The sequence below is a fragment of the Streptomyces roseicoloratus genome, assembly GCF_004117935.1.
Taxonomy (GTDB): Bacteria; Actinomycetota; Actinomycetes; order Streptomycetales; family Streptomycetaceae; genus Streptomyces; species Streptomyces roseicoloratus.
Genome location: NZ_SDOY01000123.1, coordinates 1 through 57,671 on the forward strand (window position 1 = coordinate 1; position 57,671 = coordinate 57,671).

Consider the following 57,671-nt stretch of genomic DNA (forward strand, 5'->3'; position numbering starts at 1 on the left):
TGTACGTGTTCATCGACGACCATGTGGCGCCTTGTCGCCGGATCGGGCGACCCCCGAAACTCACGGACGCCGAACTGCTGTGCCTGGCCGTCGCCCAGGTCCTGCTCGGCTTCCCCTCGGCCCGGCACTGGATCCGCTTCGCGCATGCCCGGCTGGGACACCTGTTCCGCTACCTGCCCCAGCAGTCCGCCTACAACAAGCGCCTCAACGCCGCAGGTCCGCTGATCAGCCAGGTGATCGAGGCACTGGCCCGGCAGGTGCCGACCTGGAACGACGACCTGCGGCTGATCGACTCCACCCCGCTGCCCTGCGCGGCCTCCCGCGAGACCGTCAAACGCTCCGAACTGGCCGGGCACTGCGGATACGGCTACTGCCGCAGCCACTCCCGCTTCTTCTGGGGCTTCCGGCTCTACCTGGTCACCACCGCCGAGGGCATGCCCGTCACCTGGTGTCTGGCCAACCCGAAGATCGGCGAGCGGGAGGTGATGGCCGCCCTGCTCGAACACGACCACCACCTCGTCCGCCAAGGGCAGGTGATCCTCGCCGACAAGGGCTTTGCCGGGAAGGAGTTCGAGACCTTCGTCAGCGAGCGCCTCGGCGCCCACCTCGTGCGGCCGGACCGCAAGGACGAACCGGTCCGGCACGGGAAGATCGCCCGGGTCCGACAGTGGATCGAGGCCGTCATCGACACCCTCAAAGGCCAGCTCAGCCTCGAACACCACGGCGGCAGAACCCCGGCCGGTGTCTTCGCCCGCACCGGACAACGACTCCTCGCCCTGGCCGCCGGCATCTGGCACAACTGGACCACCGGCGCCGCAGTCAAACGCTCACTGATCGCCTACGACCACTGAAAACATCGGACTCATTCATCTAGGGTGGCGGCCATGGCGACCCAGACGACTGGCCCGACGGCGGACTCGCACGCGGACATCGGCGTGATCGGCGGCTCCGGGTTGTACTCCTTCCTGGACGATGTGACCGAGGTGTCGGTCGACACCCCGTACGGCAGCCCCAGCGACTCCCTCTTCCTCGGCGAGATCGCCGGCCGGCGGGTGGCTTTCCTTCCGCGGCACGGCCGCGGCCACCACGTGCCGCCGCACCGGATCAACTACCGCGCCAACCTCTGGGCCCTGCGCTCCCTGGGCGTGCGCCAGGTCCTCGGGCCGTGCGCGGTAGGCGGACTGCGCGAGGAGTACGGCCCCGGCACTCTCGTCGTGCCCGACCAGCTGGTCGACCGGACGAAGGCCCGCGCGCAGACCTTCTTCGATGGGGAACCACTGCCCTCGGCCTGGGGCGGCGCCGTACCGCACGTGGTCCATGTGACTTTCGCCGACCCCTACTGTCCTGACGGACGCCGGGTGGCCCTGAAGGCCGCCCGCGGGCGCGGTTGGCAACCCGTCGACGGCGGCACGATGGTCGTCGTCGAGGGCCCTCGCTTCTCCACGCGCGCCGAGTCGCGCTGGCACGCGGCCGCGGGCTGGTCGGTGGTCGGCATGACCGGCCACCCCGAGGCCGTACTCGCCCGGGAACTGGGACTCTGCTACACCTCCCTCGCACTGGTGACGGATCTGGACGCGGGCGCGGAGACCGGGGACGGTGTCTCGCACGCCGAGGTTCTGCGTGTGTTCGGCGAGAACGTCGGCCGGCTGCGCGACGTGCTCTTCGACGCGGTCGGTGCGCTTCCCGCGACGATCGACCGGGACTGCCTGTGCACGCGAGCCCACGATGAGTGGGACTTGGGGATCGAACTGCCCTGAGCCTCGTGGCCGGGGTCGGGGCCGGGTGAGGATCGGCCGCCCGCGAGACCGAACTGACTCAAGCGTCCCCGATCCGGCCCGACCGCGGCAATCGCTCGCGGGGGTGAGGAAGTTGTCCACAATCGCCTGGTTGTCCACAGGCCCGAGCGGGATCGCGGCGGGTGCGGGACGGTGGTCGCGGTTCGCCGGACGGTCCGGTGAACGACCACGTCACGACAGGCGGTTTGCGCGATGACCACGGACTCGAGCCTCACGGGCTCCTGCCTCCCTCACACTCCCACCTCGGTGCCGGCGCCCTGCGGCGTCCCTCTCTTCGAACCTCTGCGTGTACGCGGTGCGAGGCTGCGGCTGCGTCGGGCCCTGCGCCGCAGGCGGCGGGCGCCTGCCGCAGTCCTCGCGATGACGGCCGCCGCGCTCGCGGCGGCCGGCGCGGCCGGCGCCAGCGACCCGGCGGCGCAGCCGCCTCCGCCGCCGGTCCGCAAGGCCCATCGGCCGGCCCCGGTTCCGCTGGTTTCGGCCCCGGTCCGGATCGCCGACGCGGCAACCGTGCGCCTGCTCAGGCCCGGCGACCGCGTGGACGTGATCGCCGCGGCCGGTTCACCGACGGGTGACAGCGGAGAGGCCCGCGTGGTGGCCTCGGGCGTCCGAGTGGCTGAAGTGCCGCAGCTGAGCGAGACTCGTTCGGGCGGCGGGGCGTTGGTCGTTCTCTCCGTTCCACGGTCGACGGCGGCGGCGCTCGCCGGGGCGGGCATGACGTCCCAACTGGCGGTGACGCTATGTTGATTCGCACTGACGACCTGTCAAGTAACCGTCCCGTGTGTACGGATTGGACGCCTTCGCTCCGGTCACGGCGTAATGGCTCCGCACAGTGCAGCACACGCGACGAAAGGCACCTCGGTGGCCGAGAAGAAGGAAACCTTGCTGGGAGGCTTCAAGGCCTTCCTGATGCGCGGGAACGTGATCGACCTGGCGGTGGCCGTCGTCATCGGTGCCGCGTTCACCAACATCGTGAATTCGGTGGTCAAGGGCATCATCAACCCGGTCGTCGGTGCCTTCGGCACGAAGGACCTCGAGGGGTACGCGTCCTGCCTCAAGGCGCCCTGCCAGGTCGTGAACGGCGAGATGCAGGGCATCCAGATCCAGTGGGGTCTCGTCCTCAGCGCCGTCCTCAGCTTCGTGATCACGGCGGCCGTCGTCTACTTCCTGATGGTCCTGCCGATGGCCAAGATCCTCGCGAAGCGCGTGGCGCACGAGAAGGCGAAGGAGGGCGTCCAGGAGACCCTGGAGGTCAGCGAGCTCGAGGTGCTCAAGGAGATCCGCGACCACCTGGTCGCTCAGCGCAGCCCGGTGAGCAACACGGGCAAGGCGTCCGGCGCCGTCAACGGCGTCGGGACGCACTCCACCTCCTGACCGACGACTCGCGTCGGCGTCAGAGGTGGTGCGGCGGCTTCTCGTCGAGGAAGCGCGCGAGGTCGGCGGCGCTGCCGCCGGCCGGAGGCCGCTCGCCCCACCCGCGGTCCGTATCGTCCGCGGATTGCTGGTCCAGTGGATCGTCGAAGATCAGTGCCGGCCTGGATTCGGATTCGGGAACGGTGTCGGACTGCTTCGGCATTCGCGGTCCGTGGGCGGGGGCGGTGCTCATGTTTTCAGGGTACGCCGGTGTCACCGTCGGGTACGCCTTCGATCCGCGGGCTGATCAGCAGGGTTCCGCTCAGCGGTCCTTCGGGTCGAGCAGCCAGAGGCCGAGGACGACCAGGAACGACAGGACGAGGAATCCCGCACCCCACCAGGCTGTCCCGGTGTCGCCGGACATCCACTCGTCGACCACGATGGTCAGCCCCCACAGCTGGCCGATGACCACGGTGAGGGCCAGGGCGAGACGGGCCGAGAGCTTGGAGGAGCGCTCGGGTTCCTGCTCGGTGCCGGCACCCGGACCGGGGCCGGTGTGGCGGATACGGGGGTCGCCATAGCCGCTGGTGGGCCGGATCTGGGGGTAGCGCTCGTGGACCGGACGGTTGAGGCGTGGCTGGGCGCTGCCGGGGGTGTACGCGGGCCGCTGCGGGCCCTCCGACGCCTCGGCCGGACCTGCCGGGCCACGGGAGGCGCCCGGGCCACCGGAGGCACTGGTGCCGGGGGCACCCGAGCCACCGGGAGTGCCGGCAGCGCCCGGGTCCTTGGGGAACGGGGGCTCGGTCATGGCGTTCCGCTCCTCTCCGCGACGCTGCCCCCGGCGCCGGGGCAGCCGAGGCGTTCGGCGAGGCCGGGCCGTTCCTCGCCGAGCTGACGGCACAGTCCTTCCTGGACGCTCTCGCCGGAGCGGGTGGTGCCCACAGCCCAGACGCTGCCGTCGGCCTCCTCGACGAGCAGCACCTTGGGCAGGGCGCGGGGCGGCGGGCCTGCGGTGACCTCGCCGGTGCGGACGTCGAAGACACCCTCGTGGCACGGGCAGTACAGCTCTCCCTCGCTCCCCCGGTCACTGCGCCACAGGACGGCGCACGCCAGGTGGGTGCAGACGGCGGAGTAGCCGGCGAGTGTGCCGTCCTGCAGACGGATGGCGACGGCGCGGTCCTCCTCGTCGGGATAGCGGAAGGCGATCGAGGCGCCGGGGAGGAGCTGGTCGGCGATCTTCCGGGGCTCGGGCGCTCCGTCGTCACTGTCGCCGTGCCGGTGCAGGATGCCGGAGGCGACACCGATGCCACCGACGGCCAGGCCGCCGGAGACGGTGGCGACGATCCGCAGGTAGTCGCGGCGGGTGGTGAGCGAATCGGCGGCGATGCGGTCGCGGAGGGCCGCCTGGGCGGCGTCGGCCGGCCGGTCCTCGCCTGCGGGGTCGGCCGGGCCGGTGGCCGTGCCGGAACCGTCCGGCGGCTGTGCGGTGACGCTCATCGGACATCCACTCCGTTGACTTCGACGACGGGCAGACCGCCGGGGACCAGCCACTGGACTTTGTCCGCGGGAACGACCATCGCCACCCCGGTGGAGACGGTGGTGGCCCCGAAGGTGAAGGAGTCGGCGACCTGGACGCCGGGGCGTTCGGCGCGGAGTTCGTCGAGAGTGCCGTAGAAGAGGGCGCCGGTGGGGCAGACGGTGGCGCACATGGGGGCGAGGCCGTAGGCGGTGCGGTCGTAGCAGAGGTTGCACTTCATCTGCAGCTTTGCCTGGAGGTCGATCTTCGGGACACCGAAGGGGCAGGCGTTGACGCAGTTTGCGCAGCCGATGCAGCGGGTGGTGTCGGCTTGCTGCACCACGCCGTCGGCGGTCACCAGGATCGCGTCGGCGGGGCAGACCTCGGCGCAGGGCGCGACGGGGTCCTCACAGTGCATGCACACAGTGGGAAGGGAGGCGACGGAGTGCCCCTCGTCGGGGTAGTCGAGGTGGATCATCGACTTGCCGCGGTGCGAGTCGCACTCGCGGCAGGCGGAGACGCAGGCCTGGCAGCCGATGCAGCGGCCGGGGTCGATGAAGATCGTGCGGCCCATCATGTGCGGCGTCAGCTCCTCTCCGAGGTGCCCCGACCCTGCGGGGACGTGGGCGGCAGGGGGTCGCCGCGGGAGACCTGGGTTTCCGGGTAGGCGACCTGGCCGGGCCCGGTGGGTGGCGCGGGGACCTCGTCGATGCGTTCGGCGGCCTCGATGCGGGCGGCGCAGACCTTGTACTCGGGGATCTTGGAGCGCGGGTCGAGGGCGTCGATGGTCAGGGCGTTGGCGGCAGTGGGCACGGGCCAGTGGTAGGGGACGAAGACGGTGTCGGGGCGGATGGCCTCAGTGACCAGAGCGGGGAAGACCTCGCTGCCGCGGCGGGTGACGACGCGGACCGGGTCGCCGTTGCGGAAGCCGTGGGAGGGGTGGACCTCGACCCAGGGCCGGGGCGTCTGCTCGACGAGGGCGCCCAGGCGGCGGGTCTGGTTGCCGGAGAGGAAATGGGCGACGGTGCGGCCGGTGGTGAGGGAGAGCGGGTATTCCTCGCTGTACGGGTCCATGGGCGGGTGCCATTCGACGACCTGCATATGGATCTTGCCGTCGGCGTGATAGGTCCTGCCGTCCTCGAAGAGGCGTGGCGTGCCGGGGTGGTCGGTGGAGGGGCAGGGCCAGACGATGCCGCCGGTCTCCTCAAGCCGCTCGTAGGTGATGCCGTAGTAGTCGTTGACCGTTCCGGCCGACGCGATGCGCAGCTCCTCGAAGACGGCGCGGGAGTCGGGGAAGGCGAACTTGTCGCCGGCCCCGAGGCGTCTGGCGAGCTCGCAGATGACCCAGGTGTCGGTGCGGACGCCGGCCGGGGGCTCCTGGGCCTTGTTGTGTTTGACGACGCGGGCCTCGGCGTTGGCCATGACGCCCTCGTCCTCGGCCCACACGGTGACGGGGAAGACGACGTGCGCGTTGGCGGCGGTCTCGGAAAGGAAGAAGTCGAATTGGGCGTGGAACTCGGTGGTGTCGTAGCCCTCCTTCACCGTGGCGTAGTGAGGGAGCGAGACGAAGGGGTTGTTGCAGACGCCGATGAGGCCGCGGATCTCGCGGCGCTGCATCTGCCAGACCATCTCCATCATGGAGGTGCCGGCAGGTGGCAGCTCGGACTCGTCGATGCCCCAGATCGCGCAGATCTGGCGGCGGTGTTCGGGGTCGGAGATGGAGCGTCCGCCGGGCAGGAGGTCGGACTTCTGGCCGTGCTCGCGGCCGCCCTGACCGTTGCCCTGGCCGGTGATGGTGCCGTAGCCGGCGCCCGGGCGGCCGATGTTTCCGGTGGCGACGCACAGGTTGATGATCGTCAGGCAGTTCTCGACGCCCTGCGAGTGGTGTTCGACGCCGCGAGCGTGCCAGGCCATGGCCTTGCCGGCACCGGCGAACACCCGGGCGACCTGGACGATCTGCTCTTCGGGGACGCCGCAGATCCGGGCGGCGCGGGAGGGCGGATAGTCGGCGACGGTCTTCTTCACCTCCTCCCAGCCGGTGGTGTGGGCGGCGAGGTAGGCCTCGTCGGTGAGGTCCTCGGCGACGACGACGTGGAGGACGGCGTTGAAGAAGGCGGAGTCGGTGCCCGGCTTGAGCGCCACGTGGATGTCGGCGGTGCGGGCGATGGCAGTCTCGCGCGGGTCGACGACGATCAGGGTGGCGCCGCGGTCCCGGGCTCCCCAGAGGTACTGGGTCATCACGGGGAAGCATTCGCCGACGTTGGACCCGGCGATGAGGAGGCAGTCGGTGAGGAGGATGTCGGAGAACGGGTTGCCGGCCCGGTCGATGCCGAAGGCCAGCTTGTTGGCTCCCGCGGCGGAGACCATGCACAGCCGGCCGTTGTAGTCGACGTGCCGGGTCTTCAGGGCGACGCGGGCGAACTTGCCGACCAGATAGGTCTTCTCCGAGAACAGGCTCGCGCCGCCGAGCAGGCCGAAGGCGTCGTTGCCGTACTCGCTCTGGATGCGGCGGATCTCGGAGGCGGTGAAGTCGAGCGCCTCTTCCCAGCCGACCTCCCGGAAGGGCTCGTCGCGGCTGCGGCGCATCAGCGGGGAGGTGAGCCGGTCGGGGTGGTTGACCTGCTGATAGGCGTTGATGCCCTTGGGGCAGAGCCGCATCCGGTTGATGTCGTGGTTGCGGGGTTCCACGCCGAAGACCTTGCCGGCGTGGTCGACGCGCAGGTACATGCCGCACTGCACGCCGCAGAAGCAGCAGTGAGTGGGGACCAGGGTCTCGCCGTTCTGGTCGGCGTGCCAGCGGTCGGCGGGGATGCCTCCGGCGTCGCGGAAGTTCCGGGTGCCGGGCGGGGCGACGGACGGATCCAGAGGCAGCTGCTGCCCGGCGTGCGCGTGCGTCACTTGAAGCCTTTCTTGACGTGGCTGAGGTAGGCGTTGCCCCGGAGGACCCGCTTGCAGCGGGGGCAGTACTCGGTCCACTCGTCGAAGCCGAGGCCCAGGTCGCGCATGGTGCCCTGGAGGTTGTCGACATAGGGGGCGGTGTCGATGGGCCTGCCGCAGCGTCGGCAGGTGAGGAGGCCGGCGTCGGGGCCGTCGGCACCGACCACGCCGGCCGCGGCGCTCATCGTGGCGGTGCTCGATGTCGCGGTGCCGGCGGATGCCGGGCCGGTGGCTTCGGCCTTGCGGCGCGCGGTGTACTTGAACAGCTGCATGCCGACGGCGGCGGGGCGCTGGACGATGTGGAAGAACTTCCCGAACGGGATGTAGATGAGGGTGAAGACCACCGACACCATGTGAAGGATCGCCAGGAACTCGTAGCCGCCACCGTGCAGGAAGATCGAGGAGAAGGTCAGCAGCAGGCCGGTGACCGAGATGACGATGAGGGCGATCAACGGGACCAGGTCGTAGGCGAAGCGCTGGCCGGTGATGGCGCCGCGGTCCTTCATCCGTCGCCACAGGAAGTAGCAGGCGCCGGGGATGACGAGGACGGCGGCGATGTCCAGGCCGTGGAACATCAGCCAGCCGACGATGTTCAGCGAGTCGAAGCCCAGGACCTTGAAGCCCCAGATCCGCATCTCGTAGCCGGGGCCCGAGCCGGTGGAGGAGGTGAAGGTGAACCAGCCCCAGGTGAGCGGGAAGGTGATGAGGGCGGCGAGGATGCAGCCCCAGAAGATCAGTTGGTGGGCAGCCCACCGGGCGTGCGAGCGGGCGCCGAGGAACTTCTGGAAGCCGAGGTAGGTGGCGATCATCCGGGGCAGCGCGGTGGGAGCGCTGCGGAAGTTCTCGACCGAGAAGAAGGCGCGCCAGCCCTGCCGGAACAAGCGGCGGGCGCCCGGCGCGGACACCCACACGGTGTAGCGGTAGGCGACGCCGAAGGCGAGGAAGACGGTCGCCACCGCGTACGGAAGGAGGGCCGAGTCGAAATCGCGCAGCAGTCGGCTGCCGAAGACGATAGCGAGGATCAGCAACACGGAGACGGCGACCCCGGCGAGGGTGGCACGGCGGCGCACTTGGGCGGGGGTCTGCGGCGTCCGGTCCGCCGGGGCGGGCGGCGGGCCGGCGGGGGCCGGCGGGGGCTCGGCAGGGGCCTGCGGTGGCTCGATCACGCGCTCACGATAGAAGCATTCACCCCTTTACGCCCGTTTTGCGATGCCGGCGGGTGAGCGTATGCCCGGGCCGAGCTCAAACGGCGTACAGCCCGTGGGAGCGGAAGATCTCCCGTGTCGCAGCGACCTGCTCCGGAGTCGGCGACGGGGTGTCGTGCAGGGTGAACGGCCTGGCGAGTGCTCGCCATTTCGCTTCGCCGAGCCGGTGGAAGGGGAGGATGTCCACGCGGGAGACATTGCCGAGACCCCCGGCGAAGGCGGCGACTCCCTCGATGTCGGCCGGGTCGTCGGTGAGATCCGGGACGAGGACGTAGCGGACGTGGACCTCCTGGCCGAGGTCAGCGAGGCGGCGGGCGAAGTCCAGGGTCGGCTGGAGCGGTCGACCGGTCAGCTTCTCGTACGTGTCCCGGTCCCAGGACTTGATGTCGAGAAGGACCAGGTCGGTGTCGCGCAGCAGAGCGTCCGTGGCCCGGGCGCCGAGGAAGCCCGAGGTGTCGAGGGCGGTGTGCAGGCCGAGCTCGTACTTCATCCGGTGCAGCAGTTCGCCGGTGAAGACGGGCTGGAGCAGGGGTTCGCCGCCCGAGACAGTGGCCCCGCCGCCGGAGGCGGCGATGAAGCGGGTGTACTTGCCCGCTTCCGCGATCACGTCGTCGGCGGAGGTCCGCTTGCCGTTCCGCATCCGCCAGGTGTCGGGGTTGTGGCAGTACAGGCAGGTCAGGGGGCAGCCGGCGAGGAAGGTGACGAAGCGGGTGCCGGGACCGTCGACACCTGTGGACAGGTCCCAGGAGTGCACCGAACCCTCCGAGGGCCGCCCGGTCACAACGGCGGCAGGGGTGGCGGGACGGGTCGGGATGTCCGAGCCGAGGAGCACGGCCATGGCGGGGCCTCCTATCAGGAAGGAGTGACGAGAGGAGCAAGACGAGACGAGACGAGGCGAGAGGAGCGAAGGAGAACGAGATCAGCAAGAGGAGCGAGCCGAGTGAGGCGAGTGCCGGGTGGCCGGGTGGTGAGGGCCGGCCCGGGGGCTCGGGTCACAGGGAGCCGTGGAAGGTGCGGTGGAGGACGTCGAGCTGCTGGGCGCGGGTGAGGCGGACGAAGTTCACCGCGTATCCGGAGACCCGGATGGTGAGCTGAGGGTGGTTCTCCGGGTGCTCCATGGCGTCGAGCAGCACGTCTCGGTTGAGGACGTTGACGTTCATGTGGAAGCCGTCGGTGGCCATGTAGCCGTCGAGGACGCCGGCAAGGTTCCTGATTCGCTCCTCAGGAGTGCGGCCGAGCCCGTCGGGAGTGACGGTGTTGGTCAGCGAGATACCGTCCTCGGCGTCCTGGTACGGGAGTTTGGCGACCGACAGGGCCGAGGCGACGTAACCGTGGGTGTCGCGGCCGTTCATCGGGTTGGCGCCTGGGGAGAACGGCTCGCCGGCACGACGCCCGTCGGGAGTGTTGCCGGTCTTCTTTCCGTAGACGACGTTGGAGGTGATGGTCAGGACGGACTGGGTGTGTTCGGCGTTCCGGTAGGTCGGGTGCTTGCGCACCTTCTTCATGAACTCCTCGACCAGCCGGACGGCGATCGAGTCGGCACGGTCGTCGTTGTTGCCGTACGCCGGGAAGTCGCCCTCGATCTCGAAGTCGGTGGCCAGGCCGGTCTCGTCGCGCAGTGCGGTGACCTTGGCGTACTTGATGGCGGCCAGCGAGTCGGCGGCGACCGAGAGGCCGGCGATGCCGCAGGCCATGGTGCGACGCACGTCACGGTCGTGGAGCGCCATCTCGATGCGCTCGTAGGCGTACTTGTCGTGCATGTAGTGGATGACGTTCAGCGCGTGGACGTAAACGTTCGCCAACCACTCCATCTGCGCGTCGAACTTGCGCATCACCTCGTCGTAGTCGAGGACCTCGGAGGTGACGGCGCCGGTGTCGGGGCCGACCTGGACGCCGGACTTCTCGTCGCGGCCGCCGTTGATCGCGTAGAGGAGGGTCTTCGCGAGGTTCACGCGAGCGCCGAAGAACTGCATCTGCTTGCCGACGGGCATCGCGGAGACGCAGCAGGCGATGGCGGTGTCGTCGCCGAAGCGGGGACGCATCAGCTCGTCCGACTCGTACTGGACGGAGGAGGTGTCGATCGAGACCTTCGCGCAGAACTCCTTGAAGCCCTGAGGGAGCTGCGGTGACCAGAGCACGGTCATGTTCGGCTCGGGGGCCGGACCGAGGTTGTACAGGGTCTGGAGATAGCGGAAGGAGGTCCTGGTGACCAGCGGACGGCCGTCCACGCCGATGCCGGCGATGGACTCGGTGACCCATGTCGGGTCGCCGGAGAAGAGCTCGTCGTACTCGGGGGTGCGGAGGAAGCGGACGATACGCAGCTTGATGACGAAGTCGTCGACCAGTTCCTGTGCCTGTTCCTCGGTGAGGAGACCGGACTCGATGTCCCGCTGCAGATAGACGTCAACGAAGGTGGAGGTGCGGCCCAGCGACATCGCGGCGCCGTTCTGCTCCTTCACGGCGGCGAGGTAGGCGAAGTACAGCCATTGGATGGCCTCGCGGCCGGTGGTGGCCGGGCCCGAGATGTCGTAGCCGTAGGCGGCGGCCATCACCTTCAGCTCGCCGAGCGCACGGATCTGCTCCGCGAGCTCCTCGCGCAGCCGGATCGTCTCTTCCAGCGAACGGTTCCCGGCGGAGAGGGAGTTCAGCTCCGCCTTCTCCTGCTCCTTCACCTCGACGAGGCGGTCGACGCCGTAGAGGGCGACCCGGCGGTAGTCACCGATGATGCGACCGCGACCGTAGGCGTCGGGGAGGCCGGTGACGATGCCGGCCTTGCGGGCAGCGCGGATCTCGGGGGTGTAGGCGTCGAAGACGCCGGCGTTGTGGGTCTTGCGGTACTCGGTGAAGACCTTCTCCAGCTCCGTCGAGACCGGGTAGCCGTAGGTCTCCAGGACGCCGGCCACCATGCGCCAGCCGCCGTTCGGCATGATGGCGCGCTTCAGCGGGGCGTCCGTCTGGAGGCCGACGATCAGGTCCTTGTCGCGGTCGATCCAGCCCGGGGCATGGGCGGTGATGGTGGAGGGGATGTCGTACGCGACGTCGTGGACGCCCTTGGCACGCTCCTCCGGAAACCTGTCCGTGATGGCCTTCCACACGGCGGTGGTCCGCTCGGTGGGGCCGGCGAGGAAGGAGCCGTCTCCCTCGTACGGGGTGTAGTTCTGCTGGATGAAGTCGCGTACGTCGATGGCGTCACGCCACAGACCGCCCTTGAAGCCCTTCCAGGCTCCACCGTTCACCGTTGCTTCAGCAGGGGTCACCGTCACTGCCCGCACCGCCTTCGATCTCTCGGAACAGCCTTGTTGCCGGCTGGCTGCTTCCATTGCACTCCGTTTGATCGATCGGATGGGGCGGCAATGGTCACCAGTCGACGGCCGTTGGTCCCTTCCCTGGCATGCGGAAAGGCCCCGTCGAAGCGGGACCGTTCGGCGCGGTCCTTCGGCGGGGCCGTCGGGGTCTCTCGGCGGAGCCGTCGGGGCCCTTCGGCAGGGCCGGCGGGGTCCTTCGGCGGGGCCGGCGGCCAGCCGGGCAGGCTCGCAGGCGCCCAGCCCGGGCCAGACGGGCCGACGGTCGAGGGAGCCTGCGCCCAACCTGTGGCCGACGGCAGACCTGGCCGGGCCCGCGCCCGATCAGGCGGGCCGGCCCGGCGCAGGTCCGTCAGCTGGGGGCCTCGGCGTTCTTGCGGGCGTAGAACCACCAGGTCACGAGTACGCAGCTCAGGTAGAAGGCGACGAATCCCCACATCGCGCTGGTCACGGCGATGGAGCCGAAGAGTGCCGGGATGAAGAAGAAGCCGTAGGCGGCGATGGCCGAAGTGAAACCGGTGACGGCTCCGGACTCCATCTCCGCCTGCTTCCGGGCACGCGCGTACTCCGGGGTGCCCTCGGTCAAGCCCTTCAGATGGGTCCCACGGAAGATCACCGGGATCTGGCGGAAGGTCGAGCCGTTGCCGATGCCGGAGAAGAGGAACGCCGCCAGGAAGCAGAAGAAGAAGCCGTAGAACGAACCGCTGGGGGCACCGGAAGCGCCGGAGCCGCCGTCGTCGATCGCGGGAAGGAAGTCGATCACCCCCACGATGGAGACCGCCATGCCCACGAAGGACAGGATCGTGACCCGCGCACCGCCCCACCTGTCGGCGATCCAGCCGCCCGCCCACCGGGCGAGGGCGCCGACCGCCGGGCCCATCCAGGCGTAGGTGGCGACGGAGTAGTCAGGGAAGGTGGTCTTGATCAGCATCGGCAGGGCGGCGGCGAAACCGATGAACGAGCCGAAGGTACCGACGTACAGCCAGGTCATCAGCCAGTTGTGCTTGCGCTTGAAGATCACCTTCTGCCGGCTGAACGGCGTCGACGCGACCTTCAGGTCGTTCTGGCCGAACCAGGCGACGGCGGCCAGGACCAGCAGCACCGGGACCCAGATGAAGGCGGCGTTCTGCAGGTGGACCGGGGTGCCGTCGGCCTTGTGCTGGGCCGAGCCGATGGCAATCGTCGACCAGGTGATGACGATCGGGGTCAGCAGCTGGACGGCGGAGACGCCCAGGTTGCCGAGGCCGCCGTTGACACCGGTCGCGCTGCCCTTCCTCGCCTTCGGGAAGAAGAAACCGATGTTGGCCAGGGACGAGGCGAAGTTCGCGCCTCCGATGCCGCACAGCGCGGCGATGCCGACCATCACCCCGTACGGGGTCGACGGGTCCTGGATCGCGATGCCCAGCCAGATCAGCGGCACGACCAGCACCAGCGTCGACAGGGCGGTGAAGCGCCGCTGCCCGATCATCGGGCCGAGGAAGGTGTAGAGGATCCGGGCCGTGCCGCCGGTCAGACCCGGGACTGCCGTCAGCCAGAACAGCTGGGAGGTGGAGAAGGCGAAGCCGACGTCCTTCAGGTTCGTCGCGGTGACCGACCACACCTGCCAGACCACGAACGCCACGAGCAGCGCCGGCACGGCGATCCACAGGTTGCGGTTCGCGACCCGGCTGCCGATGGACTTCCAGAAGAGCTCGTTCTCCGGTTCCCAGTCCGTGATCGTCCTGCCGGGCCCGTACTGCTCCGCGCCGTACGGGGCGGGTGACGGGCCGCCCGTCCTTCTGCTGTCCTGGACTACCGAACTCATGGCGATTTCCTGAGGTCGAGGGGCTCTTGCTCCTCCAGGCTCCGCTCGGACAGCAGGCGTACGGGAGAGCCGATCGTCGTGGGAGTCGGCGGGCGGAGGTCCCGCCGGACCGGGCCCTACGAACCTCGTCGTGGCGCTACCGCGTCGTGTTGTCGTGGCGCCCCGCGTCCCGGCGCGCGGCATCGGGCTGTCGTGGCACCTCACGTCCCGGCAGGCAGCATCGGGCTGTCGTGGCACCCACCCCACGTCCGGCGGGCGGCATCGTGTGTCGTGGCGCCCCACGTCCCGGCGGGCGGCATCGTGTGTCGTGGCGCCCCACGTCCCGGCGCGCGGCATCGCGTGTCGTGGCGCCCCACGTCCCGGCGGGCGGCATCGTGTGTCGTGGGGCCCCAGCGCCGTGGCACCCCAGCGTCGTGGTGTCGTACGGCCGTGGGTGGGTGAGGGCGTGCTGTTCTGTGGGGCATGACGCAACCCTTTCTTCCGCTCACCGCCCGGTCGCGTGAGGAAGCGCACCGGGCGGCCACGCCGCTCGAGTTGTTCTTCGACCTCTGCTTCGTCGTCGCCGTCGCCCAAGCCGGTGCGGAGCTCGTGCACGCCGTCGCGGAGGGGCATGCCGGGACCGGGATCCTGAACTACGCGATGGTGTTCTGGGCCATCTGGTGGGCCTGGATGAACTTCACCTGGTTCGCCTCGGCGTACGACAACGACGACGTCCTGTACCGGGTCGTGACCCTCGTCCAGATCGCCGGCGTGCTCATCCTCGCCGCCGGCGTCTCGCGGGCCTTCGAGGACCACGACTTCCTTGTCGTGTACATCGGGTACCTCGTCATGCGGCTCGCGCTCTCCACGCAGTGGCTGCGCGCCGCGCACCACGCCACCGACCCCGCCGAACGAACGATGTGCCGGCGGTACGCGGGCGGCGTGGCGGCCTGTCAGATCGGCTGGACGGCGCTGCTGTTCGTTCCCGAGGACGGCCGCCCATGGGTGTTCCTGGTCATGGCCCTGGCCGAGATGGCCGTACCGGTGTACGCGGAGAAGGACGTCACGACGCACTGGCACCCGCACCACATCGCCGAGCGCTACGGCCTCTTCACCATCATCGTGCTCGGCGAGACCATCGCGGCGGCGACGGTCGCCGTGAAGTCGGGTGTGGCGGAGAACGACGCGCTCGGCGAGGTGCTGCCGATCGCCGCAGGCGGACTCCTCATCGTCTTCGCCGCCTGGTGGATCTACTTCGTCGTCCCCGCCCACGACCGGCTCGCCTCCAACCGCCAGGGCTTCCTCTGGGGCTACGGCCACTACCTGATCTTCACCTCCGCCGCCGCGATCGGCGCGGGCATCGAGATCGCGGTCGAGCAGGCCGTCGGCGAAGCGCACATCACCACCCTCGCCGCGTCCTCCGCCGTGACCATCCCGGCGGCCGTGTTCCTGCTGTGCGTGTGGCTGCTGCACGCCCGCTACTTCAAGGTCGGCTTCGCCCAGCAGGCGGTGCTTCCTGTGGCCGTCCTGGCGATCCTGATGTGCTCCTTCGCCGGGCACTGGGCGGTGTTCGCCGCCGGGCTCGTCTCGGCGGCGACGGTGGCCGTGGGAGTGACCCTGACGGCCACCAACCCGGCCACGAGACGGAACGGACCACGGGCCTCCTGAGGCGGGGAGCAGAGCGGCACGAGGGACGCGAGGGGTGTGAGGGGTACGAAGGGTGCGAGAGGTACGAGGGGTACGAGGGGCGGAAGAGGGTTCCTCCGTGGCCTTACGCCGCGCGTGGCGCACGGGACGTCCCGCGCCGTGTGTACGGTGCCGGACGGCGCACGCCGCATGCACCTCACGGGAGCCCTCGCGCCGTGCCCGCGCCCAGCGGAACCCCTGTACCTGCCCCCTGCCCTGCTCCGGCCCCTGGGCCCGCGCCGTCCCCCAGGTGAGAATTTCCCCATGGTCTTCCGGCTTCTCGGTCCGCTCACCGTCGGCGGCTCGCCCGCCTCCGGCGGTCCCCGGGTGCGGGCGCTGCTCGCCCTGCTGCTGCTCGACGCGGGGCACGTGGTCGCGGTCGAACGGCTCGTCGACGGCCTGTACGGGGACGACCCTCCGGCAGGCGCCGCGAACGCCCTCCAGTCGCAGGTCTCCCGGCTGCGCCGGGCGGGCCTGCCGGACGGGGTGGCCGTGGAGCATTCGCCCGCCGGCTACCGGCTCGCCGGCGTCGCGGCCGACGACGTGGACGCGTTGCGGTTCGCGCGGCTGGCGCGCGAGGGCGCCCGGCTCCGCGCCGCGTCCGGGGACGCCGTACGGGCCGAGGAGCTGTTGCGTGAGGCCCTCGGGCTCTGGCGCGGACCTGCCCTCGCGGACGTACGGGACGCTCCGTACGCCGCCGCGCAGGTCGCCCGGCTCGACGCGCTGCGCCTCGACGCGTTGGAGGAGTGGGCGGCCGCACGCCTCGCCTGCGGCGGTGATCCCGCTCCGCTCGTACGGGACTTGACGGAGGCGGCGACCGCCCACCCGCTGCGCGAACGGCTCCGGGCCCTCCAGATGCGGGCGCTGGCCGGCGCCGGGCGACAGGCGGAGGCGCTCGGCGTGTACGAGGAGGTGCGCGGGGCGCTCGCGGAGGAGCTGGGCGCGGATCCATCGGAAGAACTGGTCTCGGCCCACCTGGCGGTCCTCCGGGGAGAGGCATCCGCCCCGTCGGCGAACGGGTCCGGGCAGTCGGCGAACGGGCCGGGTCGGGCGGAGAACGGGCCGGGGCAGGCAGCGAGCGGTCCGGGTCGGGCGGCAGACGCGTCGGGTCGGGCGGAGAACGGGCCGGCTCCGGCGGCAAACGGGTCGGGGCAGGCGGCAAACGCGTCGGCTCGGCCGGCGAGCGGGGCGGCGGAAATCCGGGGCGGAACCGGCCCCGGCCGGCGGGGCGGCCGCTCCGGGCACGGGCCTGGCCCCGGGACGGAACTTCCGGACCGCGACGGAGGCGATCCCGATCTCGGACTCGACCTTGGCGTTGGCGTTGGCGTTGGCCTTGGCGTTGGTCTTGGTCTTGGTCCCGGCATTGGACTTGTGCCCGGTCCCGGTCGTGATCTTGATCCCGGTCTGGGACTTGTGCCTGGTCCTGGTCTTGGTCCTGGTCTTGGACTTGCGCCCGGTCCTGGTGGTCGTGACCTTGGTCCCGTTCCACGGACCCGCGTGCGGCCGCCCCTGCCGCTCACCGCCTTCGTGGGGCGGGAGCGCGAGCGGGAGCGGCTCGGTGCGTTGCTCTCGGCCGCGCGGCTGGTGACGCTGGTCGGACCCGGCGGCGCGGGCAAGACCCGGCTCGCGGTGGAATGCGCGGGCCGTGACGCCGTGTTCGTGGACCTGGCCGCCGTCGGGCCGGGCGAGTCGGCCGGGGCGTTCGCGCGTGCGCTCGGGGTGCGGGACGCCGGTTCGGACGCACTCGTGCGGGCCCTCGCGGACCGGCCGGTGCTGCTCGTCGTCGACAACTGCGAGCACGTGGTGGCCGAGTCGGCCCTGCTCGTACGGGAGCTGCTCACCGGCTGCCAGGAGCTGCGGGTCCTCGCGACCAGCCGTGAGGCGCTGGGCATCACGGGCGAATCCCTGCTGCCGCTGGCCGCGCTCGCGGCCGGTGCGGCGGAGGAGCTGTTCGTACGACGTGGGGCGGCGGCCCGGCCCGGGTTCACCGGGCACGCGCGCGTGCCCGAGATCTGCGCGGCCCTCGACGGGCTGCCCCTCGCCCTCGAACTCGCGGCCGCCCGGCTGCGGACCCTCACCGTCGACGACCTCGCCGACCGGCTGGGAGACCGGCTCGCCGGGCCGTTCCGGGTGCTGTCGCGGGGGGACCGCACGGCGCCCGAACGGCACCGGACGCTGGCCGCGGTGGTGCAGTGGAGCTGGGAACTCCTGGACGAGGAGGAACGGGTCTCCGCGGCGCGTTTCTCCGTCTTCCGGGGCGGCGCCACCATCGAGGCGGCGGCCGCGGTCTGGGGCACGGATGCCGCGGACGCCGCCGACCTCCTGGCGTCGCTCACCGAGAAGTCGCTGATGGAGGCGACCACGGACGCGAGCGGCCGGAGCCGCTACCGCATGCTGGAGACCGTCCGCGCCTACGCGGCGGGGCAGCTGCCCGCCGACGACCCGGCCTTCGCCGCGCACACCGCCCACTTCCTGGCCCTCGCCCGCGCCACCGACCCGGGACTGCGCGGCCCTGACCAGCTCGGCCTGCTCGCCCGCCTCGACGCCGAGGAGCCGAACCTGCGCACCGCCCTGCGCCGCGCGTCCCCGGAGGACGGGCTGCGCCTGGTGGCCGCGCTCACCTCGTACTGGTGGCTGCGGGGCCTGCGCGGCCAGGTCGCCGGGCCGGCCGCGGAACTGCTCGACGCGGTCGAACAGGCCAGTCTCGCACCGGACTCGGCCGGTCTCGGCGAGGAGTACGCCCTGTGCGTCCTGATCGCCGGAGCCGCACCCGCGCCCGGAACGGGCCCTGGCGTCGCCATCGGAACCGGCCCCGGCAGTGGCCCTGGCGGCGCCGTAGCCGGCCCTGACACCAGCACCGGGCAGCAGCGGCAGCCGGCCCCGCCTCCCACCACACGGCTCGTACGCGCGCGGGACCTGCTCGTCACGCGTACGGAGCCGCTGCGGCAGCCGTTCACCGCGTTCCTGTGGGCCACGGCGGTCGGGCCGGAGGAGCGCCTTCCGGTACCGGACGACCCCTGGTCGCGTGCCCTCGACCTGGTCGGCCAGGGGCACCTGGCACTGGCCCGGGGAGACCGGGAGACGGCGGAACGGACGTTGACGGCGGCCCTGGCGGGCTTCCGCGCCCTCGGTGACCGCTGGGGCACGGCCACGGCCCTGGAGGGGCTCGCCGGCCTCTCCCCCGAACCGCTGCCCCTGCTCGCCGAAGCCCTCGGCCTCTTCGAATCCCTGGGCGTGGCCGAGGACATCGTGGACCTCCTCGGCCGCCGCGCCACGGTCCACGAGGCCGCGGGCGACCCGGACTCCGCCGCCGCGGACCGCACCCGCGCGGCGGAAACCGCGCGCCGCGCGGGCCTCCCCGGCCGGCCGCAGGAGCCGAAGGCGGCGGGCCTGCCTGGCCCGGCAGGCCCGCTGGCCTCCGTGGGCCCGCAGACCTGACCGGCCCTGCCCGCAGGACCTGACCGGCCCGCCTGGCCTGCCGGACGCTGCGGATCTGCCGGACGCCGCGGTTCTGGCGGAAGCCGCGGACCTGCCGGGCTCCGTGGACCTGCCGGGCTCCGCAGACTGCCGGGCTCCACGGATCTGCCGGACCCTGCGGCCCTTCCAGGCCGGCAGGACATGTCCGAGTGCGGCTGGTGGGCGATCCGCCCCGACGAGGCCGCCTCGGTACTCCGTCCTGAGTCCAGGGCGCCGGGGTAATTCGTCCGAGGCTCAAGGTCCTGGCCATGAACTCCTGGCCCCCGGGCCGCCGGCCCCCAGCTCCACCCGGGCCTGGGCTGCCTGGCCGGGCTGCCTGGTGCCTCGGGCTCAAGCCCGAGGCCTCCGAGCCCGGGCCGTAGAGCTCGCCCGGCCCTCACTGCCCACCCAGGCGGCCGTGCCCACCCGCGCCCGCCGTGCCCACCCGCGCCGTGGTCAGCCGCCGTCAGCGCTTCGTGCGTGGTTCGTCAGCGGACGCGGCCAGTCTCCTTCCTGTCGGGGCGATCGCCTCACACCGAACTCCGCAGACCGGAAGGTTCGCCATGCAGCAGCACACCCTTCGCACCGCCCTCGTCACCGGCGCCTCGCGCGGCATCGGGCGGGCCATCGCCCGGCGTCTTGCCGCCGACGGACTGCTCGTCGCCGTCCATTACGGCACCGACGGGGCGGCCGCGCAGGAGACCGTCGACCTGATCACCGCCGACGGCGGCCGGGCGTTCGCCGTCGGGGCCGAGCTCAGCACGCACGAAGGCGTACTGCTGCTCGTCGAGGGCGTACGGGCGGGGCTCCTGGCCCACACCGGGGGCACCGGGCTCGACGTCCTGGTCAACAACGCGGCCGTCTCGTCCTCCGGCGGGCACCTCCAGGACGAGACCGTCGAGCAGTTCGACCGCGTCTTCGCGGTCAACGTGCGCGCCCCGTTCTTCCTGGTGCAGCAGCTCCTTCCGGTGCTGCGCGACGGTGGCTCCATCGTCAACATCGGTTCCGCCGTCACCCGTGTCTCGCTCGCCGACGAGCTGGCGTACGCGATGACGAAGGGCGCCATGGAGACCTTCACCCGCACCCTCGCGAACGTCGCCGGCATGCGGCGGATCACCGTCAACACCGTTGCCCCCGGCCCGACGCAGACCGCCGGGCTCACGGCCGCGATGGCGGCGATGCCGCAGTTGGAGGAGTTGCTGATCGCCGGTCAGGCGCTGCCGTGGGTCGGTCAGCCGGAGGACGTGGCCGAGCCGGTGGCCTTCCTCGCCTCTCCGGCCGGTCGCTGGGTCACGGGCACGGTGATCGACGCCTCGGGCGGCACGTACCTCGGCCCGAAGCGCTGAACCGCCCGCGCTGAACCGCCCGCGCCGTTCCCACCCCGGTCCGAGCCGCTCCCACCCCTGCCCGGCCGGCTCTCGACCGGCCCGCTTCCCTTCCTCCGTTCCGGCCCGCCCCGGTCCCTCCGCCGGTCATCCGTGCTACGCAGGAGGCATGGCCGAGCATCAGCACGACACGCCGCGCGACACCTCGAACCTCACGCCGCGCGACACCTCGAACCTCACGCCGCACGACACCTCACTCGCAACCCCGCCCGACGCCTCGTACAGACCGCCCAGGACGACCGGAACCCATGGCGGCATCACCGACGTGGCCGGGATCCGCGTCGGTCACGCGCGCGTGGCCGGGCCTCGGGCCCTGTCCGGGACGACGGTGGTCCTGGCCCCGGAGGGCGGGGCGGTCGCCGCGGTCGACGTACGGGGCGGCGGGCCCGGTACGCGGGAGACGGACGCACTGGACCCGCGCAACCTGGTGCAGCGCGTCGAGGCGGTCGTCCTGACCGGAGGCAGCGCGTACGGGCTGGACTCGGCAGGCGGGGTGATGTCCTGGCTGGAGGAGCAGGGGCGCGGCGTGCGGGTGGGACCCGATCCGGCACATGTGGTGCCGGTCGTGCCCGCCGCCTGCGTCTTCGACCTCGGCCGCGGCGGCGATTTCTCCGCCCGGCCGGACGCCACGACGGGCCGGGCGGCGGTGGAGGCCGCCGCGGCGAGCGGGCTTCACGCGCGCGTGGAGACGGGCGCGGTGGGTGCGGGCACGGGAGCCGTCGTCGGCGGCCTCAAGGGCGGAGTGGGGACGGCGAGCACCGTCCTGGAGTCGGGGATCACGGTCGGCGCGCTGGTGGTGGTCAACGCGGTCGGTTCGGCGGTCGATCCGGAGACGGGCGTGCCGTACGGCGGTTACTTCAGTGGATTCGACGGCCTCGACGACCGCGGCGGATCCGGCGACGTCCATGGCCCCGTCCGCTTCGCGTTTCCCGATCCGGCCGTGCACGCGGCGGCGATGCGGCGTCTCGCCGAGGCGCGGGCGAAGCTCGCGCCCCCGCCTCTGAACACCACCCTCGCGGTGGTGGCGACGGACGCGGTGCTGACCCGCGCGCAGGCGCACAAGCTCGCAGGGACGGCGCACGACGGCATCGCGCGCGCCGTCCGTCCCGTGCATCTCCTGAACGACGGCGACACCGTCTTCGCCCTCGCGACGGGGGCGCGCGAACTGCCTTCCGCGCCCGGTCCGCTCGCCCTCAACGAGATCCTCGCGGCGGGTGCGGACACCATCACCCAAGCCATCGTCCAGGCCGTTCTCGCGCCCGCCAACGGCGTGTCGGGGCCCGGCGGCGACTTCCCCTCCTACCGCGAGCTGTACGGCGACACGCGCAACGGCTAGCCCTGTCCACCGACTGCCGGTATACCGAGGGAAGTTGAAAAATACTCAAAGGGGCGCGGGAACTCGGTGTGCGCCCCCGTTCGTTTTCCCGAACGCCGGACACGATGTCAGACCCAGGGACTACGTTTAGCAAGCAGCAAGTGACATGCGGCGACGGCCTGGAGACCCCCTTGAACGATCCGCAGGATCAGTCTCACGATCCGTACGAGACCACCGAGACCCACCTTGAGCGACTTCTCGGCCGGGCGCTCAACTCCTTCGACCTGCCCGATTCCACGATCGAGCGGCTGGAGTCGGCCCTCGCCCACTCCACGGCGCTGTACTCCTCGCACCACAGCGCGTCGCTGCACCGCACCACCTACCGCCATACGTACCTGCTGCCGGACGGCACCGCGCCGAGCCTCTGGGAGCTGGTCCACAACTCCGGCCGGGACGGCACCGAGCAGCACGAGCTGTACCTGGAGGAGGCCGAGGCGCGGCTCGCCGCCTCCCGGCTGCCCTCCGGACCCTCGCTGGACTGGACCGTGGAGCGGTCGGACGGCACGACCTCCGAGGAGGACGACGACCTGGAGGTGCTGAGCGCCCTCCTCGCCCGCCCGATACCGACCCAGCCGCGGATGTACGTGCCGGACAACTCGGCGGACCACGCACGCCGGGTGCTGCGCCGCGCGGAGAACGCGGACCGGCCCGGCGAGGCCACCGCCCGGCGGCTGCGGCTCGCGTTCGCACACCACATCACCCAGGCCTTCGGACGGCACTGCCCCGTGGAGGGCGGCCGGGACGCCGGCTTCACCCTCTACGAGCACCAGTTCCTGCTCCTGGACGGCAGCGAGCTGAGCCTCTGGGAGGTCGAGCACACAGCGACGCCCGACGGCCGTCACATGTGCGAGGTGTACGAGGAGGAGCGCGCCGCCCGCGAGGCGATGGAGTCCCGCGCGCGCGTGCGCTGACGGACAGCGCTGCGCCTGCCCCGCCTCGCCATGGCTGCCCCACCCTGACCGGGCCATGCCTTGCCCGGCCTGGCCTGGCGGGGCTTTTCCGGGCCATGCCTGGCCTGGCCTGGCGGGGCTTTGTCTGACCTGGTCCGCCCTGGCGGGGCCTGGCCCGCCCTGGCCTGGCCTGGTCTGCCTCCGGCTCTATCTCTCCTCCTCCCCGGTCCTTTCGCCCGCGACCTCGGCCGTACGCCCGGTCTTGCGCACCAGCAGCGCGACCGTCACTCCCGTGAGCCGTTCGGTGCCGGTCGCCGTGTAGTGGGCCCGCAGGGCGCGGGCCTGGGCCGACGGGAGGGCCTGCAACGGGTCCGCTTCGCCTGCCGGGACGACCAGCCAGATGCGCGGCTCGTCGCGCAGGCAGCGCGCCGGGACCGGGCACTCCGACGCCCACAGATCGGCGCGGTCGGCCGCCGAGCGGGCCAGGAAGACGTCCCGCGGGCGCAGTCCGTCCGGCAGATAGTGCCGTACGCCGGCGTCCAGGAGTCGCCAGTAGTCGTCGCCGCGGTCGTAGACCACGGCGTCCCCGGGACGGTGGTACTTCTCGATGGCGGCTGCGGCGCCCCGGTAGTCCACGCCGTGCCAGAAGTGCGCGTACGGTTCGCGCAGCGCCCGCTGCTCGGGCAGCGTGAGCAGGGCGAGCCCGGCCAGGAGCACGGCGAGGACGGCCCGGGGACGTACGGTCCGCAGCGCGGCCCCGGCCAGGACGGCCCAGGCGGGCAGCGTGAACAGCAGATAGCGGAAGTAGAAGTACGAGACGTCTCCGTGCGAGACCGCCCACAGGATCAGCGGAGGCGCCACGGCGGAGGCGGTCATCGCCGACAGCCAGGCCCGGTCGGCGCCGGCACCCGCACTCGGGCTTGAACCGAAGCCGGACCCGAAACCGGACCAGAGGCCGGAGCCGGGACCGGAACCGGGACCGGAACCGGACCGGAAGCCGGAGCCGGGACCGGAACCGGAATCGGAATCGGAATCGGAATCGGACCTGGCGTCACCGCCGTCCGCGTCCGCACCCACGCCCGCACCCGCACCCGCACCGGCCGTGCGGCTCGCCCGCCCCTGACGCCCCGTCCAGGCCAGCGCGGCCAGGGCCATGACCGCGCCCCCGGTCAGCGCGGAGCCGAACAGCTGCGGCCAGAACGCGGCCAGGCCCCACAGGTCGGGACTCGGGATCCACGAGATCTGACGCCCCGCCTGTGAACGGCCCAGGGCCAGGACCGGTGCCGCCGCGGCTGTGCCGGTGAGGACCGCGGCACCGAAGTACAGGAGCACCGGACAGCCCTTGACGCCCTTGACGCCCTTGACGCCCTTGATGCCTTTGATGCCTTTGGCCGCGACCGCGGCCGCCACCACGTGCCCGGCCAGGGCGGTCAGCGCCACGAGGTGCAGCAGTCCGACCGCTGATACGGCCAGGGCGTAGGCGACCCAGCGCCCTTTGCTGTCGGGCCGGTCCAGGGCCCGCAGCAGGAGCAGCGTGGCGAGGGCGACGGCGAGGACGACGAGGGCGTACGGCCTGGCCTCCTGTGCGTAGCGCGACACCACCGGGGTCAGGGCGAACAGCAGGCCCGCGACGCGGCCGGCCCGCGGCCCGGCCAGTCGCGCTCCGATCAGTGCCGTACAGACCGCCGCTCCGGCCGCCGCCAGCACGGAGGGCAGTCGCAGGGCGAGGTCGGAGTCGCCGAAGAGGGTGGTCCAGGTGTGCAGGAGGAGGTAGTACGCGGCGAGGACGGCGTCGACGTTCTGAAGCGTCTCGAGCAGTCGGCCGGTCGAACGGGTCGCCATGTCCCAGCTGTTGAGCTCGTCCTCCCACAGCTGCGGGCCACCCGCCCCGTAGAGGCCGAGGACGAAGGCGAGCAGGCCCGGCCACAGCCATGTGCCGGCCGGCAGTCGGCGGTGGCTCGCCCGGGCGGCGGTCGACCGCGCCGCTCCGGCGTCGGCGCCAAAGCCGACCGCGGAGCGGCGGCGGACCGCAGGATGCCCGGCGGGGGCTGCAGGATCGGCGGGAGCGAGGCCGGCCGGGTCGGTCGGATCGGTGGGAGCGGCCGAGTCGCGGAGGCCGGCCGGGTCGGCCGTGGGGCCGGGGCGGGCCGGGTCAGGGCCGTTACCCCTTACGGAGGCGGGAGTTCCCATCAGCGCCTCCTCACGCAGACGTGACGGACACGGAAGCGGATACGGAAGCGGACACGGAAGCGGAAGCGGAAGCGGAAGCGTCGGCGGGCGCAGGGGCCGAAACCGGAGCTGCTGCCGGGGCGGCGGGCCGGGCCACTGCGGGCGCAGGGGTGGGATCTCGGGTCGTCGCGGGCGCGGCGGGCGCGGTGAGTTTCGCGACGGCGAACTCGCGGTTGGCGCGCGTCCGGTCGCGGTACGGCGCGGGCAGGTCGGGGAGGGCGAGCAGCCGGTCGCAGGCGGCGAGCGAGGCCGTGTGATCGCCCACCCAGTAGGAGGTGATCGAGTACTCGAACAGCAGCCCCCAGCGGTACACCCATGGCTGGAGGAACAGCACGTCCTCGGCGGGCTGCGGCCGGTCGAGGACGGTCGAGAGGATCGCGTGGGCGGCGTGGTGGTGTTTCCGTTTCCGCAGCCGTGCGGCCAGTTCGTAACAGGCCTCCAGCCGCTGCGGACGGGATTCCCAGGCTCGTACGAGGGTGTCCTGGGCGGTGGGCCAGTCACCGGCCTCCGCGGCGAGGATCCCGGCCTGGAGCAGGGAGTAGTAGACCTCCTCGCCCCAGCCGCCCATGGCCGCGCGCCGCTCGTAGAGGGCGGCCGCCTCCTTCGCGCGGCCGCCGGTGTCGCGCAGGGTCTGGGCGAGGTAGAAGACCGTGCGCGGGTTGGCCGGGTCGCGCTCGAGCTCGGCGCTCAGGAGGCGGGCGTCGCGCTCGAACTTGTCGTGGCGGGAGCCGCCGTCGGCGTGGTCCTCGATGACGAGGGCGTCGAGGTTCCGCTGGACGTGCTCGCGGTCCGCGGTCAGGTACTCGTGCGTCACTCCCTCGTACCGCCACGGCAGATCGGCTCTGACCAGGCGCTTGATCCGGTACTCGAGCGCGCCCCGGTGCCGCAGCATGTACGCGTCGGCGGTCAGCTCCGGCAGCGGCCCCTCCTCGCGCAGCACGTGATCGGCGTCGAGGAGGAGCAGGTAGTCGGCCCGGCCGCGGGCCCGGGCGATGTTCAGGCTCCGGTTGTGCCCGAAGTTCACCCAGGGCTCCTCCACCAGCTCGCCGGGGACGCCGGCGAGGGCTCCCCGGATCAGGTCCTGCGTGCCGTCGGTGGAGCCGGTGTCCGAGATGACCCAGGTGGTGACGAGGTGCCGGACGGAGGCGAGGCAGCGCTCGATGACCGCGGCCTCGTTCTTGACGATCATGCACAAGCAGAAGGACGGCTGCACGGCAACACCACTTCCGGTGGGCGGGGCGGGGGGCGACCGTACGCACGACCGTGGCGGGTGCGGCGGCGGCACGCCGTCCCGGCGTCCTGGGTTCGCCTTCGCGTACGCATCCATTCGGCTGGAGCGGATACGCCATGGCGCTGAGAGCGTCCGCGGACCCATCAAGACTTCGCGTGTGCGATCCGACGATCAGATAAGAAGCTCATATGCGCTTCTCTGAAGTCCCGAACATCTCGGGTACCCCGGGTATCCCGGGTACCCCGGACATCACTTGCCTCTCACGCCGGCGAGACCGCCGGCGGAGGAAGGAGCATGCATGCGTCCTGATCCCAGGGCTCGGTCCAGGTCGCCGCTCGGGCCGCTGCCGCGACGGCGCGCCTGGCTGGGCGGTGGCGCCCTCGCCTCGGTGGCGCTGGTCCTGACCGGCTTCACGCCCTCGGCCTCGGCTTGGGGGGACCCCGTCTCCGACGGCCGGTCGGGCGTCGCTGCGGCCGGCCCCATGACCGACGACAAGTGCCAGGACCGCCCGCCGCACGAGCACCAGGGGAAGCCTCCGCACGGCGACGACGGCCCGCCCCCGTGGGAGGAGCAGGGCCCGCCGCCCTGGGAGCAGGGTCCGCCGCACGGCGACGACGGCCCGCCGCCGTGGGAGGAGCAGGGCCCGCCGCCGTGGGAGCAGGGTCCGCCCCCGTGGGAGCAGGGGCCGCGTGGTCACGAGGGACCGCCGGGCGTCGGTGGGCTCCACCAGTTCCTCGACCACCAGATCGGCTCGTTGACGAGCGACCGCTATGTCCGCGCCATGGTCCCCGTGGGCGGCGACCACGAGCACGACCATTGCAAGGTGGGCCCGACCGGACCGACAGGACCGCAGGGTCCCACCGGCCCGACAGGCCCGACGGGGCCGAAGGGCGACACCGGGCCGACGGGCCCGACCGGAGCGACGGGTGCGACGGGTGCGACCGGCGCGACGGGTGCGACCGGCGCGGCCGGGGTCACGGGTCCGACCGGGCCCACCGGCGACACCGGCCCTTCCGGACCGACAGGCGACACCGGAGCGACCGGCGACACCGGACCCACCGGACCCACCGGTGACACGGGCCCCGCCGGACCCACCGGCGACACCGGACCCACCGGACCGACCGGTGACACCGGACCCACCGGGCCCACGGGTGCCACCGGCGACACCGGACCCACCGGACCCACTGGCGACACCGGACCCACCGGACCGACCGGTGACACCGGACCCACTGGCCCCACGGGTGCCACCGGCGACACCGGGCCCGCCGGACCCACCGGCGACACCGGACCCACCGGACCGACCGGTGACACCGGACCCACCGGGCCCACGGGTGCCACCGGCGACACCGGGCCCGCCGGACCCACCGGCGACACCGGACCCACCGGACCGACCGGTGACACCGGACCCACCGGGCCCACGGGTGCCACCGGCGACACCGGGCCCGCCGGACCCACCGGCGACACCGGACCCACCGGACCGACCGGGGCGACCGGAGCCACGGGCGCCACAGGTGCCACCGGAGCCACAGGTGCCACCGGAGCCACAGGTGCCACCGGCCCCTGCTCCGACATCGACGTCTACACCCCCTCGGGCACCGCCGACTTCCAGGCGGCGCTCACCGGCGGGAAGGCCTACGTCGGTAAGGCGGACACGGCCGGCGGACCGATCGTGTGGCAGGACCTGACGAACACCACCGATCCCGACGACGACGACCCCGAGAACCCGGACTTCCCGGCGAACGCCTGCGGCATCGCCATGGAGGCCCAGGGGAACGACGCGTACGTGAAGGTGATCACGACCGCCGGGACCGTGTACCAGACGCACGGTGACGTCGAGGGCAACGCCTTCATCTGGGACGAGGGCTGGACGCAGCAGACGACGCCCACGCCCGTTCAGCTCCGTTCCATGAAGTTCAAGGGTGACCTGAGGACCGACGGACGCGTCAACCGCCACTGACCTGACGGCCGACGCCACGGCTCATCCGAAGGGAGACACGGCCGAGGGGCGGTGCGCGCTGCGAGCGCACCGCCCCTCGGGCTGTCCGGTGGAGACTCAGCTCACCAGAGCCGACTCCTTGACCGGCTCCCCCGGCTCCCCCGGCTCACCCACGCCGTCGGCGTCCGCCGGCTCGTCCTGGGCGCCCTCGACGTGCTGCTTCGACTTCGCCGGCAGCGCGAACATCACCAGGAAGATGCCGGCGAGGACCACGACCGCCCAGCCCAGCGAGTTCCGGAAGGCGTTGGTGAACGCCTCGCCCGTCTCCGCCGGGAACGCCGCGAGCCGCTTCTCGTCGATCGTCCCGAAGAACACCACCGACACCAGGCCGAGGCCCAGCGCGTTGCCCATCTGGCCGGTCGTGTTGATCAGACCCGAGGCGGACCCCGCGTGCTCGCGCGGCACCTCCGAGAGCACCGCGTCCGTCAGCGGCGCCACGATCAGGCCCATGCCCAGGCCCATCACCACCAGCGGCGCGATCATCTGCCACGGCGCGATCTCCATGCCGTACCGGCCCGCGAGGAAGAAGTAGAGCAGGAGGCCCGCCGCCATGGTCAGCGCGCCCGCCTGGAGGACCTTGCGTCCGAAGCGCGGCACGAGCGCCTGCACCGACAGGCCCGCGGCCGCGGAGACGGCGATGGAGAACGGCACGCCCGTCAGACCGGCCTTCAGCGCGGTCCAGCCGAGACCGATCTGCATGTAGAGCGTCCAGACCAGGAAGAAGATGCCCATCACGACGCCGAAGGTCAGCTGGACGGCGATGCCCGCGGCGAAGGACTTCACCTTGAACAGCGACAGCTCGACGAGCGGCGAGCCGTCCTTGCGCGTCTTGTACTTCTCGTACGCGACGAGCGCAGCGAACACGACGAGGCTGCCGGCCATCATCAGGTGGCCCCACAGCGGCCAGTCCAGCTCACGGCCGCGGGTCAGCGGGTAGATCAGCATCAGCATCGCGAGCGTCGCCAGGACCACGCCCACCAGGTCCAGGCGGAGGGCCTTCGGTGCCTTCGACTCGGTGATGAACTTCCGGCCCAGGATCAGGGCCGCGACGCCGACCGGCAGGTTGATCAGGAAGATCGGACGCCATTCCAGGCCCGCGATGTTCCACTGCGTGAGCAGCGCGCCGAGCAGCGGCCCGGACACCGCGCCCAGGCCCATGATCGCGCCGAACAGGCCGAAGACCTTGCCGCGCTCGTGGGCCGGGAACGTGACGTGCACGATCGACAGGACCTGCGGCACCATCATCGCGGCCGCCGCGCCCTGGAGCAGGCGGGAAGCGACCAGCATCTCCTGGTTGGCGGCGAAGCCGCACAGCGCGGACGCGACGGTGAAGCCCGCCGTGCCGAGGAGGAAGAGGCGCCTGCGGCCGTAGATGTCGCCGAGCCGGCCGCCGGTGATCAGACCGGCGGCGAACGCGAGCGCGTAACCGGCGGTGATCCACTGGATCGCACCGAACGAGGCGCCGAGGTCCCGCTCAATGCTGGGGATCGCGATGTTCACGATCGTGGCGTCGACCAGATCCATGAAGGCGGCGGTCATGACGATCGCGAGCGCGATCCAGCGTCTCTTGTCGGCGGTGTCGGCGGTCGCCGCATCCCTGACGGCGTCGTGTGAACTCATGGGATGAACGTATCGGCCATGTAGGTCAGATGATGTCCTAGATGGACCGCATCCTTGAGCACATGACGGACACCCCGGCACGACTCCTCAACCTGTTGTCACTCCTCCAGACGCCGCGCGAGTGGCCCGGCAGCGAGCTCGCCGATCGGCTCTCGGTCTCGCCGCGCACGATCCGCAGGGACATCGGCCGACTGCGCGACCTCGGCTATCCGGTCGAGGCGACCAGGGGCGCGGTGGGCGGCTACCGGCTGGTGGCCGGTACGGCCATGCCGCCGCTGCTCCTCGACGACGAAGAGGCCGTGGCCATCGCGGTCGGGCTGCGCGCGGGTGCCGGGCATGCCATCGAGGGCGTCGAGGAGGCCTCCGTACGGGCCCTGGCCAAACTGGAGCAGGTGCTGCCGTCCCGGCTGCGGCACCGGGTCTCGACCCTCCAGAACGCGACGATCCCGCTGACCCGGGGGGACGGCGCCACCGTCACGCCGCAGACGCTGACCACGCTCGCGGGCGCGGTGACGGGGCAGGAGCGGCTGCGCTTCGGCTACCGGGCGGGGAACGGCGCCGAGTCGAAGCGGCTGGTCGAGCCGTACCGGCTGGTGTCGACCGGGCGGCGCTGGTACCTCGTCGCGTACGACATGGAGCGCGAGGACTGGCGGACCTTCCGGGTCGACCGGGTCAGCGACCCGTTCCCGACGGGGGCGCGTTTCTCGCCGCGGGAGCTGCCGGCGGGGGACGCGGCGGTCTACATGTCCCGCTCCATGGCGCGGACGCTGCCGGAGATCGAGATGGACGTGAGTTTCGAGGCGCCGGCGCAGTTCGTGGCGGGGCGGCTGCCGGCCCATCTGACGCCGGTGCCGACCGGGGAGACGAGCTGCCGGCTGCGGACGCGGATCGCCGATTCCGTCGAGTGGCTGGCGGTGCGGCTGGTGCTGGTGGACGTGGCGTTCACCATCCACGGGCCGGAGTCGCTGGCGGCGTGCGCGGAGGAGCTGGGGGCGCGACTGGCGGCGGCGGTACGCCGCTGAACGCCGCACCCGGAGAGGCCTCGATGCCCGTGGGGCCGGGGCGCACGGGCCTCGGGGCCGAAGAGGGCCTCGGGGCGGAACAGGCCTCGGGCCGGACGGGCCTCGGGCCCGGCTCCCGGGCCGGGGTTCGGCGGGTTCGCCGACTGCGGCCGGGGGCGCGGGCGTAGGCGTGGGCGCGGCCGAGGGCGTCAGCGTGGGCGTGGGCGTGGGCAACGAGGGCGCGCCGCGCAGGGGTGCGGGTTCAGGCGCAGGGGCGGAACGCGCCCGCAAGGGCGCCGTCCGGCAGGCGCCCTGCCCCCAGGCGCCCCAGACCCCCGGGGCATGCGTGGGGTCCTGGGGCGCCCCAGGACCGGGGCACGCCGCCCCAGGCACCCTTGGGCCCGCGGGCGGGGCCCGGCGGCCCGGGTCGGCCGGGGCGTGGGGCTGTCAGGCGACCGCGTCGAAGCCGGTGTCCCGGGCCATCTTCTTGAGTTCGAGGAGGGCGTGCTTCTCGATCTGGCGGATGCGTTCGCGGGTCAGGCCATGTTCCTTGCCGACCTCCGTGAGGGTGCGCTCGCGGCCGTCCTCGATGCCGTAGCGCATACGGATGATCGAGGCCGTGCGGTTGTCGAGCTTGTCGATCAGGTCGTCGAGCTCCTCGCTGCGGAGGAGGGTCAGGACGGACTGCTCCGGCGAGATCGCCGAGGTGTCCTCGAGCAGGTCGCCGAACTGTGTCTCGCCCTCGTCGTCCACCGACATGTTGAGCGAGACCGGGTCGCGGGCCCAGTCGAGGACGTCCGTGACCCGCTCGGGCGTGGAGCCCAGCTCGGCGGCGACCTCGGCGGGCTCCGGCTCGCGGCCGTGCTCGCGGTTGAACTCGCGCTGCACCCGGCGGATGCGGCCCAGCTCCTCCACCAGGTGGACGGGGAGGCGGATGGTGCGGGACTGGTCGGCTATGGAGCGGGTGATGGCCTGGCGGATCCACCACGTCGCGTACGTGGAGAACTTGAAGCCCTTCGCGTAGTCGAACTTCTCGACCGCGCGCACCAGGCCCGCGTTCCCCTCCTGGATGAGGTCGAGCAACGGGAGCCCGCTGCGCGGGTAGCGCCGGGCCACGGCGACGACGAGCCGAAGGTTGGACTTGATGAACAGGTCCTTCGCACGCTCGCCCTCCGCGACCAGCGCTTCGAGCTCCTCGCGGGTCGCCTCGGTCGGACTCTCGAACTCGCCGTCGAGGATCTGCTGGGCGTACACCCCGGCCTCGATCGTCTGGGAGAGCTCGACCTCCTTGGCGGCGTCGAGCAGGGGCGTGCGCGCGATCTCGTCGAGGTACATGCCGACCAGGTCGCGGTCGGCGATCTCCCCGCCCACGGCGCGAACGCTGCTTGCCCGGCTGTCTCCGCTCGCGGCGGGCGACTGACGACGGGCGACGGCACGGGTTGCCATGCGTGCTCCCTTGCTGAGTAGGTCGCGACACCCTCACGGGTGCCCTGCATCCGACGGAAACAACGACTGGAATCAGGACAGAATTCCCACCCGGCACATGGATTTTCGCGATCATGCAGTATCCTGCGCCGCCGCCGGCCGGAGGTGTGTCCGACGGGATCGACGGACCCGCAGGTCAGGAGGGGCATGGACGCCCCGCCGGCCCCGCCGACCCTGGGGCCGGGTCCGCGTGAGACCGCCGTCACACCCGGAGCAGCGACTTCCTCGGCTCCGCTCCCACCCCTCAGGACGACGTGCGTCCCTCCACGGTTGCTCGGCACACATGGCAGGGATCAGCCGAACGCGCACGGCGGGGGTCAGCCGAACACGCACGACCGGGTCAGCCGAACGCGCACGACCGGCTCAGCCGAACTGGATCGAGCGCTTCGCCAGGCCCATCCAGAAGCCGTCGATCACGCTCCGCTCCCGGTCCAGGTCGCCGGCGGCGTCCGCCGCGCCCATGGTGACGAACAGCGGGGCGAAGTGCTCGGTGCGCGGGTGGGCGAGCCGGCCGGCGGGCGACGCGTGCTCGAAGTCGAGCAGCGCGTCGACGTCCCGCGCGGCGAGCGCCTCGTGCCCCCAGGCGTCGAATTCGGCCGACCAGCCCGGAACGCCGCCGCCGGTGTGCCGCAGGGCGGCCAGGTTGTGGGTGAAGAAGCCGCTGCCCACGATCAGCACGCCCTCGTCGCGGAGCGGGGCCAGCTTGCGGCCGATGTCCATCAGCCGGCGCGGGTCGAGGGTGGGCATGGAGATCTGCAGGACCGGAATGTCGGCCCCCGGGAACATCTCCACCAGCGGCACGTACGCGCCGTGGTCCAGGCCCCGGTCGGGGATGTCCTGCACCGGCGCGCCGGGCGCACGGAGCAGCTTGCGGACGGACTCGGCGAGCTCGGGCGCTCCGGGCGCCCCGTACCGCACGCGGTAGTAGTGCTCGGGGAAGCCCCAGAAGTCGTAGACGAGCGGGACGGTCTCGGTGGCGCCGAGGGCGAGCGGGGCCTCCTCCCAGTGGGCGGAGACCATGAGGATCGCGGTGGGGCGGGGCAGGTCCGCGGACCAGGCGGCGAGCTCGCCGGGCCAGACCGGGTCGTCGGCGAGCGGCGGCGCGCCGTGGGAGAGGTAGAGGGCCGGCATCCGCGTGGGGGCGGGGTTCGGTTCGAGCGTGGCGTGCATGACGTCCGCCTCCCGTTCAGAGTTCCTTGAACTTTCAAGCTTGAAGTCAGTCTAGACCCGATCTAGTTCAACTTTCAAGGACTGGTCGTACGATGGCCCCATGAACGAACCCCGCTGGCTCAGCGACGAGGAACAGCGCACCTGGCGCTCCTACCTCCACGCCACCACCCTCCTGGAGGACCATCTCGACCGCCAGCTGCAGCGCGACGCCGGGATGCCGCACATCTACTACGGGCTGCTCGTCCAGCTCGCCCAGGCACCGCGGCGCCGGATGCGCATGACGGAGCTGGCCAAGGACGCGAAGATCACCCGCTCCCGGCTCTCGCACGCGATCGCGCGGCTCGAGAAGAACGGCTGGGTGGCACGCGAGGAATGCGCCTCCGACAAGCGCGGCCAGTTCGCCACACTGACGGACGAGGGCTACGAGGTGTTGCGCCGCACCGCGCCCGGCCATGTCGAGGCCGTGCGGCAGGCGCTCTTCGACCGGCTCACGCCGGAGCAGGTCGAGCAGCTCGGCGCGATCATGCGGGCGGTCGCCGAAGGCCTCCAGCCCACGGACCCGAACGCGGACCTGCCCTGGCTCCGCTGAAGCCCGGACGATCGGAGATCGCGTGATCGGAGATCGCGTGATCGTCGCATGATCGGAGATCGGGCGTTCAGTGGAACCAGGGCAGGGTGCGCCGGGTGGTCTGCGGTTGCGGTTGTCAGTGAGCGGTTGTCAGTGAGCGGTTGCCGGTGAGCAGTCGTCACCGGGCTGTTCACCAGTGAGGGGCCGTCACCGGGCGGCTTACCGGTGAGCGGTCGTCACCGGCGGTCGCCCGGGGGCGTCGGGTCGTCGTCAGTGGGCGACGACCGGGATCCTCACCTCGTCCTCGACGCCCGCGCCGGCGTCCGAACCGGCCACCGGACCGGCTCCCGGCTTCCCGGTGTTGATCAGGGCGAAGGCGATCGCGGCCGAAGCGACCAGGATGCCGACCGCCCACCAGATCGCGGCCGTGTAGCCCTCGACCATGCCCTGGAGCTGGAGCAGCTTCTGCGCCGCCGGGGTGGTGGCGCCCGCCGCGTGGCCCGTGAGGTACGCGGTGGTCGCCGAGGCGGCGATGGTGTTGAGCAGGGCCGTACCGATGGCGCCGCCGACCTGCTGCGAGGTGTTGACCATCGCGGAGGCCACACCGGAGTCACGCGGGTCCACGCCGTGCGTGGCGAGCGACATGGCCGGCATGAAGGCCGTACCCATGCCGAGGCCGAGCAGCAGCTGCGCGGGCAGGATCAGGCCCGCGTACGAGGAACCGATCTCCAGCTGCGTCAGCAGCAGCATGCCGACGCCGGCGGTCAGGAAGCCCGGGCCCATCAGGAGGCGCGGCGCGACCCGGGTCATCAGCCGGGTGCCGATCTGGGTGGAGCCGACGATCATGCCCGTGATCATGGGCAGGAAGGCGAAGCCCGTCTTGACCGGCGAGTAGCCCTTCACGATCTGGAGGTAGTAGGTCAGGAAGAGGAACAGGCCGAACATCGCGATGATCGCGAGGCCGAGCGAGAGGTAGACACCGCCGCGGTTGCGGTCGGTCAACACGCGCAGCGGCAGCAGCGGGGACTTCACCCGGGCCTCGGTGAGGACGAACGCGCCGAGGAGCACGACCGAGCCGATGAACATGCCGATCGTCACCGGGTCGGACCAGCCCTGGGACTCGGCACGGGTGAAGCCGTAGACCAGGGCGACCAGACCGAGGGTGGACAGGACGACGCCGGGTATGTCGAGCGGCGAGCGGTTGCGGCCGCCGGACGGCTCACGGATCACGAAGTAGGCACCGGCCGCGGCGACGATCGCGAACGGGATGTTGACGAAGAAGGTCCAGCGCCAGTTCAGGTACTCGGTGAGGAAGCCGCCGAGGATCAGACCCACGGCGCCACCGCCACCGGCGATCGCACCGTAGATGCCGAAGGCCTTGGCGCGCTCCTTGGCGTCGGTGAACATCACCGCGAGCAGCGACAGGGCGGCGGGCGCGAGCAGCGCACCGAACGCACCCTGGAGGGCACGGGCACCGAGCATCATCGCCTCGCCGGTGGCGGCGCCGCCGAGCGCGGAGGCCGCGGCGAAACCGATCAGACCGACGACGAAGGCGCGCTTGCGGCCCCACAGGTCGGCGATGCGTCCGCCGAAGAGCAACAGACCGCCGAAGGCGAGCGCGTACGCGGTGATGACCCACTGCCGGTTGCCGTCGGATATGCCCAGGTCCTGTTGGGCGGTCGGCAGGGCGATGTTCACGATGGTCGCGTCGAGCACGACCATCAACTGGGCCAGGGCGATGAAGCCCAGGGCTTTCCAGCGACTCGGGTCGGCCGTCGCCGACGGGGAGGACGCGGTGATTTTTGACATGGGGGTAGCCACCTCTTGGCGCAAAGGGTGAAAAAGGGCTCTGGGTGAGCCGGCGGTAGTACGGGAAGTCAGGAGAAGGACGGAGGCGAGGCTCCGGTCACGAGGCCCGGGTCGATTCAGGCGGTTCGAGCGATGCGGGCGATTCGTTCGATCAGTGGGTCACGAGGTGCACCCGGACTCTCTCCTCAGGCCCTCCAGGGTTGCGGCGTAGCCGGGCAGCTCGGAGCGCGCGGGCGCTTCGAGACCGTCCAGGAGCACCTGCAGATGACGGTGGACGAACCGGTCCATGCTCGGGCAGGCGGTGCCGGGCAGCGGCCGGGTCAGCTGGGAGACCGCGATCATCAGGTCACCGGCGCCGACGTCGGCCCGCATCCGGCCGGCGGTCTGCGCCCGCTCCACGAGCTCCTGGACGGCCTCCTCCAGGCGCGAACGCTCGGCCAGCAGGTCCGGGTGGTTCTTGTCGAAGTCGCCGTCGAGCATCGGGCACAGGGCACCGACCCGCTCGTCGGCGGCGGCGTGGGTGAAGCGGCGAACGGCCTCGAAGGGGTCGCTCTCCTGCTCGGCGGCCTCGACGGCGCGCTCGGTTATGCGGGCCGTCAGGGAAAGGACGACCTCGCGGACGAGATCGTCGCGCTCCGGGAAGTTGCGGTAGAGCGTCGCGTTGCCCACCCCGGCGCGGCGCGCTATCTCGTCGAGCGGCACCTGCGCGCCGGACTCCACGAACATCTCGCGGGCGGCCGTGACGATCCGCTCGCGGTTGCGCACCGCGTCCGCCCGCGGGCGGGACACGCGGCGCACGGGCGCGACACCGGCGATGCTGCTGCTGCTCACGGCCGTACCTCCCAGATCCACCTGAGTCATGAAAGACGGAGTCCCATCCGCCGGAACGGCCGTCCGCCGGAGAGTCACCCGTCCGAAGCCATCCGGGGAGCAAGTCCCCATTTCATCGAACACAGGCGTAAACGGGGAACGGATCCCCGGTTATTTCCCGCTTCGACTGTGACCTGGGTCACATGGTTGATGGAGGGGCGCTCGTGGGCCGTCCCACGGGGCTGCTGCGCGGTCCGGCCCCTTCGGTTACGCGGTCCGCCCCTTGGGTTTGCGCGGTCGGTCCCTTCGTTTGCGCGGTCGCCCCTTGGGTCCGTGTGGGCCCTGCCCCATGGCTCTGTTTCGTCCGTCTGCTCCGTCTGCTCCGTCTGCCCCTCCGCTCCGTCTGCTCCGCTCCGTCTGCCCCCTCCACTCCGTCTGCTCCGTCTGCTCCGTCTGCTCCGACTGCTCCGTCTGCTCCGACTGCTCCGTCCGCCCTCGAATACCCCGGTCGGGCCACCCGGCGCGCGCACGCCGATCCGCCGCCACAGGCTGATCGCACGGCGAGATCGCACCACCGATGGCACGGCGCGATCGCACCAGCCGATCGGCACGGCCCGGTCACACGGCCCGGTCACACGGCCCGTGGCCGATCGGTACGGCGCCGTCACCGTGGCGCGGACAGAGAGGCGACCGCATGCAGGACACCCGTCGGCGCATACGCAGACCCATCGCCCTGGCCGCGGCGGCCGCCTTCGCGATCGCCGCCCTGGCGACGGCCAGCACGACCCTGCCCGGCCCGGCCCCCGCATCCGCGGGACCCGTCGCCGCCGACCCCGGGGAAGCGCCGCTGGCACCGTGCCGGATCGCCACGACGATGGGTGTGCAGATGTCGGAGGGCCTGCCCACCGCGCCCGGATACGTCCGCTCCACCGGCCGCGTACGGGCCCTCACCCTGATGATCGACTTCCCGGACGCGCCCGGACAGGGCACGGCCATGAGCCGCTTCCGCGAGTTCTTCCCGCAGACCGCCGAGTGGTTCCGCGTCAGCTCGTACGGCCGCCTCCACTACCACCCCGAGACCCCGATACCCGACTGGCTGCGGATGCCCCGGCCCTTCTCCTCGTACGGGGTCGAGCGCGGCTCCCCGTACGAACCGGGCTACCGCGGGCTCGTCGAGGACATCGTGAAGGCCGCCGACGCCCGGGTGGACTTCAGCTCGTACGACCTGCTCAACGTCCTGGTCACCCCGAACGCCGGGCCCTCGGCACTCGACACCGTCCTGTCCGTGACCTTCTCCGGCAACGAGGACGCCCCGTACGCGGACGGCGTCCCGCTCGCCAACACGTCCTTCGTCTACAGCCGCCAGGACGACGGCTCGGGGACGTACGCCGAGACCGGCTACCGCGTCCTGCCGCACGAGAACGGCCACGTCTTCGGACTGCCCGACCTCTACACCGCCGACGGCGGCGGCACCGTCGGGCACTGGGACATCATGTCCGAGGACTGGGGCGCCAACAACGACCTGCTCGGCTGGCACAAGTGGAAGCTCGGCTGGCTCGACGACGACCAGGTCGGCTGCGCCTCCCGGACCGGCGACTTCGACTACACGCTCACCCCGCTCGCCACCGCCGGCGGCCCCAAGCTCGCGTTCGTCCCGCTCTCCGCCACCTCCGGCTACGCGATCGAGGCGCGCACCCGCGAGGGCAACGACGAGGCGGTCTGCAAGGCGGGCGTCCTCGTCTACAAGGTCGAGACGGACGTCGACACCGGGCACGGGCCGGTCACCGTCTCCGACAGCGACCACGACAGCGGCGGCTGCACCCGCCGCCCCAACGTCCACTCCGAGCTGTCCGACGCCCCGTTCGGACCGGGCGAGAGCTTCACCGACCGGACCAACGGCATCCGCGTGAGCGTCCTCGCGGAGGACCCGGTGACGGGGGGTTACCGGGTCCGCATCTCGCGGTCCTGAGGCGGGGGGCCGGCGGCGGCCAGGGCTGGCCGGGAGGGGCCGCCAGAGGTGCCAGGGGCTGCCGGGGTCGAGCCGGGGCCGGGGCCGAAGCCTGGCCCGGTGCTGGATCTGCTGCCCCCCGGAGGGGGAGCCGGAGCCTGGCCCGGAGCCTGACCTGCGGCTGGGGCTCCGTCGCGAGGGTTACTCCGCCGGCGTCGGCGACCCGGTTCCGATCCGCGCCGTGGCCTCCGTGCGCAGTTCCTGCTTGAGGACCTTCCCCGCCGCGTTGCGCGGCAGCCCGGTCTCCCGAACGAGGACGTGCGCCGGCACCTTGAAGGCGGCGAGCCGCGCGCCGACGTGTGCGCGCAGTTCGGCCGGGCCGGACGTCGCGCCCGGCCCGAGCCGGACCACGGCGGCGACCTCCTCGCCGAGGACCGGGTGCGGCACGCCGACGACGGCGGCCTCGACGACGTCCGGGTGGTCGTGGAGCACACCCTCCACCTCGACGCAGTACACGTTCTCGCCGCCCCTGACGACCATGTCCTTGAGCCGGTCGACGACCGTGACCCGGCCGTCGTCGATCCGCGCGAGGTCGCCCGTACGGAACCAGCCGTCCGCCGTGAACGCGGCCCGGGTGGCCTCCTCGTCGCCCCAGTAGCCGCGTACGAGCGACTGGCCGCGCAGCCACAGCTCGCCCACGCCTCCGGCGTCCGGCGCCTCGATCCGCACCTCGGTGACCGGGGTGGGCCGCCCGGCGCCCGCGGGATGGGCACGGTACTCGGCGCCGAAGTTGGCGAGCACGCCGCCGCAGGTCTCGGTGAGCCCGTAGCCGTTCCGCGGCTCGATCCGCTCCCCGTACACGGCGGCGAGCCGCGCCGTGATCTCGGGCGGCGCGGCCGCTCCGCCGGTGCTGAGCTGCACGAGCGAGGTCAGCGGGTCGCCGGTGCGCTCGGCGAGGTCGAGCAGCTGGAGGGCAGTGGCGGGGACGCCCGCGTAGTGGGTGACGCCGTGGACGCGGATCAGCTCCAGCGCCCTGGCCGGGTCCCACTTGCGCATGAGGACGAGCGTGCCGCCGGCCGCCATGACCGAGTAGAAGGAGGTGAAGGCGGCCGCGTGGAAGAAGGGGAAGGTGGTGAGCGACACCGGCGCCGGCCCCGTGCCCGGCCGCCGGCCGCGGCGCAGCGCGGACGCCGCGGCGAAGTAACGCGGGTTCATGGCCGCGCCCGCCTGCGCGAGGTGCGTGGCGACGGCGCCCTTGGGCCGGCCGGTGGTGCCGGAGGTGTACATGATCGTGGCGTCATGCTCCGGCAGCACCTCGACGGCGGGCGGGCCGAGGAACGGGTCGGTGTCGGGGACGTACGCCTCGAAGCCCTCGGGCAGCGCCCGAGGGGGCTGCGGGTGGTCGGGCTGCGGGTGGTCGGGCTGCCGGTGGGCCGCCTCTCCTTGGCCCGCGGTCTCTCCTTGGCCCGACGTCTCCCCGAGAACCGCCGTCTCCCTTTGCCCCGACGTCTCTCCGTGCCCCGACTCCCCCTGGCCCAGTTCACCCTGGCCCGGTTCACCCTGGCCCGGTTCACCCTGGTCCGGCTCGCTGTGGCCCGGCTCGCTGTGGAACACGATCCCTGGCACGCCGTGGGCGCGGGCCCATTCGGCGACGCGGGGGACCCGCTCGCCGTCCACGAGCAGGACGCGCGGCGCGCAGTCGTCGAGGGCGTACGCGAACTCGCCCTCGGTCCACCAGGCGTTGAGCGGTACGGCGACGAGGCCGGCGAGCTGGGCGGCCCAGAAGGCGGTGTGCCACTCGGGGTGGTTGCGCATCGCGACGACCGCCCGGTCGCCGGGGCGCAGGCCGTGCAGGTCGACGAGTCGGCGGGCGAGGCCGCAGGCGGCGTCGAAGAACGCGCGGTAGCTGGTGACGCCGTCCTCGGAGACGAGGAAGGGAAGGTCGCCGAAACCCCAGGTGGCCTCGACGAACTCGCGCAACGTCCGGGGCCCGCCCGCGTACACCCCGCCCTCGACGGCGAAGGGCGCGCCGGCTGCCGTCAGGGAGCGGACGAGCTCGGGGTCGGAGAAGGCGTCGGTCGCGGCGGGGCCGCCGGGTGAGGCACCGGGGGTTGAGGGAGCGGCGGTTGAGGGAGCGGAGAACGGCTCGGTGGGCGGCTCCGTGTCGTGCTCGGCCACGTGTACGTCCTCACTTCCCCATGCCCTAAGCGCTCGCTCAGCCGCCGAGACCCGACGCTATGCCCGCCCGCCGGGGCGGTCAAGGTGCCACCCGTCTCACCGACGGCTCACCGACGATCCCGCCACGGTCCCACTGGCGGTCCAACCGACGGCCCTACCGGCGGTCCAACCGACGGCCACACTCGACCGTCTCACTCGCACCGTCTCACTCGACCGTCTCACGTGGCCCCGCAACCGCCGGCGGCGGCTCCGCGGCGGCCCGGGGCGGTGCGACGACGACCCGCGGCGGCTCCGCGGCAGTTCGCGGCGGTTCGAGCACGACGTGCGGCGGCGCTTCGACGACGACCCGCGACGGTTCCGCCTCCGGGTCGCCCGAGGCGACGAAGAGGCCGACGCGGGCGGCGCCGACCACGCGGGGCAGCAGGAAGGTCCAGAACCGGGTGAGCGGGGCGCGCTCCAGCCAGCGCGGGTCCTGATGCCCCAAGGCCTCATGGCCCGCGGCGACCGCCACGACCGCCGCCGCCACGTCCGAGGCCGTCACGTCGGGCGCGAGCAGTCCCGCGCGCTCGGCCCGCAGCACCACGCCCTCGACCCACTCGCACCACATGCGGCGCAGGTCCCGCGACGTCCTCGTACGCTCCGGGCCGGTACTCAGGGCGAAGCCGGCCCGCAGCACCGGATCCGACCGCAACCCCTGGACCAGCTCGTGGCTGGCGTCGATCAGGGACTGCAGCGGCAGCGCCTCGCGCTCCCGGGTGATCCGTACGAGCCGGTCACCGGCCGCCGCGACGACCGCGTCGGCCAGCGCCGCCTTGCTCGGGAAGTGGAAGTGCAGGGCTCCGCTGCTGACTCCGGCCCGGGCGCTGATGGTCGCGAGCGAGGCGACCTCGAAGCCGTCCCGGTCGAAGAGCGCCGCCGCCGACTCGACAAGGGCGTTACGGGTCCGAATCGCCCGCTCCTGCTTGGCCAAGGCGCCTCCGTCACTGACCGTGTGGTGACAACGCGCACCGCTCACTTACTACCGCACTGTAACAAACCGGATGGGCGGTTTTTCAGTGAACGGCAAGAACAAAAACCGGCACAGGTCGACACCCACACCGGCTCGACACCGGCACCGGCTCGGCATCGACGCCAGGTCGACACCGACGCCAGGTCGACACCGGCAGAAGCGAGGCCTGCAGACGAGCCTACGGAGGCGAGGACCGGCCCGAGACGAGCACACCGGCACGGCGCGCACCCAGAACGGCGCACCGCGCGCCGAGTCCGGACGACACACGACGCACAGCGCCCGCAGCGCAGTACCGCCGACTCGCCTCCGCGCCGCTCACCCCCGTGCGGGCAGTCGCACCGGCAGCGCCCCGTACCCGTTGAGGAGGAAAGTCGGCAGTGGCGCCAACTCGTCGGTGGGGCAGGCCAGTTCGAGGTCCGGGAAGCGCTCGAAGAGGGCGGAGAGGGCGACGGTCGCCTCCAGCGTCGCGAGCGGCGCGCCCAGGCAGCGGTGCACTCCGTGCCCGAAGCCGAGGGTGTCGCGATCGCGGCGCAGCACGTCGAAGCGGGCGACGTCAGGCCCGTACCGCTGCGGATCGAGGCCGCCCGCCGCGAAGTTCACGAGGATCGGCTCACCCTGGGCGATCTTCACGCCGTCGAGCTCGATGTCCTCGACGGCGAAGCGCAACGGCGAGTACGCGGCCGGGCCGTGGGTGCGCAGCGTCTCGGCGACCACGTCGTCCCAGGAGGCGCGTCCGGCGCGGACGTGCGCGAGCTGCTCGGGGTGGGTGAGGAGGGCGGCGACGGCGTTGACCACGAGCGCGGCGGTGGTGTCCTGGCCTGCGGCGATCAACAGGAAGAGGGAGCCGAGGAGTTCGTTCTCGGTGAGGGCGTCGTCGCCGTCGCCGTCACGGGCGGCGATGAGCGAGGAGGTCAGGTCGTCGCCGGGCACCTCGCGGCGGGCGGCGACGAGTTCGCCGAGCAGACGGAAGGCGGTGCCGCGCGCGGCCTCCATGGTCTCGGCGGTGACGCTGGAGCTGAACACCGTGCGCAGGGCGGCGGTGAGTTCGTCACGAGCACCGCCTTCGGCGACGCCGAAGAGCTCGCAGATGACCTGGAGGGGCAGCGGTTCGGCGTATCCGGTGCGCAGTTCGGCCGGTTCGCCGGCGGCGAGGCGCTCGGTGAGACCGTCCAGGAGCGCGGCGGTGATCTCCTCGATCCGGGGGCGCAGGGCCGCGGTACGGCGGGCGGTGAAGGCCGCGGCGACCAGCCGGCGCAGCCGGGCGTGCTCGGCGCCGTACGAGAAGAGCATGTTCTCGTTGGCGACCCAGGGATAGAGGGGCCACTCGGGCGTGATCCGGCCCTCGACGAAGGCGGGCCAGTGGCGGCGGGCGTCCTTGGAGACCCGCGGGTCGACGAGGAGCCGCTCGACGTGGTCCTGGCGGACGACGGCCCAGACCCTTACCCCGCCGGGGAGTTCGACCTGGACGGCCGGTCCCTGTTCCCTGAGCGCGGCGGCCTCGCCGGCGAGGTCGCGACCGGTCACGTCGAGGGCGTACGGGCAGGTGGCGAGGGTCTCGGGGGCTCCGGGGGCGTCGGGGGTTCCGGCGGCCTCGGGGCCTGCGGCTGCCCCGGGGGCGTGGCCGGCTTCGGCAGCCTCGACTGCTGCGGCTGCCTCGGTCGCCTCAGTCGCCTGGGCAGCGGCCTCGGTCGCCTGGGCGGCTGCCTCGGTCGCCTGGGCGGCGGCCTCGGCGGCATCTCTGCCGGCGACGTCCGTGCGGTCCATGAGCGTGTTCTCCGTTTCGGTTCGGACTGCGTCTTGCGTTCCGCGCGCCCCTCCCCCCCGGCACACGCAACCGAGGAGAGTGTGACCTTCCCTCTGCCGTACGAGAAGCCGTCAGCCCGACGTCGACGCGGTCGAAGCAGTCGACGAGGTGGCAGAGGTATTAGAGGTATTGGAGGTGGCAGCGGACGTCGCCGCAGAAGCGGACGGCACCGTGGCAGCGGTCGACGCGACGCCGTCGGCCGCGGCGTCCTCGGTGCGGGCGCGCAGCGCCTCCTCGTAGGCCCGCTCGGCGCGCGGCGGCTCGAAGTCCAGACGGACGAGCACGCCGGGCACGGCGATGGCGCTGAGGAGGGTCCGCATGAGGTCGGCGACGCGGTCCACCATGTCCGCGTGCCCGGTCATGATCTTGGACAGCATCTGGACGCCGGTGAAACTGCCGGTGAACAGGGTCGCCGCGGAGGCGATGTCCACGTGCGGCAATAGCTCGCCGGCCCCCTTGGCCCCGTTGAGCACGGCGATGTTGTGGTCGATCCAGCCGCGCATCGGCACCTGGCGGTCGAGTCCGTCGTGCAGCGAGCCCTGCTCCACGGTGAGGCGGATGCTGCCGCGCACCATCGGATCGCCGACCCTCAGCAGGTGGGCGAGGACCAGCGCTTCGTCAGTGAGCTGCTGGAGGTAGAGCTCGCGCTGCGGCACCGGCGGCAGGGCGCCGACCTGTCCGGCGAGCACCTCCTGGGCGAGCTCCTCCTTGGAGGAGAAGTGGAAGTACAGGGCGCCCTTGGTCACTCCGCACTTCTTCAGGACCTCCGAGATCGTCGCCGCCTCGTAACCGACCTCGTCGAAGAGTTCGGCGGCCGCGAGCACGATCTTCTGACGTGTGCGAATGGCCCGCTCTTGTTGCGCCACTACATCCTCCGTACCTCACGGAGAAAAAAACCGCGAGGTTGGTATTCCAACGGCTCACATGGAGTGACGGTCGGCGGCCGGTCCGGACGAACACCCACCGGCATTAGGGTTGCCCCGTCGAAGACCGTTTTCTTTTACACATCCACATTTCGAGAATAAAACCACCCCACCGGTTTGACAAGGCATTGAAACAAAACCGGATGGTCCGTATCTTACCCTTGGGCAGGTCTCAGACCATCCCTACCGGTCAACTCACTTCGGGGGACGAGCCGATGCTCAAGCACGCGGAGGCACCACTCAGACACGACGCCGCCGACGCGGCCGATGTCGTCGATGCCGCCGATGCCGCCGGCACCGCCGACGACAGCGCCGTGGCCGAACTCACCCGCCTCCTCTTCGACGGCGAGGACCGCGAGCGCGTCCACGGCGAGTGGCGCAGGCTGATCGCCGGCGAGTCCTTCGCCCACCGTCCCGGCCTCACCCCCGCCGAGCGGACCGCACTCTCCTACGAGCGGCTGCGACTGGTCAACGACACCGTGGCCGGCACCGCCGCCGAGGCCCTGACCTACGACGCCCGCAGGCTCGCCGCCCTGCACGAGTGGACCGGCTTCGTCGACGGCGGCCTGTGCACGCTCGCCAGCATCCACTACAACCTCTTCCTCGGCAGTCTGCTGGACCACGACGGCTACCGCCGCGACCTCACCGCGTACACCACGATGGAGCGCACCGGCACCTTCCTGTGCACCGAGCTCGCCCACGGCAACGACGTCGCCGCGCTCGAGACCGTCGCCGTCCTGGACCGCGAGACCGGCGGCTTCGTGCTGCACACCCCGAACCCGGGGGCCCGGAAGTTCATGCCCAACACCAGCCTCGCGGGCGGGCCCAAGACCGCGGTCGTCGCCGCGCGCCTCCTCGTCGACGGCGAGGACCAGGGCGTCTTCCTCTTCCTCACCCCGCTCAGCGACGCGGACGGCCACCTGCCCGGCATACGGGTGCAGCGGCTCCCCGACCGCACTGGCACACCGGTCGACCACTGCCTCACCTCCTTCGAGCACGTACGGCTGCCCCGCGAGGCGATGCTGGAGGCCGCGCACGGCCGGCTCGACAAGGAGGGCAGGCTCAGCAGCAACCTCGGCAACCGGCGCAAGCGGTTCCTGCGCTCGGTCGGCCGGGTCACCATGGGCAAGCTGTGCATGAGCGGCGGCACCCTCGGCATGGCCCGCGCCGCCCTCGCGATCGCCGTCCGCTACGCCCACCACCGCCAGGTGGCCGCCCCGAAGGCCGGCGAGCGGATACCCCTGACCGCACACCGCAGCCACCACGGCCGGCTGCTGCGCTCCCTCGCCACGGCCTACGCGATGACCTTCCTGCACCGCTCCGTGCTCGACCGGTGGGCGGCCCACGACCCGACCGACCCGCAGCAGCGCGAGGAGACCGAGCGGCTGATCGCGGTCGCCAAGGGCTGGATCACCTGGCAGGCCCGCGACATCACGGTCGAGGCGCGCGAACGCTGCGGCGCCCAGGGTCTCTTCCCCGCGAACGGCATCGCCGACCTGCCGCTCAACGTCGAGGGCGGCATCACCGCCGAGGGCGACAACCTGGTGATCTGGACCAAGGCCGCCTCCGAGCTGGTCTTCGCCCACGAGGCCGGCCCCGCCCACGCCCCGCGCGGCGAGCTCACCGACCTCGGCTTCCTGCGCGACCTGCACGCCTGCGTCGAGCGCGTCTGGCAGACCCGCGCCCGCGCCGCCCTGCGCGGCGGGCCCTCGGGCGACCCTGTCGGCCGCTGGAACGAGACCTCGGGCGCGGCCCTGGAGATGGTCGCCGCCCACGCCCGCACGGCCGCCGCCAACGCCTTCCTCACCGCGGCCGCGCGCGCCGCCACCCCGCGCGCCCGCTTCCTCCTGGAACACCTCGCCCGCCTCTTCCTCCTCGACGAACTGCGCCCCCACACGGGCGACCTCCTCGTCGCGGGCCACCTCACGCCCGCCCAGGCCGAGGCCCTCCACACCACGACGGAACACACGGTCGCCACCCTGGCGCCCCACCTGATGCCCCTGGCCGACGCCTTCGACCTCCCGCCGGAATGGCTCGCGGCGACCCCGATCGCGAACGCGGACTACCTGGACCGCTTCGACCACCCGCCCCGTACGTGACACCCGGGAAACAACCCCCGACACCCCCCGGCCCCCACCCGCTACACTGACCCCGCGCCTTGCCTTCGTAGCTCAGGGGATAGAGCACCGCTCTCCTAAAGCGGGTGTCGCAGGTTCGAATCCTGCCGGGGGCACTGTGTCTGACCAGGCACGGAGCATCGAGCACCCCCTCGGAAGCGATCTTCCGAGGGGGTGCTTTCATGTGTGCGGAGACGGATCGGGGACACGGCGCATCCGGCGGGGACGGAGCCCGCCGCCGCTACGCCGCCACCTCGCCCGGCTCGACGGGGCGGATCAGCGGGCGGACGGGGGACTGCTCGTCGGCGCCGGAGTCTGGCTCGGCAGCGGTCTCGGCGCCGCCGGGGCCTCGGGCTCGTCCTGCGGACCGGCTGCGGCCCCTGCGGCTGCTCACCGTCGCCGCCTCCTCCTGCCGCTCGCCTTGCGCAGCATAAGCGCCACACGGGGGTCTGGCTGTCGAGGCGGGCCGTGCGAGCACCGCTGTCGCTCTTCGGAATGACCTCCCAGGCGTCGTACAAGCCGCGGCAAGCTGCTCGCTGGTGTGGACGGTTCCGGCGGTCATGTCGGTCTCGCGCCCGGGCAGGCCGCAGGACTCGCCTTGGCGTGTGCCCCGGAAGACCATGAGGTGGAACACCGGGTAGAGCCGGTGCTCGCGACGCCATCGAGAGGAAGGCGCCGCGGTGCCCAGCCGGGTACCGCGTCAGAGTTCAGGCGCGAGGACCGTCAGACGCAGCAGTGCGGAGATGGCCAGCGCGGCGGGTACCAGGTACCACCACCTGCGCAGCCACTCCGCCTTCACAAACACCCAGGAGAGCAGCGCCGTCACGACAGAGAAGGCCAGAGCGATACCCGCGGCGACTCCGGCGTTCGCGACAGCCTGCCGGTCCCAGGGGCCGTCGGGCTCGACCATGAAGGCGGTGAGCGCCACATAGCCCGTCACCAGGTGCCCGAGCACGAGAACGACCGAGCACACGGCAGTGCCGATCCGGCCGGCTGACCTCGACTGTCGGCTCTCGCGGACGTCGGTCGTCGACCCTGCGGTTTCGCTCACCCCAGTGCCTCCTTGGCCTGGTCCAGCCTACGGTCGAAGCCCCGACCATATGCCTGGGCGTCGGCGCTTTCGAAATAGGGGCCGCCGTTGTAGCGGGCCGCGAGTTCCTGCATCTGGGCGCGGGTCATCCTCTCCGGAGGCACGTCGGCGAAGCCGCTCTCCGCTTTGAGCTGGGCGAGATACTCCGAGGCGATGAAGATGTTCTTCGCGGGGTCCTTGATCGCGTCGACCACGACATCGCGTTGCATGGCGGTGAGGTGGCTCGAGTCGTACCCGAGCACTTCGGCAGCGCGGCGTACCTGGATGGCCATGGGGCCCATCGAGGTACGGTCGGGGTCTTCGGCGCCCGGAAGAATCTTGCGTCCCTCGTAGGCCGCCTCGTCGAGCCAGCCGGGATCGCCCTCGACCTCCTGCCACGCGATACCCGCGACCATCTCGGGCGGAAGACCCGAGTCCGCGGCCGCGGCCCTGATCAGCTCCCGGTTGGCAGAGATGTACTCGCGTCGTCCATCGTCCGAGTTGGACCACAACCAGTAGTTGTTCCCCTGGGCCTCCGGGAGCCCGTCGACCCGGTTCGCAATGCGCATCAGCGCCTCCGAGACCACGACGTCGGAGCGGACAGTAGGGATCGAATCAACCTTCGGGCCTGATCCGGGCAACTGGACGTTCGGGTTGCCGCTCGCCTCTCGCGCCTCGGCCTGCAGCGGTCCGAGGCCCTTCAGGAATTGCTCGGGGTCGGGGATGGTTCCCTGGAACTCGGGGATCAACCCGTACGCCGCCTTGATGTCGGCTACGCAGCTCTTCCGCGCCTCGGACTCGACACGGAGGGCGTCGCCGTAGTGGTCCTTGGTCTGGTTGTAGTAGCTCTCGGCCTCCTCTCTGATCGCGTCCGCGTCGACGGTCAGCTCAGCGAAGAAGTCCAGTACCCCCGTGGTGGCGCGCAGGTCCTCCCACTGGCGCAGCGGTTCCGCGGCTCGTGCGGTCGAGGTAATCGCCTGGGCCTCTCGGGCCATGACCGCGGACAGCTTTCCCTCGGTGTGCTTGCCGCTCTTGTAGTGAAGCTTGGCCGTGGTTACGGCGTCGGCGTAGGCGGCGAGGGCGGAAGCCGCCAAACGGAAGGCTTCCGAGAGGGCGTCGGCGATGCTCTTGCTTTCCCTGAGCCGCTTGACGTAGAGATCGCGAGCTTCGCTCTCCCAATCAACCTTGGCAGCCTTGCGGAACGCGTCGTCGGCCGAGTCGATCAGCGCGGACAGGCGCCGGAACTCGGCGGCGTTGCGGTCGATGAGGCTCGGGTTGGCATCCTCGAGGAACTCCACGTCTTGGTGGTAGGCCATGGCCGGTCACCTGTTCTCGGGGGCGACGTAGGTTCCGCAGTCGAGCATCGCGTTCATCTGCGCCTGTACCCCCTGGTCGACGGTCGTGTAGCTGTTGCCCGAGGACTTCAGCTTGGTGGACAACGCGGCGAGGAGCGCGACCATGTCGTTGTACTGGTCTTTGGCGAACCGGGCAAAGGCGTCGACGTTTGACGCGACGTCGACGTGCGCCCGGGGAGCGCGGCTCATCGTGGCGTTCTCGCCATCCATCCGTCCTTCATAGAGAAGGCCCGCAATCTCCATGAGCAGATGCGAACTTCCGTTGATCGACGCTGCGTTCACAGAGAACCCGTCCCCCCGAGCGGTCGATCCATCAGGGTGGTCGCCGTCCGTGGGCACCTGGTTCAGCTGCATCTGCGCCGAGTCCTGCCGGCGGGCGAGTGCGGCGGCCTTGAGTTCCGCCCATTCCTCTGCGAATGACACTGCGTCCGCCCCTCCCTGTCCGGCCGTGTGTTGCGCGAACATATGTGCCCGCTCGTTCCCAGCTTGCCACAGGCATCGCACCAGTGATCACTCTCGGTAGCCCCGCAGTCCGAGTTCGGACGCACCCGTTGGTGATTCAGGCTGCGCCGCCCTGTAGTGGACCAACCTGGAGTGTGATCCGCGGCGTTGGCCGAATCTGATAGTCGATACGTGCGGATCCCTGCCTACAAACCGGCGCTCCAGAGGGCCTCCGGGGGCCGGCTCCCGGGACTTCCCGGACACAGCGGCGCGTCGTGGGTGCCGAAGGCGGACCGCCGACGGTTTGCCGCGTACACGTTTGCTCGCCGCCTGCGACACCAACCAGGCGGCCGCTTTCCTCGGCGAGGACCGCCTCCCCTGGAAGCCTTCAGGGTCCCGGCCGCGGGCATGCCCTCCGCCGCCATTCGCTGGTCCGATCCGACCAGCGAACCCATCGTCGACGAGCTGCGCCGGATCGAGATCCTGCGTTCCACCGGCGCCCCGCTCCCGGTCGGCATCATCACCTCGCGCAAGGCCCGCGCCACGTACTACGGCAGCGTCAACGGCTCCACGACCCCCACCGCGGTCCTCGCTACCAACGAGGTCGAGGTCGTCCGCGACCGCTACAACCTCCAGCCGAACCCCGAGTTCCGGGCGGAGACCCGATGCGGTGTCACCGTCCAGTCCCTGGTGCTGACCTCCGGCACCAACCCAGCGATTGAAGAGCCGCGACGTACGCCGATGTGGCGGGTCGGTGGAACCTCCTCGTCGATCGACGTACTGGCCCCCTGGAGGCACTCATCGGCGGTCAGCCCGTCCTGGCGTAGCCCTTTCCGCCCCGATCAAGCCTGCCCGTCTGGCAACTACGCTTGCCGCATCGAGTTCGTCATATCTGCACAGGCACGGAGGCGTCGTGACCGCGAGGGCGGCCCAGACTCACGTCCGGGCCGCGCTTCGCTCATGCCCTCTCTGATCCGTCGTCATCCAGAATCTCGAGCGCGGACGGCACATCGGCGTTCGCCCAGCCGACGATCGGTAGAGGTGCCATAAGGACACGAGGCGCCTCATCGGTATCCCCCCAGCCCGGCACAGGGCCACCGAGAGCCGAAGGCGCGTCAACGTCCTCCCACGTCGTCGTGGGCGTCGCTGCCTGGCAAGGCGCGTCAGCGCGGTCAGGGTTCATTTCTCTCTCCTCCAACTGTCGTGGCAGCACATCTGGCAGGGCTGGTTCAAACCTTGAGGTACAGAGCGAGTGCCACCCACACGGCGACGGCCAGCGTCATCGCCGGGATGAGCGAGGGGTGCGACACGGCGATGATTCCGGCAACCACAGCGCCCAGTGCGGCAATCGCGGTGCGTTCGGCCTTCATGTACTTCCTCCATCACATCGACACGGCACCCGTCAGCGGGGCCGAGGCCGAGGTTGGAGGACCGCGGGGTTAGCGGCGCAACCCCGCCCATCGCCGCTGAGGTTCACCGCTCTTCGAGGCAGCTGAGGAAGTGAACCCGCGCCGCGAAGGGCAAGGAGCGCTCACGAAACCGAAGGGGCGCGAGAAAAGGGCACCCACCGGTCTTGGTAGGTGCCCTTGTCCTTTGGCATCCATGGGCGGCCGTCACGGCTGACATCAGCGATGCCTCGTCGGGCGGGTGCTGCCCGAACGATGTTTCCTCCGTACCGCGTCCGCGCCGGATTCCGCGGGGAATCCTGGGGCACCCGGCATGTGTCGGGGCCCCTGGCAGGTGTGGCCGGCGGGTCAGTCCGTGGTGTCCAGCCCCCGCTGCTCGAACGTCTCCGGGACCGGGAGGGTCGACCAGTGGGGGATCGGCCAGGCGACGACTACCGCTCGGCCTACCACGTCCGTCTCGGGGACCATGCCGCCGTGGGGGTCGTTGCGGTGGTAGCGGGAGTCCAGGGAGGCCTGGCGGTGGTCGCCCATGACCCACAGGTGGCCGGGCGGGACGGTGACCTTGAACTGGCCGCCCGGGTCCGGGCTGCAGGGCGTGTTGCCGGCGTAGACGTACGGCTCGGTGAGCGGCTTGCCGTTGACCTTCAGGGGGCCGGTGCCCTTGCACTCGACGGTGTCGCCCGCGACGCCGATCACCCGCTTGATCAGGTGCTTCTCCCCCACCGCCGGCATCAGGCCGATGAAGCCCAGGAAGCGCTGTGCCGCGTTCGGCTCCTGGGCCGGCAGGCTCGACAGCCAGTCCGCCGGGTCGCGGAAGACCACGACCTCGCCCCGCTCGGGCTCCGAGCCGAACCACGGCGTCAGCTTGTCCACCAGGACCCGGTCGTCCTCCTGCAGGGTGTTCTGCATGGAGCCCGACGGAATCAGGAACGCCTGCAGCAGGAAGGTCTTGATCAGGAAGGCCAGGCCGAGCGCGATCACCGCCAGGAACGGGAGCTCCACCCAGAACGGGCGGCGGCGCTTCCGGGGCTTCGTCGTCGCCTCGTCCGGGTTCTCGGGTCCGTCCCCGTTCGCGTTCCCCGGGGTCTCCTCCGCACCCGCTCGTGCGTCCACCGCCATGTCGCCCACTGCCACCGCCGACCTCGTCCCGTACGTGTTGTCCGCACGGAGCCTATGCCGGACTCGGTGCCGCCCGACCGTTCACGGCCGTCCCGCACCCCGTACGGGTGACCCCTGCGGGGGCGGGGCGGGCGTCAGCGGAGTTCCTCCGGGCACGCCGTGCCGCGCGGGAAGAGCTTGTAGGGGGCCGCGAGGCGGTAGGTGCCGGCCTTCGGGGCGACGAGTTCGGTCCACTCGTCGCCCTCCGCGTCCGGCTCCGCCTTCAGGAGGCAGCCCTCCTCGTTCGCGAACACCTTCGGGAGCTCGGTCTCCGAGGCCTCGCGCGCCTCCTTCGACGCCTCCGTCTCCTGCGGCGGCTCGATCTTGCCGCCGTTCTCGTCGATCAGGGCCAGCCACGGCGAGTAGGGGACACGGATCGTGACACGGGCCGGACGGTCCAGGTGCAGGACGACCTCGTTGGCCTCCGCCCGCTGCACGCGCGCCGGCGGGTCCGCGAGCGGCGTCGGGTCGGTGACCTCGTACAGCCGCCAGTTGACGTCCGACCACACCTGCCTCAGATACGGCAGTCCCCCGGCGACCAGCTCCGCCTCCGCCTCGGCGCCCGAGTCCGGCGCGCCGGTCGGCAGCACCACGTAGCGCACCGCCCAGCGGCCGAGCCAGTCGTGGTAGTTCGCCGCGTTGAGGGTGTCGTCGTAGAAGAGGGGGTTGCGCTCGATGTCGGCCTGACGGTTCCAGCCGCGCGCCAGGTTGATGTACGGGGCGAGCGCGGAGGACTCGCGGTGGCTGGAGGCCGGCACGACCTCCACCCTGGCCTGCTCGGCGCCCCGCTCCTGGAGCTGGTTGATCAGCGGCGCCACCTCGCGCGTCCAGGACGCGTCCGGGGCGGTGCGGATGACGTCGTCGACGCCCTTGAAGCCGATCCACGCGTTCAGCCCGACGAAGGCCAGCACGACCGCGTACCAGCGGCGCGAGCGCGGACGCGCGTACGGCAGGGCCGCGAGCAGCACCACACCGGCGAACAGCATCACCAGGCGGGAGACGTTCGAGCCGATCTGCGAGTCGATCAGCCAGGTCAGCAGCGTGCCCGCCGAGTAGACGGCCGCCGCGGTGCGCACCGTCCGCCAGTCCTTCGGGACCAGCACCAGGACCAGGACGCCGAAGAGGAACGGGAGCGAGGTCGAGCCCAGGCTCATCGGCTGCGTGCCGGAGAAGGGGAACAGCCACGCCGACAGCGCCACCACCGCGACCGGCGCCAGGCCGACGGCGTACGCGCCCGGGCGCCGCTTGTGGAGGAACAGCGCCGCCGCCACCACGCCCAGGAACAGTCCGGCGACCGGGCTGCACGCGGTCGCGAGCCCGGCGAGCGGCGCGGCCACGGCCGCCTTCGCCCAGCGGTGGTAGCGCCAGCGGTGCGGCCAGCAGAAGACCGCCGCGACCGAGCCGATCGCGAACATCATGCCGAGGCCGAAGGTGACCCGCCCCGACAGCGCGTTGCACAGGAAGGCGAAGACACCGGCGAGCGCGCACGCCATCGGATTGCGCACCGCCCGCACCCGCACCAGGATCAGCGCCGTCAGACCGGCCGAGAGCGTCCCGGCGATCATCATCGTCGTCCGCACGCCGAGCACGGACATGACGTACGGGGACACCACGCTGTACGAGACCGGGTGCATCCCGCCGTACCAGGCGAGGTTGTACGCCGAGTCCGGGTGGCGGCCGACGAACTCCGCCCACGCGTCCTGCGCGGCCAGGTCTCCGCCGCTGTTGGCGAAGAAGAAGAACCACAGGACGTGGGTGAGCGCGGCCGCGGCGGTCGCGACGAGGACGGGATAGCGGCGCTTGCGGCGGCGCGGGGCGGCGGAGCCTCCCGTGCCTCGGGGAGCACCGTCGGCGGCGCTGTCGGCGGTGCCGTCGGTTTCCTCGCCGGCGGCGCCGTCGGCGGTCTCGGTGGCGGTGCCGTCGGCGGTGCCGGTGCCGGCAGCGTCAGCGGTGCCGGTGTCGCCGTCAGCGGTGCCGGTGGCGGTGCCGTCGGCGGTGGCGGTGTCAGGGGCGGCGGTGGCCTGGTCGGATGCCGGTCGCTGCCCCGGGAGTTCTATTCGCGAAGGTGAAGACACGTCGGGTTGGCCTCCGGCCTCACGGGTCCCCTCGGCGGTGCTCAATGCGGCCCTTTCCCGTGCTGCCCTTCTTCTCGTTCCCCCGGAGGGAACGCTAACAGGAGGGCGCCCGGGGAGCTCCCGGGCGCCCGTCCGATCAGCCCAGTCGGGTCAGCTTCTCGCCGATGCCGGGCTCCACCAGGTCCTCCTTCAGCGCCACCGGCGCGCTGACCTCACCGGCGCCGGTGCCGATCGACACCTCGCCGACGGCGTCCCCGGCCTTGCCGGCGTGCGGCGGCTTCTTCCCGCCGTCGCCGAGCCGCAGGTCCACCTTCAGGCCGGGCCAGCCGACCGCCTTGAGGTCCTTGGTGGACACGACCGGCGTACGGCCGCCGAGCCCGTCGTCCACGTAACCGACGACCTGGCCCTTCTTCACCACCGTGGCGGAGGTGACGTCCTTCTGGGCCTGCTTGATGAGCTTGAGGCTGTTCTGGATCGCCAGCTCCAGCTTCTGCCACAGCTGCGCGGCGTCCTTGGCTCCCATGACGATGCCGAGGATGCGGCGCTTCTGGCCGTCGACGACCGTGTACGCCGACCACAGCAGGTTGCCGCCGGCCGGGGTCGACGAACCCGTCTTGATGCCGGCCACACCCGGCTCGAGCAGGATGTTGTTGTTGTTCTCGATCTGGCCGGGGATGCCGTCGATCGTCACGTTCGGCATGTCCACGATCTCGCGGAACACCTCGTACTGCATGACCGCCTTCGCCAGCTTCAGCTGGTCGAGCGGCGTCGACACGGTGGTCGCCAGGAGACCGGACGGGTCCGTGTAGGTCGAGCCGGTCATGCCGAGCTCCTTGGCCGCGGCGTTCATCTTGTCGACGAACGCGGCCTCGGAACCGGCGTCCCAGCGGGCGAGCAGCCGGGCCACGTTGTTGCCCGACGGGATCATGAGGAGCTGGAGCAGCTCCTTCTCCGAGTAGGTCTCGCCCTCCTTGATGGGCGCGGTCGACTCGTCCTTCGCCTTCGCCTGCTCGCCGGCGGTCTTGTCGACCTCGATCTCCGGGCCGTCCCCCTTCCCCTTGATGGGGTGGTCGCGGAGGATCACGTACGCCGTCATGGTCTTCGCGACGCTCGCGATCGGCGCGGGCTTCTGCGGCCCGTACGTGCCGAGCGAACCCACGCCCTCGACCTCGGCGGCGCCCTGGCCCTCGGACGGCCACGGCATCTGCAGCGGGCCGCCCTCGAACGTGTACGTGGGCGACGCGGACAGCACCAGCTTCGGGTCCGGCAGCGGGCGCACGAACTGTACGACCGCAAAGACGACGAGGAGGAGGACCACCAGCGGGGTCCAGATCTTCAGGCGCCGGACGGTGTTGCGGAGCGGGGTCGGCGGGGGCGGCGGCGTGTTGGTCAGCTCCGCCAGGATCTCCAGCGGCGGGCGGGGCGGCAGCGGCTGCTGCCGGGTCCGCTCGGCCTCGGCGAGCGACGGAGACGGCGACGGCGACGGCGACGGCGACGACGGCTGTACGGGAGCCGCCGCCTGGGCCGCGGCGGGCGCGGCGGGCGCGGCGGCGCCGGCGGACGCCGACGGGGCGCTGCCGGTGGACTCGGCCTCGGGCCGTGGCTTCGGCTGCTCCTGGGTGATGTCGCCCTGGAGCGGCCGGAACAGGGACGACGGCAGTTTGAGCGCGGTCGTCGGCTGGTCGACGGGCCGGGACTTCGGCGCGGCCTGGGGCTCGGAGGCCTCGGCCCGGGGCTCGGAGGCCTCGGGCTTGGGCTCGGGCTTGGCGACGTCGGGCTCGGCCTCGGCGGCCACGGGCTCGGCCTTCGGCTCGGCCGCGGGCGTGAAGGCCTTGAAGACCGCGGTCGGCTGGTCGACGGGCCCGGCCACCGGCTTGGCGGCCGCGGACGCCGGCGTGGCGGGCGCGGACGCCTCAGGGTGCTGCGGCTCGTCGTCGGCCGCCGCCTCCGGCTTCTCGTCCCGCTGCTTCTCCGCCTGCTCCTCCGGCTGCTCCTCCGCCCGGAGCGCCGCCGGCTTGCGCGCGTCGAACCACGACTCGACCGACGCCGCGGACACGGCCTCGGACCCGCCCTCGGGCGTGGCCTCGGTCGTGGCCTCGGGCGTGGCCTCGGTCGTGGCCTCGGGCGTGGCCTCTGTCGTGGTCTCGGCAGCCGCGGCCGACTCCGTACCGGCGGCGGTCTCCTCGGCATCACCGGTCGGCTCGGCACCGGCCGTCGTCTCCGCGCCACCACCGACCGTCGGCTCGGGCTCGGGCTCGGTCTCGGCGTCCGCAACCGGCTCGGCCCCGGCCGCGTCCTCCGTCACGGAAGACTCGGCCGACGGCGCCTCCGGCTCCGACGGCGTCGGGGACTCCGACCGTCCGGCGGCCCTCACGGGCGCCGACTCCTCCGGCTCCCCGGGCCCGTCCTCCGGCGCCGTCCGCGGGGCCAGGGCCCGGAAGACGGCCGTCGGCTCGTCGACCCGGTCGCGGAGGACGGACAGTCGCGGGTCCTTGCCGTCACCGCCGACCGCGCTCTCCCGCTGCTCCGCCTTGTCGGGGGACTCGCCCGCCACCGTGCCTCCTCCATCGCTCATGCCTACGTCCGAACCGTCTACCAGTGTCCTGTGTGAGCCCCTTGGCCCCCGTGCTAGACGAGAACGACATACCTGCCGGTTCCCGTACGAACCACCCAGGCACTCTCGACAGATGAATGTGAGAGGGGTCACCCTGTCATTCATCCACGCGGGGAGGCATGGATGGGCAGGAGCCGCAGAACCATTCCGGAGGAGCTTCTGCTGCTCGCTCTGGACCCGGCCACGGGTACCACAGCGCAGCCGCAGTCGCTCGACCTGGGCCTCGCCGGAGCACAGCTAGTGGAGCTGGCTCTGGCAGGACGGATAGCCCCTGACGGGGATCGTATCGCCGTGGTGATGCCACGGCCGACCGGAGATCCGACTCTGGACTCCGCGCTGGAACTGCTGCGCAGGCGCGGCAGCCCGGTTCGGGCCGTCCACTGGATCGGCGGGCCCCGGCTGGGGCTCCGCCAGACGTATCTCTCGCATCTGGAGCGCTGCGGCATGGTGCATGCCGTGGAGGGCCAGATGTGCGGGGTGCTGCCGACGACTCGCTACCAGGCGACGGACACGGCGATCAGCCGGGAGATCAGGTCCCGGCTGGACAGTGCGATCCGCACCGGCGTGCCGCCGGACCCGCGGACCGCGGCGCTCGCCGCGCTGGCCCACGCGGTCGGTCTCGGCAAGCACCTGTACCCGGGCAACGAAGGACGGTCGTCGCGGTCCCGGCTGCGCGACCTGATCCGGCACGACCCGATGGGCGGTCTCGTGGCGCACGCCGTGATGGACGTCCAGAACGGCGTGGGCGCCCAGCCCCGCCGGAGCGCCACGGCCGGCGGGGTGCCGTCCCAGCCGCGCCGCGGCACCATGGCGCGCGCCGCCATGTGAGCGCACCCGGGTGCGGGCGGGCCGTGACGGCGGCCGCCCGCACCCGCCGCGCCCGGCCGCCACACCTCTCGCGCACGGTCGCCCGCACCCGCCGCGCCCGGCCGCCACACCTCTCGCGTCCGGTCGCCCGCACCCGTCGCGTGTGG

The 57,671-nt window shown here is 71.8% G+C and carries 44 protein-coding genes and 1 tRNA gene; 17 read left to right on the forward strand and 28 right to left on the reverse strand.

Annotation, left to right across the window (positions count from 1 at the left end):
* From ESG85_RS18130 to mscL, 4 genes are all read left to right on the forward strand, one after another.
* Positions 1-851: IS982 family transposase (locus tag ESG85_RS18130; protein WP_128978292.1), on the forward strand; the 851-nt coding region annotated here is incomplete at its 5' end.
* 33 nt (positions 852-884) lie between these two features.
* Positions 885-1,757, forward strand: coding sequence for an S-methyl-5'-thioadenosine phosphorylase (locus ESG85_RS18135; protein WP_128980497.1), 873 nt, complete (start codon positions 885-887; stop codon positions 1,755-1,757).
* A 399-nt stretch (positions 1,758-2,156) separates the two neighbouring features.
* Complete coding sequence (locus ESG85_RS18140; RefSeq protein ID WP_309549042.1) at positions 2,157-2,540, forward strand: CpaB family protein; 384 nt, start codon at positions 2,157-2,159, stop codon at positions 2,538-2,540.
* A 114-nt stretch (positions 2,541-2,654) separates the two neighbouring features.
* On the forward strand, positions 2,655-3,167 hold the full coding sequence (gene mscL, locus ESG85_RS18145) for a large conductance mechanosensitive channel protein MscL (protein ID WP_128980501.1): 513 nt from the start codon (positions 2,655-2,657) through the stop codon (positions 3,165-3,167).
* A gap of 19 nt (positions 3,168-3,186) precedes the next feature.
* Here mscL and ESG85_RS18150 read toward each other — a convergent pair whose 3' ends face one another.
* The 9 genes from ESG85_RS18150 to ESG85_RS18190 form a co-directional block, all read right to left on the reverse strand.
* Positions 3,187-3,399: a hypothetical protein gene (locus ESG85_RS18150; protein WP_128980503.1), complete on the reverse strand. Its 213-nt coding sequence runs from the start codon at positions 3,397-3,399 to the stop codon at positions 3,187-3,189.
* Positions 3,400-3,468: 69 nt separating this feature from the next.
* Positions 3,469-3,954, reverse strand: a complete 486-nt coding sequence (locus ESG85_RS18155) for a hypothetical protein (RefSeq protein WP_128980505.1) — start codon at positions 3,952-3,954, stop codon at positions 3,469-3,471.
* Positions 3,951-4,643, reverse strand: a complete 693-nt coding sequence (locus ESG85_RS18160) for a Rieske (2Fe-2S) protein (protein ID WP_128980507.1) — start codon at positions 4,641-4,643, stop codon at positions 3,951-3,953. The genes ESG85_RS18155 and ESG85_RS18160 overlap by 4 nt, the downstream gene beginning before the upstream one ends.
* Entirely contained in the window at positions 4,640-5,239 is a 600-nt protein-coding gene (locus ESG85_RS18165) for a 4Fe-4S dicluster domain-containing protein (RefSeq protein WP_128980509.1), read from the reverse strand. The genes ESG85_RS18160 and ESG85_RS18165 overlap by 4 nt, the downstream gene beginning before the upstream one ends.
* An 8-nt stretch (positions 5,240-5,247) precedes the next feature.
* Positions 5,248-7,560: a molybdopterin oxidoreductase family protein gene (locus ESG85_RS18170; protein WP_128980511.1), complete on the reverse strand. Its 2,313-nt coding sequence runs from the start codon at positions 7,558-7,560 to the stop codon at positions 5,248-5,250.
* Positions 7,557-8,765: an MFS transporter gene (locus ESG85_RS18175; RefSeq protein WP_128980513.1), complete on the reverse strand. Its 1,209-nt coding sequence runs from the start codon at positions 8,763-8,765 to the stop codon at positions 7,557-7,559. The genes ESG85_RS18170 and ESG85_RS18175 overlap by 4 nt, the downstream gene beginning before the upstream one ends.
* Before the next feature lie 76 nt (positions 8,766-8,841).
* On the reverse strand, positions 8,842-9,642 hold the full coding sequence (pflA, locus tag ESG85_RS18180; RefSeq protein ID WP_128980515.1) for a pyruvate formate-lyase-activating protein: 801 nt from the start codon (positions 9,640-9,642) through the stop codon (positions 8,842-8,844).
* A gap of 154 nt (positions 9,643-9,796) precedes the next feature.
* On the reverse strand, positions 9,797-12,124 hold the full coding sequence (gene pflB / locus ESG85_RS18185; RefSeq protein WP_246095123.1) for a formate C-acetyltransferase: 2,328 nt from the start codon (positions 12,122-12,124) through the stop codon (positions 9,797-9,799).
* A gap of 334 nt (positions 12,125-12,458) precedes the next feature.
* The gene (locus ESG85_RS18190) at positions 12,459-13,910 is read right to left on the reverse strand and encodes an MFS transporter (RefSeq protein ID WP_246095125.1); all 1,452 of its coding nucleotides are present in this window, start codon (positions 13,908-13,910) and stop codon (positions 12,459-12,461) included.
* A 462-nt stretch (positions 13,911-14,372) separates the two neighbouring features.
* On the opposite strand from ESG85_RS18190, the gene ESG85_RS18195 reads away from it, so the two are divergent.
* The 5 genes from ESG85_RS18195 (at position 14,373) to ESG85_RS18215 (ending at position 22,702) form a co-directional block, all read left to right on the forward strand.
* A complete protein-coding gene (locus tag ESG85_RS18195; protein ID WP_128980519.1) occupies positions 14,373-15,557 on the forward strand; it encodes a low temperature requirement protein A in 1,185 nt (394 codons plus the stop codon).
* Between the two features lie 282 nt (positions 15,558-15,839).
* Complete coding sequence (locus ESG85_RS36640; protein ID WP_281288056.1) at positions 15,840-19,013, forward strand: AfsR/SARP family transcriptional regulator; 3,174 nt, start codon at positions 15,840-15,842, stop codon at positions 19,011-19,013.
* A gap of 581 nt (positions 19,014-19,594) precedes the next feature.
* Entirely contained in the window at positions 19,595-20,377 is a 783-nt protein-coding gene (locus tag ESG85_RS18205) for an SDR family oxidoreductase (RefSeq protein WP_128980521.1), read from the forward strand.
* A gap of 148 nt (positions 20,378-20,525) precedes the next feature.
* A complete protein-coding gene (locus ESG85_RS18210) occupies positions 20,526-21,752 on the forward strand; it encodes a P1 family peptidase (protein WP_128980523.1) in 1,227 nt (408 codons plus the stop codon).
* 170 nt (positions 21,753-21,922) lie between these two features.
* The gene (locus tag ESG85_RS18215; protein WP_128980525.1) at positions 21,923-22,702 is read left to right on the forward strand and encodes a DUF6227 family protein; all 780 of its coding nucleotides are present in this window, start codon (positions 21,923-21,925) and stop codon (positions 22,700-22,702) included.
* A gap of 186 nt (positions 22,703-22,888) precedes the next feature.
* Here ESG85_RS18215 and ESG85_RS18220 read toward each other — a convergent pair whose 3' ends face one another.
* A complete protein-coding gene (locus ESG85_RS18220; protein ID WP_128980527.1) occupies positions 22,889-24,871 on the reverse strand; it encodes a glycosyltransferase family 39 protein in 1,983 nt (660 codons plus the stop codon).
* 10 nt (positions 24,872-24,881) lie between these two features.
* The gene (locus ESG85_RS18225; protein ID WP_128980529.1) at positions 24,882-26,099 is read right to left on the reverse strand and encodes a tetratricopeptide repeat-containing glycosyltransferase; all 1,218 of its coding nucleotides are present in this window, start codon (positions 26,097-26,099) and stop codon (positions 24,882-24,884) included.
* 340 nt (positions 26,100-26,439) lie between these two features.
* Here ESG85_RS18225 and ESG85_RS36645 point away from each other — a divergent pair, with 340 nt between their 5' ends.
* Complete coding sequence (locus ESG85_RS36645) at positions 26,440-28,098, forward strand: collagen-like domain-containing protein (RefSeq protein ID WP_181019062.1); 1,659 nt, start codon at positions 26,440-26,442, stop codon at positions 28,096-28,098.
* Positions 28,099-28,194: 96 nt separating this feature from the next.
* On the opposite strand, the gene ESG85_RS18235 is transcribed toward ESG85_RS36645, so the two are convergent.
* Positions 28,195-29,757: an MFS transporter gene (locus ESG85_RS18235; protein ID WP_128980531.1), complete on the reverse strand. Its 1,563-nt coding sequence runs from the start codon at positions 29,755-29,757 to the stop codon at positions 28,195-28,197.
* Positions 29,758-29,819: 62 nt separating this feature from the next.
* Between ESG85_RS18235 and ESG85_RS18240 the strand changes: the two genes are divergently transcribed.
* Positions 29,820-30,779, forward strand: a complete 960-nt coding sequence (locus ESG85_RS18240; RefSeq protein WP_128980586.1) for a helix-turn-helix transcriptional regulator — start codon at positions 29,820-29,822, stop codon at positions 30,777-30,779.
* Between the two features lie 426 nt (positions 30,780-31,205).
* Here ESG85_RS18240 and ESG85_RS18245 read toward each other — a convergent pair whose 3' ends face one another.
* Together ESG85_RS18245 and ESG85_RS18250 are read right to left on the reverse strand one after the other, a co-directional pair.
* Positions 31,206-32,204: a sigma-70 family RNA polymerase sigma factor gene (locus ESG85_RS18245; protein WP_128980533.1), complete on the reverse strand. Its 999-nt coding sequence runs from the start codon at positions 32,202-32,204 to the stop codon at positions 31,206-31,208.
* Positions 32,205-32,606: 402 nt separating this feature from the next.
* The gene (locus tag ESG85_RS18250) at positions 32,607-33,413 is read right to left on the reverse strand and encodes a dioxygenase family protein (RefSeq protein WP_128980535.1); all 807 of its coding nucleotides are present in this window, start codon (positions 33,411-33,413) and stop codon (positions 32,607-32,609) included.
* A gap of 100 nt (positions 33,414-33,513) precedes the next feature.
* On the opposite strand from ESG85_RS18250, the gene ESG85_RS18255 reads away from it, so the two are divergent.
* Positions 33,514-34,002, forward strand: a complete 489-nt coding sequence (locus ESG85_RS18255; protein ID WP_128980537.1) for a MarR family winged helix-turn-helix transcriptional regulator — start codon at positions 33,514-33,516, stop codon at positions 34,000-34,002.
* 249 nt (positions 34,003-34,251) lie between these two features.
* On the opposite strand, the gene ESG85_RS18260 is transcribed toward ESG85_RS18255, so the two are convergent.
* Positions 34,252-35,790, reverse strand: coding sequence for an MFS transporter (locus ESG85_RS18260; protein ID WP_128980539.1), 1,539 nt, complete (start codon positions 35,788-35,790; stop codon positions 34,252-34,254).
* 159 nt (positions 35,791-35,949) lie between these two features.
* Positions 35,950-36,651, reverse strand: a complete 702-nt coding sequence (locus ESG85_RS18265) for a TetR/AcrR family transcriptional regulator (RefSeq protein WP_128980541.1) — start codon at positions 36,649-36,651, stop codon at positions 35,950-35,952.
* A gap of 643 nt (positions 36,652-37,294) precedes the next feature.
* Here ESG85_RS18265 and ESG85_RS18270 point away from each other — a divergent pair.
* Positions 37,295-38,569, forward strand: coding sequence for a M6 family metalloprotease domain-containing protein (locus ESG85_RS18270; protein WP_128980543.1), 1,275 nt, complete (start codon positions 37,295-37,297; stop codon positions 38,567-38,569).
* Positions 38,570-38,749: 180 nt separating this feature from the next.
* Here the strand turns inward: ESG85_RS18270 and ESG85_RS18275 are convergent, their stop codons facing one another.
* The 4 genes from ESG85_RS18275 to ESG85_RS18290 all read right to left on the reverse strand — a co-directional run bounded on the left by ESG85_RS18275 (position 38,750) and on the right by ESG85_RS18290 (position 44,405).
* Positions 38,750-40,726 (reverse strand): class I adenylate-forming enzyme family protein, encoded by a 1,977-nt coding sequence (locus tag ESG85_RS18275; RefSeq protein ID WP_128980545.1) that lies wholly within the window; start codon positions 40,724-40,726, stop codon positions 38,750-38,752.
* A 205-nt stretch (positions 40,727-40,931) separates the two neighbouring features.
* A complete protein-coding gene (locus ESG85_RS35955; RefSeq protein WP_246095127.1) occupies positions 40,932-41,696 on the reverse strand; it encodes a ScbR family autoregulator-binding transcription factor in 765 nt (254 codons plus the stop codon).
* A gap of 354 nt (positions 41,697-42,050) precedes the next feature.
* Positions 42,051-43,499, reverse strand: coding sequence for a cytochrome P450 family protein (locus tag ESG85_RS18285; protein WP_128980547.1), 1,449 nt, complete (start codon positions 43,497-43,499; stop codon positions 42,051-42,053).
* A gap of 111 nt (positions 43,500-43,610) precedes the next feature.
* A complete protein-coding gene (locus ESG85_RS18290; RefSeq protein ID WP_128980549.1) occupies positions 43,611-44,405 on the reverse strand; it encodes a ScbR family autoregulator-binding transcription factor in 795 nt (264 codons plus the stop codon).
* Between the two features lie 272 nt (positions 44,406-44,677).
* Here ESG85_RS18290 and ESG85_RS18295 point away from each other — a divergent pair, with 272 nt between their 5' ends.
* On the forward strand, positions 44,678-46,561 hold the full coding sequence (locus ESG85_RS18295) for an acyl-CoA dehydrogenase family protein (protein WP_181019063.1): 1,884 nt from the start codon (positions 44,678-44,680) through the stop codon (positions 46,559-46,561).
* Positions 46,562-46,622: 61 nt separating this feature from the next.
* Positions 46,623-46,695, forward strand: a tRNA-Arg gene (locus ESG85_RS18300).
* 125 nt (positions 46,696-46,820) lie between these two features.
* Here the strand turns inward: ESG85_RS18300 and ESG85_RS35030 are convergent.
* The 4 genes from ESG85_RS35030 to ESG85_RS35960 form a co-directional block, all read right to left on the reverse strand.
* Entirely contained in the window at positions 46,821-46,973 is a 153-nt protein-coding gene (locus ESG85_RS35030) for a hypothetical protein (protein WP_164986264.1), read from the reverse strand.
* A 306-nt stretch (positions 46,974-47,279) separates the two neighbouring features.
* The gene (locus ESG85_RS18305; RefSeq protein WP_128980553.1) at positions 47,280-47,630 is read right to left on the reverse strand and encodes a hypothetical protein; all 351 of its coding nucleotides are present in this window, start codon (positions 47,628-47,630) and stop codon (positions 47,280-47,282) included.
* Complete coding sequence (locus ESG85_RS18310) at positions 47,627-48,964, reverse strand: lysozyme family protein (protein ID WP_128980555.1); 1,338 nt, start codon at positions 48,962-48,964, stop codon at positions 47,627-47,629. Before ESG85_RS18310 ends, ESG85_RS18305 begins: the two co-directional genes overlap by 4 nt.
* Before the next feature lie 6 nt (positions 48,965-48,970).
* Positions 48,971-49,426, reverse strand: coding sequence for a hypothetical protein (locus ESG85_RS35960; protein WP_246095129.1), 456 nt, complete (start codon positions 49,424-49,426; stop codon positions 48,971-48,973).
* A gap of 426 nt (positions 49,427-49,852) precedes the next feature.
* Here ESG85_RS35960 and ESG85_RS18320 point away from each other — a divergent pair, with 426 nt between their 5' ends.
* The gene (locus tag ESG85_RS18320) at positions 49,853-50,494 is read left to right on the forward strand and encodes a hypothetical protein (RefSeq protein ID WP_128980557.1); all 642 of its coding nucleotides are present in this window, start codon (positions 49,853-49,855) and stop codon (positions 50,492-50,494) included.
* Positions 50,495-50,673: 179 nt separating this feature from the next.
* On the opposite strand, the gene ESG85_RS35035 is transcribed toward ESG85_RS18320, so the two are convergent.
* The 4 genes from ESG85_RS35035 to ESG85_RS18335 form a co-directional block, all read right to left on the reverse strand.
* Positions 50,674-50,814 carry a hypothetical protein gene (locus ESG85_RS35035; protein ID WP_164986265.1) on the reverse strand — a complete coding sequence of 47 codons (141 nt, stop codon included), beginning with the start codon at positions 50,812-50,814 and terminating at the stop codon, positions 50,674-50,676.
* Positions 50,815-51,198: 384 nt separating this feature from the next.
* Positions 51,199-51,969 carry a signal peptidase I gene (gene lepB, locus ESG85_RS18325; protein ID WP_128980590.1) on the reverse strand — a complete coding sequence of 257 codons (771 nt, stop codon included), beginning with the start codon at positions 51,967-51,969 and terminating at the stop codon, positions 51,199-51,201.
* A gap of 134 nt (positions 51,970-52,103) precedes the next feature.
* Entirely contained in the window at positions 52,104-54,083 is a 1,980-nt protein-coding gene (locus ESG85_RS18330) for an MFS transporter (RefSeq protein ID WP_374050304.1), read from the reverse strand.
* Between the two features lie 136 nt (positions 54,084-54,219).
* Positions 54,220-56,658 carry a D-alanyl-D-alanine carboxypeptidase gene (locus ESG85_RS18335; protein WP_246095133.1) on the reverse strand — a complete coding sequence of 813 codons (2,439 nt, stop codon included), beginning with the start codon at positions 56,656-56,658 and terminating at the stop codon, positions 54,220-54,222.
* 162 nt (positions 56,659-56,820) lie between these two features.
* Here ESG85_RS18335 and ESG85_RS18340 point away from each other — a divergent pair, with 162 nt between their 5' ends.
* Positions 56,821-57,525, forward strand: a complete 705-nt coding sequence (locus ESG85_RS18340; RefSeq protein WP_128980559.1) for a GOLPH3/VPS74 family protein — start codon at positions 56,821-56,823, stop codon at positions 57,523-57,525.
* Positions 57,526-57,671: the final 146 nt, after the last annotated feature.

What these genes read in the sequence shown, in the direction of transcription:
- ESG85_RS18165 (WP_128980509.1), bottom strand. Translation starts at nt 5,239, where the DNA reads ATGATGGGCCGCACGATCTTCATCGACCCCGGCCGCTGCATCGGCTGC.
- ESG85_RS18160 (WP_128980507.1), bottom strand. Translation starts at nt 4,643, where the DNA reads ATGAGCGTCACCGCACAGCCGCCGGACGGTTCCGGCACGGCCACCGGC.
- ESG85_RS18260 (WP_128980539.1), bottom strand. Translation starts at nt 35,790, where the DNA reads ATGTCAAAAATCACCGCGTCCTCCCCGTCGGCGACGGCCGACCCGAGT.
- ESG85_RS18245 (WP_128980533.1), bottom strand. Translation starts at nt 32,204, where the DNA reads ATGGCAACCCGTGCCGTCGCCCGTCGTCAGTCGCCCGCCGCGAGCGGA.
- ESG85_RS36645 (WP_181019062.1), top strand. Translation starts at nt 26,440, where the DNA reads ATGCGTCCTGATCCCAGGGCTCGGTCCAGGTCGCCGCTCGGGCCGCTG.
- ESG85_RS35035 (WP_164986265.1), bottom strand. Translation starts at nt 50,814, where the DNA reads ATGAAGGCCGAACGCACCGCGATTGCCGCACTGGGCGCTGTGGTTGCC.
- ESG85_RS18225 (WP_128980529.1), bottom strand. Translation starts at nt 26,099, where the DNA reads ATGATCGTCAAGAACGAGGCCGCGGTCATCGAGCGCTGCCTCGCCTCC.
- ESG85_RS18320 (WP_128980557.1), top strand. Translation starts at nt 49,853, where the DNA reads ATGCCCTCCGCCGCCATTCGCTGGTCCGATCCGACCAGCGAACCCATC.
- ESG85_RS18235 (WP_128980531.1), bottom strand. Translation starts at nt 29,757, where the DNA reads ATGAGTTCACACGACGCCGTCAGGGATGCGGCGACCGCCGACACCGCC.
- ESG85_RS18295 (WP_181019063.1), top strand. Translation starts at nt 44,678, where the DNA reads ATGCTCAAGCACGCGGAGGCACCACTCAGACACGACGCCGCCGACGCG.
- ESG85_RS18135 (WP_128980497.1), top strand. Translation starts at nt 885, where the DNA reads ATGGCGACCCAGACGACTGGCCCGACGGCGGACTCGCACGCGGACATC.
- ESG85_RS18220 (WP_128980527.1), bottom strand. Translation starts at nt 24,871, where the DNA reads ATGGGAACTCCCGCCTCCGTAAGGGGTAACGGCCCTGACCCGGCCCGC.
- ESG85_RS18335 (WP_246095133.1), bottom strand. Translation starts at nt 56,658, where the DNA reads ATGAGCGATGGAGGAGGCACGGTGGCGGGCGAGTCCCCCGACAAGGCG.
- ESG85_RS18255 (WP_128980537.1), top strand. Translation starts at nt 33,514, where the DNA reads ATGAACGAACCCCGCTGGCTCAGCGACGAGGAACAGCGCACCTGGCGC.
- ESG85_RS18285 (WP_128980547.1), bottom strand. Translation starts at nt 43,499, where the DNA reads ATGGACCGCACGGACGTCGCCGGCAGAGATGCCGCCGAGGCCGCCGCC.
- ESG85_RS18270 (WP_128980543.1), top strand. Translation starts at nt 37,295, where the DNA reads ATGCAGGACACCCGTCGGCGCATACGCAGACCCATCGCCCTGGCCGCG.
- ESG85_RS18310 (WP_128980555.1), bottom strand. Translation starts at nt 48,964, where the DNA reads ATGGCCTACCACCAAGACGTGGAGTTCCTCGAGGATGCCAACCCGAGC.
- ESG85_RS18250 (WP_128980535.1), bottom strand. Translation starts at nt 33,413, where the DNA reads ATGCACGCCACGCTCGAACCGAACCCCGCCCCCACGCGGATGCCGGCC.
- ESG85_RS18195 (WP_128980519.1), top strand. Translation starts at nt 14,373, where the DNA reads ATGACGCAACCCTTTCTTCCGCTCACCGCCCGGTCGCGTGAGGAAGCG.
- ESG85_RS18240 (WP_128980586.1), top strand. Translation starts at nt 29,820, where the DNA reads ATGACGGACACCCCGGCACGACTCCTCAACCTGTTGTCACTCCTCCAG.
- ESG85_RS18150 (WP_128980503.1), bottom strand. Translation starts at nt 3,399, where the DNA reads ATGAGCACCGCCCCCGCCCACGGACCGCGAATGCCGAAGCAGTCCGAC.
- lepB (WP_128980590.1), bottom strand. Translation starts at nt 51,969, where the DNA reads ATGGCGGTGGACGCACGAGCGGGTGCGGAGGAGACCCCGGGGAACGCG.
- ESG85_RS18190 (WP_246095125.1), bottom strand. Translation starts at nt 13,910, where the DNA reads ATGAGTTCGGTAGTCCAGGACAGCAGAAGGACGGGCGGCCCGTCACCC.
- ESG85_RS18265 (WP_128980541.1), bottom strand. Translation starts at nt 36,651, where the DNA reads ATGACTCAGGTGGATCTGGGAGGTACGGCCGTGAGCAGCAGCAGCATC.
- ESG85_RS18210 (WP_128980523.1), top strand. Translation starts at nt 20,526, where the DNA reads ATGGCCGAGCATCAGCACGACACGCCGCGCGACACCTCGAACCTCACG.
- pflB (WP_246095123.1), bottom strand. Translation starts at nt 12,124, where the DNA reads ATGGAAGCAGCCAGCCGGCAACAAGGCTGTTCCGAGAGATCGAAGGCG.
- ESG85_RS18140 (WP_309549042.1), top strand. Translation starts at nt 2,157, where the DNA reads ATGACGGCCGCCGCGCTCGCGGCGGCCGGCGCGGCCGGCGCCAGCGAC.
- ESG85_RS18205 (WP_128980521.1), top strand. Translation starts at nt 19,595, where the DNA reads ATGCAGCAGCACACCCTTCGCACCGCCCTCGTCACCGGCGCCTCGCGC.
- ESG85_RS18340 (WP_128980559.1), top strand. Translation starts at nt 56,821, where the DNA reads ATGGGCAGGAGCCGCAGAACCATTCCGGAGGAGCTTCTGCTGCTCGCT.
- ESG85_RS18155 (WP_128980505.1), bottom strand. Translation starts at nt 3,954, where the DNA reads ATGACCGAGCCCCCGTTCCCCAAGGACCCGGGCGCTGCCGGCACTCCC.
- ESG85_RS36640 (WP_281288056.1), top strand. Translation starts at nt 15,840, where the DNA reads ATGGTCTTCCGGCTTCTCGGTCCGCTCACCGTCGGCGGCTCGCCCGCC.
- pflA (WP_128980515.1), bottom strand. Translation starts at nt 9,642, where the DNA reads ATGGCCGTGCTCCTCGGCTCGGACATCCCGACCCGTCCCGCCACCCCT.